At 30.6% G+C, this 52,333-nt stretch carries 46 protein-coding genes and 4 tRNA genes; 13 read left to right on the top strand and 37 right to left on the bottom strand.

The features are described from left to right. Positions 1-57 precede the first annotated feature (57 nt). The 4 genes from BLV79_RS09975 to BLV79_RS09960 form a co-directional block, all read right to left on the bottom strand. Positions 58-133: transfer RNA gene (locus BLV79_RS09975), tRNA-His, on the bottom strand. Positions 134-152: 19 nt separating this feature from the next. Then, positions 153-226, bottom strand: a tRNA-Arg gene (locus BLV79_RS09970). 38 nt (positions 227-264) lie between these two features. Continuing rightward, positions 265-335 (bottom strand) — tRNA-Gly (locus BLV79_RS09965). 4 nt (positions 336-339) lie between these two features. After that, positions 340-414, bottom strand: a tRNA-Pro gene (locus BLV79_RS09960). A 349-nt stretch (positions 415-763) separates the two neighbouring features. Here BLV79_RS09960 and BLV79_RS09955 point away from each other — a divergent pair. After that, entirely contained in the window at positions 764-2,233 is a 1,470-nt protein-coding gene (locus BLV79_RS09955) for a sensor domain-containing diguanylate cyclase (RefSeq protein ID WP_074718609.1), read from the top strand. A 113-nt stretch (positions 2,234-2,346) separates the two neighbouring features. On the opposite strand, the gene BLV79_RS12795 is transcribed toward BLV79_RS09955, so the two are convergent. The 6 genes from BLV79_RS12795 to BLV79_RS09925 form a co-directional block, all read right to left on the bottom strand. After that, the gene (locus BLV79_RS12795; protein WP_074718607.1) at positions 2,347-3,597 is read right to left on the bottom strand and encodes a sensor domain-containing diguanylate cyclase; all 1,251 of its coding nucleotides are present in this window, start codon (positions 3,595-3,597) and stop codon (positions 2,347-2,349) included. A 69-nt stretch (positions 3,598-3,666) separates the two neighbouring features. Further along, positions 3,667-4,071, bottom strand: coding sequence for a (deoxy)nucleoside triphosphate pyrophosphohydrolase (locus BLV79_RS09945; RefSeq protein ID WP_074718605.1), 405 nt, complete (start codon positions 4,069-4,071; stop codon positions 3,667-3,669). Positions 4,072-4,108: 37 nt separating this feature from the next. After that, entirely contained in the window at positions 4,109-7,105 is a 2,997-nt protein-coding gene (locus tag BLV79_RS09940; RefSeq protein ID WP_074718603.1) for a DEAD/DEAH box helicase, read from the bottom strand. Between the two features lie 18 nt (positions 7,106-7,123). After that, positions 7,124-8,005: a YitT family protein gene (locus tag BLV79_RS09935; protein WP_074718601.1), complete on the bottom strand. Its 882-nt coding sequence runs from the start codon at positions 8,003-8,005 to the stop codon at positions 7,124-7,126. 39 nt (positions 8,006-8,044) lie between these two features. Beyond that, positions 8,045-8,545 (bottom strand): hypothetical protein, encoded by a 501-nt coding sequence (locus BLV79_RS09930; RefSeq protein WP_074718599.1) that lies wholly within the window; start codon positions 8,543-8,545, stop codon positions 8,045-8,047. Continuing rightward, positions 8,542-9,927, bottom strand: coding sequence for a Y-family DNA polymerase (locus BLV79_RS09925; RefSeq protein WP_074718597.1), 1,386 nt, complete (start codon positions 9,925-9,927; stop codon positions 8,542-8,544). Before BLV79_RS09925 ends, BLV79_RS09930 begins: the two co-directional genes overlap by 4 nt. 188 nt (positions 9,928-10,115) lie before the next feature. On the opposite strand from BLV79_RS09925, the gene BLV79_RS09920 reads away from it, so the two are divergent. Then, entirely contained in the window at positions 10,116-11,069 is a 954-nt protein-coding gene (locus BLV79_RS09920; RefSeq protein ID WP_074718595.1) for a glycosyltransferase family 2 protein, read from the top strand. Between the two features lie 84 nt (positions 11,070-11,153). Here the strand turns inward: BLV79_RS09920 and BLV79_RS09915 are convergent, their stop codons facing one another. Beyond that, on the bottom strand, positions 11,154-11,864 hold the full coding sequence (locus BLV79_RS09915; protein ID WP_074718593.1) for a zinc metallopeptidase: 711 nt from the start codon (positions 11,862-11,864) through the stop codon (positions 11,154-11,156). Between the two features lie 171 nt (positions 11,865-12,035). Between BLV79_RS09915 and BLV79_RS09910 the strand changes: the two genes are divergently transcribed. Beyond that, positions 12,036-13,877, top strand: coding sequence for a glycosyltransferase family 2 protein (locus tag BLV79_RS09910; protein ID WP_074718591.1), 1,842 nt, complete (start codon positions 12,036-12,038; stop codon positions 13,875-13,877). A 50-nt stretch (positions 13,878-13,927) separates the two neighbouring features. Here the strand turns inward: BLV79_RS09910 and BLV79_RS09905 are convergent, their stop codons facing one another. The 3 genes from BLV79_RS09905 to nagB all read right to left on the bottom strand — a co-directional run bounded on the left by BLV79_RS09905 (position 13,928) and on the right by nagB (position 16,889). Then, positions 13,928-14,881, bottom strand: a complete 954-nt coding sequence (locus tag BLV79_RS09905; RefSeq protein WP_074718589.1) for a PfkB family carbohydrate kinase — start codon at positions 14,879-14,881, stop codon at positions 13,928-13,930. 143 nt (positions 14,882-15,024) lie between these two features. Beyond that, a complete protein-coding gene (gene nagA / locus BLV79_RS09900) occupies positions 15,025-16,140 on the bottom strand; it encodes an N-acetylglucosamine-6-phosphate deacetylase (RefSeq protein WP_074718587.1) in 1,116 nt (371 codons plus the stop codon). 17 nt (positions 16,141-16,157) lie between these two features. Next, the gene (gene nagB, locus BLV79_RS09895) at positions 16,158-16,889 is read right to left on the bottom strand and encodes a glucosamine-6-phosphate deaminase (protein WP_074718585.1); all 732 of its coding nucleotides are present in this window, start codon (positions 16,887-16,889) and stop codon (positions 16,158-16,160) included. Positions 16,890-17,346: 457 nt separating this feature from the next. On the opposite strand from nagB, the gene BLV79_RS09890 reads away from it, so the two are divergent. After that, entirely contained in the window at positions 17,347-18,870 is a 1,524-nt protein-coding gene (locus tag BLV79_RS09890; RefSeq protein ID WP_074718583.1) for a carbon starvation CstA family protein, read from the top strand. A gap of 100 nt (positions 18,871-18,970) precedes the next feature. Here BLV79_RS09890 and BLV79_RS09885 read toward each other — a convergent pair whose 3' ends face one another. The 10 genes from BLV79_RS09885 to pckA form a co-directional block, all read right to left on the bottom strand. Next, complete coding sequence (locus BLV79_RS09885) at positions 18,971-20,164, bottom strand: AAA family ATPase (RefSeq protein ID WP_074718581.1); 1,194 nt, start codon at positions 20,162-20,164, stop codon at positions 18,971-18,973. 145 nt (positions 20,165-20,309) lie between these two features. Continuing rightward, positions 20,310-21,791 (bottom strand): methyl-accepting chemotaxis protein, encoded by a 1,482-nt coding sequence (locus BLV79_RS09880; RefSeq protein ID WP_074718579.1) that lies wholly within the window; start codon positions 21,789-21,791, stop codon positions 20,310-20,312. Between the two features lie 114 nt (positions 21,792-21,905). Continuing rightward, entirely contained in the window at positions 21,906-22,481 is a 576-nt protein-coding gene (locus BLV79_RS09875) for a hypothetical protein (protein WP_074718577.1), read from the bottom strand. A gap of 13 nt (positions 22,482-22,494) precedes the next feature. Beyond that, positions 22,495-23,340: a metal ABC transporter permease gene (locus BLV79_RS09870; protein ID WP_173335886.1), complete on the bottom strand. Its 846-nt coding sequence runs from the start codon at positions 23,338-23,340 to the stop codon at positions 22,495-22,497. Beyond that, entirely contained in the window at positions 23,334-24,041 is a 708-nt protein-coding gene (locus BLV79_RS09865) for a metal ABC transporter ATP-binding protein (protein ID WP_074718575.1), read from the bottom strand. The genes BLV79_RS09870 and BLV79_RS09865 overlap by 7 nt, the downstream gene beginning before the upstream one ends. Positions 24,042-24,056: 15 nt before the next feature. Further along, entirely contained in the window at positions 24,057-25,064 is a 1,008-nt protein-coding gene (locus BLV79_RS09860; RefSeq protein ID WP_074718573.1) for a metal ABC transporter substrate-binding protein, read from the bottom strand. 90 nt (positions 25,065-25,154) lie between these two features. Further along, positions 25,155-25,457 carry a hypothetical protein gene (locus BLV79_RS09855; protein WP_074718571.1) on the bottom strand — a complete coding sequence of 101 codons (303 nt, stop codon included), beginning with the start codon at positions 25,455-25,457 and terminating at the stop codon, positions 25,155-25,157. A gap of 37 nt (positions 25,458-25,494) precedes the next feature. Continuing rightward, positions 25,495-25,896 carry a Fur family transcriptional regulator gene (locus tag BLV79_RS09850; RefSeq protein ID WP_074718569.1) on the bottom strand — a complete coding sequence of 134 codons (402 nt, stop codon included), beginning with the start codon at positions 25,894-25,896 and terminating at the stop codon, positions 25,495-25,497. A gap of 70 nt (positions 25,897-25,966) precedes the next feature. Next, entirely contained in the window at positions 25,967-26,479 is a 513-nt protein-coding gene (locus BLV79_RS09845) for a flavodoxin domain-containing protein (protein WP_074718567.1), read from the bottom strand. Positions 26,480-26,725: 246 nt separating this feature from the next. Beyond that, positions 26,726-28,330 carry a phosphoenolpyruvate carboxykinase (ATP) gene (gene pckA / locus BLV79_RS09840; RefSeq protein WP_074718565.1) on the bottom strand — a complete coding sequence of 535 codons (1,605 nt, stop codon included), beginning with the start codon at positions 28,328-28,330 and terminating at the stop codon, positions 26,726-26,728. Positions 28,331-28,774: 444 nt separating this feature from the next. Here pckA and BLV79_RS09835 point away from each other — a divergent pair, with 444 nt between their 5' ends. Next, positions 28,775-29,674, top strand: a complete 900-nt coding sequence (locus tag BLV79_RS09835) for a YitT family protein (RefSeq protein ID WP_074718563.1) — start codon at positions 28,775-28,777, stop codon at positions 29,672-29,674. A 63-nt stretch (positions 29,675-29,737) separates the two neighbouring features. Here BLV79_RS09835 and BLV79_RS09830 read toward each other — a convergent pair whose 3' ends face one another. The 7 genes from BLV79_RS09830 to BLV79_RS09805 form a co-directional block, all read right to left on the bottom strand. Then, positions 29,738-30,466 (bottom strand): ion transporter, encoded by a 729-nt coding sequence (locus tag BLV79_RS09830; RefSeq protein WP_074718561.1) that lies wholly within the window; start codon positions 30,464-30,466, stop codon positions 29,738-29,740. An 88-nt stretch (positions 30,467-30,554) separates the two neighbouring features. Then, positions 30,555-30,701: a hypothetical protein gene (locus BLV79_RS12790; RefSeq protein WP_159429349.1), complete on the bottom strand. Its 147-nt coding sequence runs from the start codon at positions 30,699-30,701 to the stop codon at positions 30,555-30,557. A 73-nt stretch (positions 30,702-30,774) separates the two neighbouring features. Continuing rightward, positions 30,775-32,127, bottom strand: a complete 1,353-nt coding sequence (locus BLV79_RS09825; RefSeq protein ID WP_074718559.1) for a dicarboxylate/amino acid:cation symporter — start codon at positions 32,125-32,127, stop codon at positions 30,775-30,777. After that, entirely contained in the window at positions 32,117-32,977 is an 861-nt protein-coding gene (gene rfbD / locus BLV79_RS09820) for a dTDP-4-dehydrorhamnose reductase (protein ID WP_074718557.1), read from the bottom strand. The genes BLV79_RS09825 and rfbD overlap by 11 nt, the downstream gene beginning before the upstream one ends. Positions 32,978-33,545: 568 nt before the next feature. Beyond that, positions 33,546-36,182, bottom strand: coding sequence for a lipocalin-like domain-containing protein (locus tag BLV79_RS12785; RefSeq protein WP_074718555.1), 2,637 nt, complete (start codon positions 36,180-36,182; stop codon positions 33,546-33,548). Between the two features lie 296 nt (positions 36,183-36,478). Next, entirely contained in the window at positions 36,479-37,657 is a 1,179-nt protein-coding gene (locus BLV79_RS09810; protein ID WP_074718553.1) for a bacterial transcriptional activator domain-containing protein, read from the bottom strand. A gap of 189 nt (positions 37,658-37,846) precedes the next feature. Beyond that, entirely contained in the window at positions 37,847-38,755 is a 909-nt protein-coding gene (locus tag BLV79_RS09805) for a tRNA modification radical SAM protein MnmL/YtqA (protein WP_074718551.1), read from the bottom strand. Positions 38,756-38,910: 155 nt separating this feature from the next. Between BLV79_RS09805 and BLV79_RS09800 the strand changes: the two genes are divergently transcribed. Both BLV79_RS09800 and hydE read left to right on the top strand, forming a co-directional pair. Then, the gene (locus BLV79_RS09800; RefSeq protein WP_074718549.1) at positions 38,911-39,378 is read left to right on the top strand and encodes a DUF2798 domain-containing protein; all 468 of its coding nucleotides are present in this window, start codon (positions 38,911-38,913) and stop codon (positions 39,376-39,378) included. Positions 39,379-39,438: 60 nt separating this feature from the next. Continuing rightward, entirely contained in the window at positions 39,439-40,512 is a 1,074-nt protein-coding gene (hydE, locus tag BLV79_RS09795) for a [FeFe] hydrogenase H-cluster radical SAM maturase HydE (RefSeq protein ID WP_074718547.1), read from the top strand. A gap of 216 nt (positions 40,513-40,728) precedes the next feature. Here hydE and BLV79_RS09790 read toward each other — a convergent pair whose 3' ends face one another. Beyond that, on the bottom strand, positions 40,729-41,817 hold the full coding sequence (locus BLV79_RS09790; RefSeq protein WP_083354542.1) for a C40 family peptidase: 1,089 nt from the start codon (positions 41,815-41,817) through the stop codon (positions 40,729-40,731). A 294-nt stretch (positions 41,818-42,111) separates the two neighbouring features. On the opposite strand from BLV79_RS09790, the gene BLV79_RS13365 reads away from it, so the two are divergent. After that, the gene (locus tag BLV79_RS13365) at positions 42,112-42,546 is read left to right on the top strand and encodes a DUF2752 domain-containing protein (RefSeq protein WP_083354541.1); all 435 of its coding nucleotides are present in this window, start codon (positions 42,112-42,114) and stop codon (positions 42,544-42,546) included. Further along, the gene (locus tag BLV79_RS09780; protein ID WP_074718545.1) at positions 42,537-42,944 is read left to right on the top strand and encodes a DUF4234 domain-containing protein; all 408 of its coding nucleotides are present in this window, start codon (positions 42,537-42,539) and stop codon (positions 42,942-42,944) included. Before BLV79_RS13365 ends, BLV79_RS09780 begins: the two co-directional genes overlap by 10 nt. A 169-nt stretch (positions 42,945-43,113) precedes the next feature. Here the strand turns inward: BLV79_RS09780 and ade are convergent, their stop codons facing one another. After that, positions 43,114-45,009, bottom strand: a complete 1,896-nt coding sequence (gene ade, locus BLV79_RS09775; RefSeq protein ID WP_074718543.1) for an adenine deaminase — start codon at positions 45,007-45,009, stop codon at positions 43,114-43,116. A 326-nt stretch (positions 45,010-45,335) separates the two neighbouring features. Beyond that, entirely contained in the window at positions 45,336-46,253 is a 918-nt protein-coding gene (nadA, locus tag BLV79_RS09765; RefSeq protein ID WP_074718539.1) for a quinolinate synthase NadA, read from the bottom strand. A gap of 338 nt (positions 46,254-46,591) precedes the next feature. On the opposite strand from nadA, the gene BLV79_RS12900 reads away from it, so the two are divergent. The 3 genes from BLV79_RS12900 (at position 46,592) to BLV79_RS09755 (ending at position 49,395) form a co-directional block, all read left to right on the top strand. Continuing rightward, on the top strand, positions 46,592-47,893 hold the full coding sequence (locus BLV79_RS12900) for an L-aspartate oxidase (RefSeq protein WP_200795895.1): 1,302 nt from the start codon (positions 46,592-46,594) through the stop codon (positions 47,891-47,893). 12 nt (positions 47,894-47,905) lie between these two features. Continuing rightward, on the top strand, positions 47,906-48,763 hold the full coding sequence (gene nadC / locus BLV79_RS12895) for a carboxylating nicotinate-nucleotide diphosphorylase (protein ID WP_173335897.1): 858 nt from the start codon (positions 47,906-47,908) through the stop codon (positions 48,761-48,763). Between the two features lie 89 nt (positions 48,764-48,852). After that, positions 48,853-49,395, top strand: a complete 543-nt coding sequence (locus BLV79_RS09755) for a transcription repressor NadR (protein ID WP_074718537.1) — start codon at positions 48,853-48,855, stop codon at positions 49,393-49,395. Positions 49,396-49,508: 113 nt separating this feature from the next. Here the strand turns inward: BLV79_RS09755 and BLV79_RS09750 are convergent, their stop codons facing one another. The 3 genes from BLV79_RS09750 to BLV79_RS09740 all read right to left on the bottom strand — a co-directional run bounded on the left by BLV79_RS09750 (position 49,509) and on the right by BLV79_RS09740 (position 51,626). Next, positions 49,509-49,982 carry a hypothetical protein gene (locus BLV79_RS09750; protein WP_074718535.1) on the bottom strand — a complete coding sequence of 158 codons (474 nt, stop codon included), beginning with the start codon at positions 49,980-49,982 and terminating at the stop codon, positions 49,509-49,511. A 146-nt stretch (positions 49,983-50,128) separates the two neighbouring features. After that, a complete protein-coding gene (locus tag BLV79_RS09745) occupies positions 50,129-50,872 on the bottom strand; it encodes an HAD family hydrolase (RefSeq protein ID WP_074718533.1) in 744 nt (247 codons plus the stop codon). Between the two features lie 202 nt (positions 50,873-51,074). After that, entirely contained in the window at positions 51,075-51,626 is a 552-nt protein-coding gene (locus tag BLV79_RS09740) for a glutathione peroxidase (protein WP_074718611.1), read from the bottom strand. A gap of 369 nt (positions 51,627-51,995) precedes the next feature. Between BLV79_RS09740 and BLV79_RS09735 the strand changes: the two genes are divergently transcribed. Beyond that, on the top strand, positions 51,996-52,333 hold a 338-nt coding region (locus BLV79_RS09735), incomplete at its 3' end, for a helix-turn-helix domain-containing protein (RefSeq protein ID WP_143470249.1).

Genomic DNA, 52,333 nt, shown 5'->3' with positions numbered 1-52,333 from the left:
TAATATCCCATATTATTTAATTGTATTAACTTTATATCTGTTTATCTGTTCAGATAAAGGTGGGAAGTGGGGTTCGAACCCACGACCTTCGGAACCACAATCCGACGCGCTAACCAGCTGTGCTATACCCACCATGATAAATTAATATCAAATGTGCTCGAAGGGATTCGAACCCCCGACCCACGGCTTAGAAGGCCGTTGCTCTATCCAGCTGAGCTACGAACACACAACTCTATGTCAAACATTTATATCTTGGCATAGTAAAGCGGGTGATGGGAATCGAACCCACGTATCCAGCTTGGAAGGCTGGTGTTCTACCATTGAACTACACCCGCAAAATCGGGGTGACAGGATTCGAACCTGCGACCTCCTGGTCCCAAACCAGGCGCTCTAGCCAAGCTGAGCCACACCCCGTGGCTTATTAAGTTGTGTCACTTGCCTTGCGACGAATGTTATTATAGCAAATAAAAAAATAGAATGCAACCCTTTTTTTTACATTTTTTTATTTTCTAAACTTTATGTATTGTCGCTCATTAATTTCTGATTATTCACTCTTGTTTCACAATTTACAATTTGCTTTTTTTAATGTAAAATAAGGCCTATATTATATATTTATTTAATAATTTAATTAAATTATTATTTGATAACATTATTATTGAATTCTTTGTTATATATTAGCATTACCATTGAATTCTTTTATTATTCGAATAATTCTTTATTATTTAGTTAAATTATTGTGGCTTAGGAGGTTTTATCCTGACTTATGTTTCGTAAACATATTATTTTACTTAACAACTTGATTATTATATCTTTTATTATACTGGGTTTTATTATTGTTGAATTAAATGATGCGTTTTATTTTAACTCTTTGGTTCAAAAGCAGATAAATAATGATGTATCTTTAACTATGTTAAATATTTCTAAGCGACTTGAATCAACCACATTCGAGCAGCGTACAGTTGCTCAAACCATGGCAAATGATTCTTTTTTGAAAAACTGGTTAATCAACGAAGGCCAAACTATTAATTCCAAAAATAAACCAAACGATAAAGATAGACAAGTTTTATATACCTATTTAACAAATTATAAAAAATTATATGGTTATGATAATGTTTTTTGTGTTTCAAATTTAACTAAAAACTATTATTATCAGGATGGTTATAACAAAACTGTATCTGAAAAAAATAAATTTGACAGTTGGTTTTATAATTTTTTAGCTTTGAATAAAACATACGATATTCAGGTTGATGGCGATGAAGTAAACAATTTTAATGTTACTTTATTTACTAACTATAAAGTAACAGATGAAAATAATAACGTAATTGGAGTTGTTGGAAGCGGTTGTAACATCCGTCAGTTTGAAAATGATATAAATGTTTTCAAGAAAAACTATGGTTTAAACATATATATCATTAATGTTGGAAATGCTGATAATTCTTTTAAAGGGAAAACTAAATACTTCAAATCGGCAAAATATCTTTCAAAAAAATATGATATTCCATGTTCTGAACTAAAAAAAATACATAAAAAACAGTACTCCCTAAAAAAAGATCAACATTTTGTTTCCATACAGCATATTGACGATTTAAACTGGAATATTGTCATCGAAAAAGATACAACTCCAATTTTTCAATATTTTATTTCAAAAATGTATCACAGCATACTTTATGTCATTTTAATGATTCTGGTTATGATTGCTTTATCAACTTATAGTTTAACTAAGCTAAATATATCTTTTGTAATTAATCAAAATATTGATGAACTAACTTCTTTGTACAATTATAGGATTTTTAAGAGCGAGTTTTCTAAATTTATTCGAAGAGATGCTAGACGGCATATTAATGTCTGTTTATTTATGTTAGACATAGATGATTTTAAAAACTACAATGATACATATGGACATCTATATGGTAATAGTGTTTTAAAATGTGTTGCTTCGAAACTTAATGATGCTGTTGGTTCTGATGGATTATGCGCAAGATGGGGTGGTGATGAATTTATTGGAATTGTTTATAAATCACCTGAAAAAGTCAAACTGATTCTTAATAATGTCAATAACGAATTGAAAAATATTTCGCCTCAAAAGATTAGCTTAAGTATTGGTATAACTGCTATTATTGAGAATCATAGCTTTATTAATACTAATAAAAATCTATCTTTTTACACTAACAAAGCTGATTCTGCTTTATATCGCGCCAAACTTAACGGGAAAGGAAGAAGCCAAATCATCTAAATCTCTTAGATAATCTGGCTTCTTTTATTTGTTTCTTTTTATTTATTTTTACAATTATTGGTTACTTATTTATTATTATCTTGTTTATTCTTATTTGTTTTACTAATTTTTTATTATATTATTTTATAAGTATCTCTCTTCTTTTTTGCTTCATAAAGTGCTACATCTATTCTACTTATTAAATCTTCTATATTTTCATCGCTTTCAATAAAATAACCTGCTCCGATTGATATAGTTGTTGTTATTCCAATATTATCTTCATTTACTACTTCTCTCACACGAATCAGTTTATTTAATTTCTGCAAAATTGCTTCTAGACAATTTGATGGAGTGTTTCTTAAAACTATGATGAACTCATCACCGCCCCATCTTATTATGCTATCTGTTTCTCTGATATGATTTTTCATTTCTGAAACAATGCTCTTTAACATCTCATCTCCAAAATTATGACCATACATATCATTTATATTTTTAAAATGATCTACGTCTAAAATCGCAATCGCTGCACTTTTATTAGTCCGCTTATACCTTTCTAATTCTTTTTTCAAAAGTATTGTTCCATAATACCTGCTACAAGCCTTAGTCAAGGCATCTTCTTCCACCTTGTTTTGTAAATCTTCCGCTTCATGTTTGTATTTTTCACTAGACTTGCGCAACTTATCTGTTATATTCCAAAGCACAATAACAATTCCAGATATTGATATTGCATAACCAACGCCTAGAATCACTTGAGCTTTTTCATCAAAAAAATTTGAATTTTCTTTTATCTGTGTATAATAAACTCCCATACAAACAATCCAATTATACTCTTTATATATCGCTGCATAGGACATTTTTTTACTTATTTTTTTTGATTTTAGCTCTTCAAAATAGTAACTATACGATATATGACCATCTTTTTTTATGCCTTCTAACTCTTCTTTATATGGCAAATTACCTTTTGCATCTTTTGTCCTTGTTGATAACTGAATGCCTTCCGTATCTTTAAGATTTGGATGTATTAAGCGTATAGCATACCCATCTCCGCCATCATAATCTCGAACCTCATTAATCCACACATAACCATCATTACTATAATGCTCACTGTATAATTTCTGACGAACTATTCTAGTTACTTCGGCTTTAACATCTGACACACTATAAAATTTTTTTCCCTCCGACCATCTTTTTTCCACATCTTTTTTTACTAAATCTATATATTTTATATCATTTTCTACAGTATTTTTTATATATTGTTTTTGCTGATAAATAGAATTCTGATAGATTGTTTTAATTTCTATTATTTGAACAAGTACTGTACATAAAAAGCAAATTGTGAAACCAATGGCTGCTAATTGTAGCAATTTTTTTTCTTGGGCTAGCAACTTCTTTTACCCCTCCTATTTTAATTCAATACGTGTTTCGACATAATAGGTAAAAAAAGTTAGAAATTCCTAGGAACAATATTCTCTTATTTTGGAAATCAGATTAATATCTGCTGGCAACCACTCTACATCATCTAATTGATTCAATGTCAGCCATTTTGCATCCTGATGCTCTCTTAAAACAAGATTACCTTTTTTTACCGTACAAAAATAACATTTCATTGACAAATGAAAATTAGGATAATCGTATTCTATTTGATCTATAAAGTCACCAACTTCTACAATTGTATCAAGTTCTTCTTGTATTTCTCTAACTAAAGCTTCTTCTGGTTTTTCATTTTCTTCTATTTTGCCACCTGGAAATTCCCAACCGCCTTTAAATTCTCCATATCCTCTTTGAGTTGAAAAAATCATTTTTTTATTTTCTTTATTTTGAGCAATAATAACTGCTGCAACTACATTTATTGTTTTCACTTTTCTTGCCTCTTTCTTTGTATATAATTATGTTTTTTTATTTAAACTCCGCAACATTTGAGCTTAAATATTTTAAAACATCATCTCTAACAGGAGTTTTCATTATCATTGTAAATTTTGTTATTACTTGTTCTTTACCGTTATTATCTATTTTTTTGCTTTCTCTATAGTTTGCCACTTTGCATTTTCCTAGATAATAAAAGCTTTTCTCAACAGTGGATTTTTTTACAAAAAGATGAATTCTTCTGGCTGTTAAAACATCCTGACAATAGCTACTTTCTATGCCTTTTCCGATTTGAGAATCCCAAAAAAATGTTACACTGTCTTCAAACTCATCCGCATAATCCGGACGACCTTCTACGTATTGTTCGCCTTCTTTGGCTTCTTCTTTATGATACGTTACAAAAATGAAAGTATCTTCACCAAATTTTTTCATTCCGTACATTGTAGACGAAAGATCATCTGGTTGGTTCATTAACATACATACATCTCTTCTTTTATATTTTCGATACAATACAAATGGCCTATCTTCTTCAGAAACAACTTTATATTTGTCATTATATTGAGCCTTGGCAACTTCTACTATATCTTTTAACTGCTTATAGAATTCTGCATGTTTTAATCTGTTTGAAAAGATTTCAAATCTTCTTAATTTACTTTCACTATCTTCTTCAACAATATCTATTATTCCTTTATATCTGAGTCTTTCTGCTTCTTTTGTAGTAAAACCTCCATTTAAAAGCGCTACAGCTGCTTTATAATCACTTTCCGCAAATTTAAATCCATATTCTGATCTAAAATTTGATTTAAGTTCATCTAGTTCTATACTACCATTTTTCATAATATTTTCTAAGATACTTATTTCGTGAGGACGTAGCCCCTTTAAAATTGTTTTGGAAAAATATTCAAGAATACATTGCTCTTCCTCTCCTATTTTTCCTATATAAAGTTCTTTTTCTTCTTTCTCAAGGAATTTTTGATACGTTTTATACTTATCGATTATTACACTAGGATCAACTTCATTTTCTCTATAAAAATCAATCAAATATGGCACTCGTCCTAATCTATTTTTCAAATTTTTATAACTTTGTTTAATTATCGCATTAATATTTTTCATCCTGTCAATTGCACCAAAGATTTTTTCCTTTGATATTTGATCAAAATGAATTGTTGATGTCCCCGGCAGAATATTATTTCCACTTATAATATATTTTTTTATTGTATCCTGATTATATGAACAGTCTCCTGATAGAGCTACAGGAATCATATAATTATTATTATAATTTCCTATAAAATCAATTATTACCACATAATCTTTTCCCTGGGCTTTTCTCAACCCTCTTCCTAATTGCTGAATGAATACAATTGGAGATTGCGTTGGTCTAAGCATGATAACCTGATTAACTTCTACAATATCAACACCTTCATTTAGAATTTCTACTGATAAGATGTAATCCAACGGTTTTGTATAATCAGTGTCTATTGTCTCGTCCATAGCTAAACGATCAAATGCATTTTGTCTTTCTTCTTCTGTTGAATCTCCTGACAATGCAATTGTTCTATATTTTTTATTAGTTTCAGGATTTATTCTTTCGTTAATTAACTTCGATAATTCTTCTGCCTCTTCTATCCTGCTGCAAAAAATGAGACCTTTTACACGATCACCACTGTAACCATAAAAATTTGCTTGTTTTAAAATATAATCCACTCGCTTTTTTTCAGTTAATGAATTAAATAGTTCTTTTGTAACTCTGCTATTTTTCAATTTTTTATCATCAACGTCGGAAATATCATGAATTCCAAAATAGTGAAATGGACATAATAACTTTTCTTCCATGGCATCCTGTAAACGAATCTCACATGCTATTTGATAATTAAATATCTCGTAAATATTATTATCATTTTCATCTGAATCTGTATTTTTATCAGGAGTTGCTGTCATTCCAAGCCATAATTCAGGAGTAAAATAATCCATCACTTTTTGATAAGAATTAGCTGATGAATGATGTGCTTCATCTAAAATAATACAATCAAATGCTTTTTTATCATATCTAGACATTATATCATCTTTACTCAATGTTTGGACTGTGGCAAAAATATATTCGCTATCATAATCATTGTGACCACCCCCTACTAATCCCATTTTTATATGATTTGAGAACACTTTTTTATATGATTTAAAAGTCTGAACTGCAAGTTGAGTCCTATGCACTAAAAATAGAACTCTTTTAAACCCCAACTCTCTCATTGCAAATGCTGATGCGTATGTTTTTCCTGTTCCTGTGGCAGAGATTAAAAGCGCTCTATCTTCTTTTGAATCTATTATTTTTTTTAAATTATTTATAAAAGTAACTTGCATACTATTTGGCTTTAATTTGTACTTTTCTAAAGAAGTAATCTGCTCTTCTTTTGCAATTTCTTTCTGTTTTTTTATGATTTGATATTTTCTCTCATATTCTTCATAAAAATCATCGTACTCTAATGAAAACTTAGAATTCCACATTTCATCAAATTCTCGAAGGATATCTTTTGCAACTTCCCCCTCAGATGTGGATAACACTTTAGTATTCCACTCTAAATTTTCTGTCAAAGCCTTTCCTGTTAAGTTAGAACTACCAATTATAATTCGATATATCTCTTCTTTTCTAAAAACATAACCTTTTGTATGAAACCCAAAACCTGCTTTTTCAATATCGTACATTTTTATTTTTATGTTCGAAAAGCGGTTAAGCATTTTTATTGCTTTGGGCTCACTAAAAGTCAAATAATTTGTTGTAAGTATTTCGCCTTTTATTCCCTTTTCTTCTAGTTCTTTAAGTGTTGGTAATAATGCAACAACTCCACTTGATGTAATAAATGCTACACTTATTTTAAAATCATCACATTTTATTAACTCATCTTCAATTATTGATAAAACTTTTTTACCTTCTTTATAATTGTTAGATACAAATTGTGGAGTATATCGTGAATCTGTTGCAATACTTCCATCTATGTATGCTGCTTTTAAACCATTTTCTAACTGCTTAATTGACATTCCTTGTAAAACCTTTCTTTAATCTTTAGGACTATAATAAAAATTCCCTGTTACCCTTTGTGTATTTATGCAATTTATAAATGATGCACAATCTATTTGTTTTATTTTCGCGACTAACGTTTTTGCATCAGACGCACTTACAACTGAATATACCATTTTATAGTTATCTCCTTGATAACTACCCTGTACATCCATAATTGATGCGCCGTGACGACATACTTTATAAATTTCATTGCATATTTCTTTAGGTTTATCTGTAATAATATATAAAGTCACCTGTTGATAATTGCGATAAAGTAGTTTGAGTGTTTGTGTTGAAACATACTGAAAAATAATTGAATATAATGCTTTATTCCAACCAAACAATAAACCTGCAGAAATCAAAACAGCAACATTAAAACCTAAAATCACATTAAATGAATCTATTCCTCTTTTTTGTGAAAGATAAATAGAAATAAAATCTGTTCCTCCACTTGTTGCATCAACTGAAAGACACATGCTTATTGCAATACCATTTATTATTCCACCAAAAACACTTACCAACAAAATATCTTTTGTTATACTATACGCTGGTAAAATATCTACTATTAGACCATTTAGTATTATCATCACAACTGATAATATTGTAAATTTTTTTCCTACAAATTTGAAGCCTATATATGCCGGAATTGCATTTAATATAACGTTTACTATTGTATACGACAATTTAATTCCTAAAAACTCTTTAAATACTGTTTGAATCAAAATAGTAAGTCCAGTTGCACCACCCGGATATAATCCAGCTGTCTTTACAAAAAATTTAATATTTAATGCCATAACTATCGAAGCAAATATAACTACGATTAGCCTTTTTACATCCCTAAAAATGACTTTCTTTGTATGTTTATTAATAACATGCATAAAATTACCTCTTAAATATTTATTCTTTATAGTTTTTAATTATTCTATAATTATTTCATAAATATCTTCATAATTAATTTCTACTTCCTCTTTTGAGATTTGACTTGGTTTTTCTAGTATGTATTTACTTTTTTTCTCTGTGTTACATTCGTCTTGCGAATTAACTACCATCAACTTTCGATAATTATCTAACCTAAGAACCTGACCCTCTAATTGGTTATACTTTTCATACTTACTAGAAAAATATAACACTTTTACGTGCACTTGTATATTTTTTCTGAGCAATTTTTGTATATTAATTATTTCATTATTTATCTCTTCGTTTTTTTCTTCTGATAAAGATTTCTTTTGAATTTTTATTATTTGTTTTTCTAAAATTGCTTCACCAAAACCTGTAAGCGCAGCAAAAGGCATAAAAATCTTTGCCCTTTCTTCTCGTGTCATTCTTGGATGTTTTTTTAAGCTTTCTTGGGTTCTGATTTGATCATAATTATAATGTATTATATCTTCTTGATTAAACGTTTGGTTTTGTTTCGTCAAGCTTTATGCCCTCCAATTTGATTATTTCTTTCACGCGAGGTTGCACCTTCTTCAAAAGCTGTACCTTTTAAAATTGCATTTTTCCCGTACCTGTTTTTTATTTCTAAAACAGCTCTTTCTATATTCTCTTCTTTCTCACTTTTTTCATAGTTTTCAAATAATGACAGCTGCTCATAATTTCTCTTTTCTATATTATTGGCACTAATCGTTATTCTCCTAATATATAAATTTCTATCTACTATCTTGTCAAATAAATCAATTACTTCTTGTTTAATTTTGGTGTTAGAATTAGTGTATTCTCTAAACTTTACTGTTTTATGTGCTGGTTTGGGCACTATTCTGCCATAATTATCTAATACAACACTTCCATCATAATTCTCACTATCGACATTAATTCTATCGTATCCAATTGTTATAGTTACCGAATTTGTTGCTAACTTTTTATATAATAATTCATTTGTTAACGCATCTATCATTTCTTTTAATACTGTTCTTGCCTGTGAAAAACTATAGGGATTCTTAAGAACCTGCCCTGATGACAAGCTATTTGACTTACTTTTGTATTGCTTAATATCCTGCATCGTACAACTTTCATATCCCCATGCATGATCAATCAAAATTTCTGCATCTATTCCAAATTCTTTAAAAAGGACATCATCATTAATCAATGACATTTTGGCTATCTCACCCATTGTAAAAATTCCTAATTTGGCTAATCTTTTTACCGTTCCTTTTCCTATTCTCCAAAAATCAGTTAATGGCTTATAATCCCACAATTTTTCACGGTAAGTTATCTCATTTAAACTTGCAATTCTAACGCCTCTTTCGTTCTCTTTTACATGCTTTGCCATTATATCCATTGCAATTTTGCATAAATACATATTCGTTCCAATTCCTGCTGTTGCGGTAATTTGAGTTTTTTCGTATACATCATTAATAATTTGAGTTGCGAGCTCTTCTGGAGACATCTTATAGATATTAAAATAATTCGTTACATCTAAAAAGACTTCATCAATACTATAAACATGAATATCCTGCGGACTTATATACTTAAGATAAACTTTGTATATCTCACATGATACTTCAATGTATTTAGCCATCTGAGGAGGGGCGATAATAAAATCTACTTTTTCGTGTGTCATTTTATAAATCTCATCTAAACGCTGTTTCACCTCAAACAAACGAGCTCTTCCAGGTATTCCGTATTCCTTTAAACTCGGACTCACGGCTAAACATATAGTCTTGTCTGTTCTAGTAGGATCTGCTACGACCAACTTCGCTTTTAATGGATCTAAGCCTCTTTCGACACATTCAACAGATGCATAAAAAGATTTTAAATCAATAGCTATATAAACTTTTGAATCATCATTTTTCTTATGCATATTTTTCTCCTTATGAATATTACTGACAATAGTGCTAAAACACTAAAAAAATGAAAAAATCCTGAACTTTTTTAGGCAAATTCAGTATACTATACCGAACTAAGGTTTGCAATATTTTTGTTTACAAATTGATTTATATCTGTTAACGTTAAATTAGAAATCTGTAACTACTCATGGGGGTGAGTATAATGGATAAAATATCTTTAATTATTCCTTGTTATAACGAAGAGGAAAGTATTCCTATTCTATATAATGAACTTGACAGAATTTCTAATATTATGAACTATGTTGAGTTTGGTTTTTTCTTTATAGACGATGGTTCCACTGACAATACTTTGACTCTTTTAAAAAAACTTAATTCGAACGATTCAAGAGTAAAATATATATCTTTTTCTAGAAATTTTGGTAAGGAGTCAGCGATGTATGCCGGTCTTTCATATGTAGATGGAAATTACGTAGCAATACTTGATGCTGATATGCAAGATCCACCTTCTCTTTTGCCTAGATTATATCAAACTATAAAACAAGGTGATTACAATTCTGTAGCAACAAGGCGAATAACTAGAGCAGGTGAGCCACGTTTTCGTACTATATGTGCCAAAGTTTTCTATAAAATAATGCGTAAGATTTCTAAAACCAATATTGTTGATGGTTCTAGAGATTTTCGTTTAATGGATAGAAAATTTGTAAACTCAATTCTATCATTAAAAGAATTTAATCGTTTTACAAAGGGAATGTATAACTGGGTTGGATTTAAAACTACCTGCATTGAATATGAAAATGTCAAACGGTGTGCCGGAAAAACAAAATGGTCTTTTATAGGACTTTTAACTTATTCTCTTGAAGGCATTATTTCATATTCTACAGTTCCACTTATTATTACATCCTTGATTGGATTATTCTTTTTCATCCTGTCTTTATTTTTTATCATCTTTATTATTTTTCGACAGATGATTTATCATAATTCAGCAAACGGTTGGGCTTCTATGACATGCATAATTTTATTGATTGGAGGAATACAACTTTTTTCAATTGGAATAATAGGGCAATATCTTTCACAAATATATTTGGAAATTAAAGGAAGGCCTCATTTTATAATTAATGAGACTAATGTAAATGTAGATAAAAATGTCAAAAAATAAATTTGAATAATTACAACAAAAAGGCAAGACTTTTCTAGATAGTCTCGCCTTTTTTATTTATTTTATATATTTTTGTAAAAAATTTTAATCATCCCTTGATTCATTTAATGCAATCAATGCTACAAATCTCGCAATCTGAAGCAATGTTGTAAACAATGCTGCAACGTATGTCAAAGCTGCTGCAATTAAAACTTTTTTAGCACCTTTTACTTCTTTGGGAGTCAAATAACTTCCTGTACTTGATAAAATATTGATTGCACGTCTTGACGCATTAAACTCAACTGGCAATGTTATAAGTTGGAACAATAATGTTAATGAAAACAATAAAACCCCAATTTTAGCCAAATTGTAACGTCCTAATATAAAACCGATAACTAACATTGGATATGAAAGATACGATCCAATATTTACAATTCCAACCATACTGTTTCTTATGAAAATTGGTTTATAACCTTTATGATATTGAATAACGTGACCGCATTCATGCGCTGCTACACCTATAGCTGCAATTGATGAAGAATTATAAACAGTATCAGAAAGTCTGACCACATCATTTCTTGGATCATAATGATCTGTTAAACTTCCACTGACGTGTTCAATATCAACACCATAAATTCCTGCATTGTGCAAAATCATTTCTGCCACTTCTCTTGCTGTATATCCGCTTTTTGAATTTTTTCTCTTAAATCTGAAAAATGTTAATCTTATGTTAATAGTTGCAAGCAAACTGATTACTACTCCTAAAAGTATAAAAATAATTGTTGGATCGTAATAATTATAACCATAGTAACCCATCATTGCACCTCCTCGTTTTTTATTTTTATAATAACACATTTTTTTGAAAAAAATATGTATAAATTATATATTTATTATATACATTTACCGATAAATGAATCAAATATAAAATATTAATAAACAAATATTTATTTTGGTAAATAATTTATTATTGATGAGGAGATTCTTTTTATGGAAAATATAGTTTATGTAAGTATAATATTAGCTCTTTGTAAAGAGGATAATAATTTAATAAGATGTATCGAAAGTATATTAACTCAGTCTTATCCTAATTTTGAATTACTATTAATTGACGCCTTAAAATGCGATAAAGACTCATATTTTTCAGATATAAAACTACTCATCGATAAAGATTCTCGTATTAAATATGTCGAATCAGCTCAAAAAGGTGATTATACTTACGCCTGCAATCTTGGTATTTCATTATCCAAATACGACTACATAGCATTTGCAAACGCTTCCGATGATTGGCGTTCTAATAAATTGCTTTTACAAATTCCTTGCATAAATGATGACTATCCAGTTTGTTATTCTTCAAGTCAACTAACTAAGAAAGCAAATTTAAAAGCCAGAAACCTTAATGGAGATATTTTTAATGCCTTACTAGAAAATGGTAATTTTATCAGCCTAAATACTATAATGATTAAAAAAGAATGCTTTGATGTTGTAGGACAACTTGATGAAAACTATAAAATTTTTTATGAATATGAACTAGTGCTTAGGTTAGCACAAATTTATAAATTTGCGTATATTGAACAAGATTTGCAGGTTTGCACATCTGATAAATCATATGAATTACTTGCCTACTATGAAGAATACTTTGATTTACTTGAAAAATATGCAAACATTCTCGACTCACTAAATATGTTTAATGCATTTTCTGACTGTATTTTGCTTCAGGCTAAATCAGATGGTATAGAAGAAGTCGTTTCTGAAAAAATTAATGAGACAAAAAATCTTTTAGGAATAAAAGCATGTGAAAACCTTACTGACAAAGAAGTATACAAAGTTAGTATTGTAATGAGTTGTTTAAATAACTCAAAAAATGTATCAACGGCTCTTTCTAGTATCGAAAATCAAACAATGGATATGATTAACATTCAGGTTATCCTTGTTGATCAAGGTTCTAGTGATGATACATTAAACTATCTTGAGGTATTTGAGAAAAAATATCCTTTTAATTGTATTTTGATTAAAGATGATTATAAAATCAAAAAAGCAACTGCTTTAAACTTGGCGCTTGACTATATAAAAGGTGAATATGTATTGTTCCTTGAACCAAATGATTCGATTTCACCTAACACTTGCGAAGATTTATATAATTTATCAAAGGATAAATCGCTTGATTTGATTCAATCATGCTACTACAAAAATGTTAACGGAACAATCGAAATAGTTAATCCATGCAATATCCAAGGAATGGTTGACCTTAGCGAAATCAATAGATTAAATGTTTTAATCAATCAACCTTTTACCTGCGATTTAATTGGAAAATTCTTTAGGAGTGTATATATAAAACAACATAATATTCAATTTGCCACAACTGATATTTCCTATGAATATAAATTTGTGTATTCTTATTTAGTTTTTGGAAAAAATCTGGCAATTATTGATTTACCTTATTATAAAACTACTGAAAACACAAATGAAACTATACACATTAACGCACTTGATTTGGCAAATAGTCAATTACAACTTTTGTATTACTTGAAATCAAAAAATGAATACCGTTTATATTATCCTGAAATTGAATTTAACTTTTTTATCAATTTCTATTTAAATACTATTTATTCTGCAAAAGAATATGATTTCATAATTGATACTTATGATTATGAATGGCTTAGGAATACTTTACTTACTGAAATGCCTGATTGGAAACGAAATAATTACATTATGGATAATCCTATTTTATCTTCTATATGTAAGGCTCTTCATACAAGCTTTTTAAACAGTCCACAATTACAGGCTAGATATTTAGAAAAATTGCAAGATGATTTTTCTAAGCTTTTGTAAAAAAATTAAAATTGGACCCTTAATAAAATTTTAAGGATCCAATTTTTTTATTATTTATTTTTGGCATCAGAAGTTGATTTAATATCCACATCTAAATCAAACTCACTTGGTAAAAATCTAGGTGATACATTTTCTTTTGTTGCAATAACTGATGATGCAAGTCTTGTGCCTATCGCACACGAATCTGCAAGTGTCTTGCCATAGGTTAACCCTATCGCAACTCCAGCAAAGAATGCATCTCCACAACCTGTTGTATCCACAACAACTACGTTTTGTGCAGGGCATACTCCACATTTTCCACCTGGTTGTGCCCAAACTGCACCTTGAGAACCCATTGTAACAATCATATTTGAAATTCCAGCCAATTCAGCTTTCTTTTGGATAATTTCAGCCATTTCTTCTGGAGTTTTTCCTGAATAATCTTCTGTAAATAATAATCCTGCTTCTTGAATGTTACAAACTACACAATCGGTTTTCTTTAATAAATCACGACGTTCCATCGCTATTGTCATATTAGATACAACTGCAAAAACTTTCTTGTTATATTTTTCTGCTAAATTAAAGATCTTCTTTAAGATAGATGATTCCATATCTACTTCAACTACGATACTATCTGCATTTTTTACTATTTCATCACCATGTTCTTCAAACATAGTTCCTATTTCACTTAAATCAGGACGTTGTGAAACCGATGCTACTACATCTCCATAATTATCAAATACTGCTAACCATGTTCCTAAACCATTTTCTGTTCTTTTTACAAATCTTGTATCAACCTTGTGTCTTTCAAGTTTAGCAACTACATCCTCACTTATGCCTGACTTATCAACTACACTGACAAATGTTGGTTTTAGTTCTACATTTGCAATATCTTCTACGACATTTCTTGCCACACCACCGTGGACTTGTACTACTCTACCTACATTACGACCTGATGGAATATATTGACACATTGGATACCCTTTAATGTCAACCATTACAGCACCTACTACTACGATACCCATCTTTGAAACCTCTCTTTTCTATTTAAGCTTATTAATTTACATTTAATCTTTTATTCTAATTGTAATTTAATTTTTGTTAAATTCATCATTAAAACATTGCATTAAAATAAAATAACATGATAGTTGTATTTTTGCAATGTAGTTTATAAAATTTTTCCCTTTTGTATTACTTTTTTTAGATTAAATTTATTATCTGTCAAAACAATATTTCCAAATTTGCCCACTTCAATTGAACCGAATTCATCATCGATTCCAATTGATTTTGCAGGATTAATTGTTGCCGCTTTTATTGCTTTTGGTGCAGGAACATTCATCTCAACAATAGCTCTTCTCATACATTCAAATAGATTCGTAACACTTCCTGCTAAAACACTCGGATCTCTTGTTAATGTAGCTTTTGCATTATTAACGGTAACGCGTTGTGCACCTAATTCATATTCTCCATCCGGCAAACCACATGCCATCATACTATCAGAAATCAAAATTATTTTATCTTCATCAAACATATCAAATGTAAATCTAACTACAGCCGGGTGAATATGTAAACCATCTGCTATCATCTCAATTTCTGCATTTTCTTCATATGCTGCAATTATTGGTCCTGGATTTCTATGATGTATTCCCGGCATAGCATTATAAATATGTGTTAAATGTGCTGCTCCATTTTCAAAAGCTTTTTTAGCTATATCATAATCTGTGCAAGTATGCGCAATAGAAATTTTAACTTCTTTACCAAATTGTTTTATAAATTCCATCGCATTATTTACTTCTGGTGCAAGATCTACAATTTTAAATTTACCTTTTGCCCTATCTTGCAATCTTTTAAACATATTAATATCAGGCTCTTTTATAAATTTAGGATTTTGAGCACCTATCTTTTCGGGGCTAATAAACGGCCCCTCCATATTTATTCCAACCAAATCAGCTTTTCCTGTTAAATTTTCATATGAATTTGCCGTATCTATAATTCTATTTAACCTTTCTTCGTCAAACGTCATAGTTGCTGGAGCAATCGCAAGAACTCCATTTTTTGCCTCATATTCTCCAATTACATTTAAACCTTCTAAATCAGCGTCTCCAAAATCATGGTTCATTGCTCCGTGAAAATGTACATCACATAATCCTGGAATTGCCATAAAATCAGCTTCTTTATCACTTTTATTTTCTGTTATACTTATTATTTTTTTATTATCAATTTGTATGTCTACTTTTTTAAATCCCTCTTCTGGTAAAAAAGCATTAACATTCTCTATTAACATAAAACTTTGCCTCCAACTTATAAATCAATTTCACTTAATGCTTCTTCATCTCCAACTAACGTAAAATCAGGATGCATTTGGAGAATTGATGCTGGAACTTCTGGTGTAACAGGTCCAAAAAAAGCCTGTTTTACAATGTTTGCCTTACCTTTTCCATTTACTACCATAAGCACTTTTCTAGCCTGCATTATAGACTTAATTCCCATAGTATATGCCTGCTTTGGAACATCTTCCTTACTTAAAAAAAATCGTTTATTGGCTTCAATTGTGCTTTCTGTTAAATCAACGCAGTGAGTAGCAAGTTCAAATGCTGCACCGGGTTCGTTAAATCCAATATGGCCATCGTTTCCTATCCCAAGCAATTGTAAATCAATACCACCTGCATTATGAATAATATTTTCGTATTCTTCACATGCTTCCTTTTCATCAGGATTAGAACCATTTGGTACATTTATGTTTTCTTCTTTTATATTTATTTTATCAAAAAAATTCGTGTGCATAAAATACCAATAGCTTTGATTATGCTCTTTATCAAGCCCTCTATACTCATCTAAATTTATAGTTGTTACCTCTGAAAAATCAATATCACCTTTGTTAAACCAATCAATCAGCTGTTCATATATTCCTATTGGTGTTGAACCTGTTGCTAATCCTAGAACCGCATTTGGCTTCATTATCACCTGAGCCGAAATAATATTTGCTGCCTTTCTTGACATATCCTTATAATCTTTTGCCTTTATTATCTTCATTTGCAAATCTCCTTTCGCTTTGATTACAAATTTCATGGAATTCAAATTGTTAGTTGTTATTTAAAAAAAATAGATTAAATAGTAAATAAAAGATAAAACGACCAAATCCATGCGACGAATTTGTGTTTTTTTGATAAAATGACGAAACGTTATTCAATATTAGAATATACTCTTTTCGCATTATATTCAAGTTTTATTTGTAAATATTGTAATTATTTTATGTTTGTAATACTTTATTTTTTTATTGTGAAAAATAATTGTATTTGTGCGTTATGTAGTTTTTTTTAGCATTTTATTCGAAACAATTATAAATCATGCACAAACATTAATAGAAAAATTTATAAAAATTTAATATTGAATATAAATACCATAGTGATAGTATAAAATTGTATATAGTAATTAATAAAATTTAATATACTAATAAGTACTATTAAAACTAAAGGGGGTAGTTTTAACTATGATTTCATTTTTTGTGGCACTTTTAGGATTGATTATTGGATACTTTATCTATGGTTCATTCGTTGATAGAGTCTTCAAACCTGATGATCGAAAAACACCTTGTGTTGAGCATCCAGACGGAGTCGACTTCGTTCCTATGAAGCCTTGGCGAGCATTTTTAATTCAGCTCCTTAACATTGCCGGACTTGGACCAATCTTTGGAGCACTTTCAGGAGCTATTTGGGGTCCAAGCGTATATCTTTGGATTGTTCTTGGAACTATTTTTGCTGGTGGTGTTCATGATTATTTGACTGGTATGTTATCAATGCGAAATGATGGCGCTAGTGTTTCTGAATTAACCGGTAAATATTTAGGACCTGTTATGAAAAACATCATGCGTGTATTTTCAGTTATCTTGTTAGTAATGGTCGGTGTTGTATTTATGGTTGGACCTGCTGGTTTGATTTCTACAATGATAACTGGTGGTAAAAAAACATCAACTGCTACTACACTTACAGCTATATTTACATTAATAATTTTATTTTATTATTTACTTGCAACTTTAATGCCAATCGACAAAGTAATTGGTAAAATTTATCCAATCTTTGGTATATGTTTAATAGTAATGGCTTTAGGAATCGGTGGCGCTACTATTATTAGACATATAAATGGCTCTCATCCTATGATTGAATTATGGGAAGGCTTTAAAAATATGCATCCAAAGGGGGGTGCACAACCAATTTGGCCTTTAATGTTTATTACAGTAGCCTGTGGTGCAATTTCTGGTTTCCACGCTACACAATCACCTATGATGGCTAGATGCCTAACTTCAGAACGTCAAGGACGTCACGTATTCTATGGTGCAATGGTTTCTGAAGGAATTATCGCTCTTATTTGGGCTTCAGCAGGTATCGCTTTTTATAACGTTGCAGGTAAACCTTTCTCAACAGCTGGTTTATTAGCTGCTGGTGGTGGAAACTCAACAACAGTTTATAAAATGTCAGTTGAATTACTTGGACCTGTAGGTAGCGTTTTAGCATTACTCGGCGTTGTTGCTTGTCCTATTACATCGGGTGACACTGCATTTAGAAGTGCACGATTAACATTAGCTGATTGGTTTAAGATTGATCAGTCTAACATCAAATCACGTTTACCACTTGCTATTCCACTTCTTGGTGTTGGATATTTAATTTCTTTCTTAGACTATAACATCGTTTGGAGATACTTCTCATGGTCTAACCAGACATTAGCTATGATAGCTCTTTGGACAGGTGCAACATACTTAACAAGAAAAGTATCTGCTAAATGTGGATGGATTGCTACAATTCCAGCAACATTCATGTCAGCAGTTTCAATTACATACTTCTGTTTTGCTCCTGAATGTTTGAATTTAGGATCTAAAACAAATGGTACAACAATTTCATATGCAATAGGTATTTTAGGTGCAGCTATCTTCTTCGGAATTTACTTATTCAAAGTATTTCTTCCAGAAGTACATAGTAAACACAATCATCACTCAAGCCATATTGCACATCAACATTAAGTGATTTAATCACTAATTGATTGCACTACAAAGGAGCCATGGAAAACAAATATGTTTTCCATGGCTCCTAACTTTTAGCACAACTGCTTTATTTTTTAATTTATTCTAACGTATCTGGAACTGCACCATATTTTCCTGCAAGATAATTCTTTGAAAAGCTTTCATCTTTTCTGATTCCAATTCCGTATTCATCAACAATATCTGCCAATGAGAACATTGAAGAAGAACCGTTTTTATCTTTTTCTACAAACCAAATTTCATCACGTCTTAGAATATCATTTGACAATTGACAAACGTCATTAGTTGTAAAAATAAATTGTGCTTGCTTTGCATTAAAAGATTTATCTGTTAAACATTTTATAAAACTTCTAACTAAAAATGTATGCAAGCCACTATCTATTTCATCAATAAATAGTACTCCACCTGTTGATAAAACCTTATGGATTTTTGGGAATAGTGAAAATACCTTTCTTACACCCCTAGATTCCATTTCCATTGGTATCTCGATTGAACCATTGCTTCCTGACTTCTGGTGAGTAAATAATACTTTTTTTTCTAAATTCTTATCTACTCTAAGTCCTGTAATTGTCTTATCAAAAGTTCTAAAGGTTTCTAGCATCTTACCTAAAAATTCTTTATCATCGATAAATTCTTTTGACAAATCTTTTGACGAAAACTCTGTTCCAATGTCTTCTGACGCGAATTCATTTTTTTGGAAGAAATCATATATTCCTTCTAAACTAGATATTTTCAAAATCTTAGCTGCTGTTGCAATTAACATATCATCTGTAATAATATTCTGAATCATCTCGTGATCTGCGTGCGATAATACGCTTCTGTATAATTCATTTCCTTTTCTTGAAAAAACAATTCTGTAATTCTTAGTTGTTCTAGCTTTTACATTAAGCCATTCTGCTACAATTTTATTTTTTAAAATTGCAAATCCATAATTAAATACTCTCGCTCTAGAATCATCATCTAACATAAAATAAACTTCAAAAACTGTTTCTCTTTCTTTGTAATATGAATCAAACAGAAATGGTTTCTGTGTAAAAGTATTTCCTTTTTCTAAAAGGAACTTCCCACCTACCATATCTGTCATAAACTTATATGCTTCGAAAACTGTGCTCTTTCCGCTAGCATTTGGTCCAAATAAAACTGATATAGGTAAAAGTTTCTCACTTCCATTAATAATAAGTGTATTTGAAAATTCTGTCATCTTAGTAGCCGACAAATCAATAGCCGCTTCTTGCTTAAACGACTTATAATTTTTTATACAAAATTCAACTAACATGGACTACTTCCTCCTATAAAATTATACTTTTGACATCACATTATATAATACGTTCAAAAAAAATCTCATTCTTATAATATATTATATAATATTACGAGTATAAGTACAATTTAAACCCGAATTTTTTTCAGAAATACTTTTTTTATTACTGTTCTTCGTTTTGCTCATTTAGCAGTCTTGTTAGCTTATGTGTAAGACTTCGTAATTGTTTATAACCTGATGTAATTGACATTACACTTTCTGACAGATTATGAATATTTGTCGACATCTCTTCCATTGCAGAAGAGGTTGTCTCAACATTGTTTCTTATGTTATTAACATCTTCTTGTGTTTTAAGCAGTACATTCTGTAAATCTTTAGCTTCAACTTTTACATTTTGTGAATCGAGTTCAACCTGCTGAGTATTATTTGAAATAATCTTGAAAGCATCATCTACATCTTTAGACTGATTCACACATTTTGAAACTAAACCCTCATTATTTTCAATCTGATTTTTTGTATCATCTGTTTTATCTTTAATCATATTTAATATATTATGAATTTCATTGGTAAATTTTGCTGAACTTTCCGAAAGTTCTCTTACTTCATTTGCAACTACAGCAAAACCTTTGCCTTGCTCCCCAGCTCTTGCAGCTTCTATTGATGCATTAAGTGCTAACAAACTAGTCTGTTTTGTTATATTATCGAGTGTTCCTAATATGGTTCCTATTTGATTATTTTCATTTGCTAAATCCGTAATACTCTCTAAAAGTAGCTTCATCCCGTCATCTAATTCATACATATTTTCTGTTAATGTTGCAACTTTTTTATTTCCTTCATGAATTAATTTCGAACTTTCTGCAGAAGCATCCTGCATTGTAAGACTCGAATCATAGACTTTATTTATTTTAGTTACACCATCTTCAACCATTCTCTTTATGCTTTCTGCTGCTTCAACCTCTTCTATTGCACCTTTGGCAACGTCATTTGACGTATTTTCCATATGACTTGCAATGTTTTCTGCTTCATCAATACTCGAATTTATAACTTCACTAACTTCATTTAACTTAGCTACAGATTTCGCTATCGATTCTATTAATCTTTCAGCTTTTTCTTCAACATCTCTGCTCTCATTTAATGTTTCATTTAATTTTTTAAATTGTTTTTGAGTCATACTACACATTCCGGCAAATACCATAAGCGCACTAAGTATATATACGATACACATTGCTAGCGCATCATTTGTCCATGTTGATGCAAGTTCTTTTTGATACTGAAAATAAAAAAATGACATAAAAATTACACTCGCTGCACATTGTGCAACGATTACTTTTATGTCTTCATATATAACAATCATAAATACAGCCAAAAAAAACATTAAATAATTTGTTGTTGTTGGAAATGCAAACATGCACAATATTGATAAACCTGTTAGAAGTATGACCATAAAAAACATAGATATGTTTGGCGAACAGATTCTTGCAATAACTTGTACAATTCCAAATAATATCAATCCTACAAAAACTAATGCAATAACTATTTTTAAATCTACAAAAAATGAATTTACAATACCTCTTAATATTATACTTATCAATAGAACAATACTTAAATATTTTGTCTTTTTCTTAATCAAATCATTATATTCCATATAAAATCCTCCAAATATACAACATCACATATTATATATCGGAGGTAAATTTTTAATTAGTATTTTTATTGTTTTATTTAATAAAAACTTCATAGATTTTGCTTTATATATACACTATTTCAGTTTTATGATGGCATCTCTCAAAACGATTATTTTTCCTCCCTTTTCTCCATCTCGAATTTCAAATTTGCCTTCAACTATAATCTCCTGATTATCTTTAAACTTATCATCTTTAAATCTTTCATCCATTATGAATTCAACCCCTTGAACGCAGCAACCTCCCTGACATGTAATGACACAATAATTATGACTTTTTCCCTGACTGTCAACACCAGAATAATAATTTCCCTTTAAAACAACGGTCTTATTCATATAATCATTTGGTGTCATTTCCATTTGATAGACAGATGCATATTCCATATCCTTTCCCATTTTGCTGTAATCAATTATTGAATCATTTTTGGGAGCTTTATTTTCTTTGTTTTTTTTTATATCTTTTTTGATGCCAGCCTTTATAAGCTTTTCTGTCTGATATTTTGACGTGATATTTTTTTTACCTTTTTTTGATAATGAATTTCCTGATACCGTACCTTTAAAAATTGTATTGTATATTATAATTGCAATTATCAAAATAACAGCACAAATAATTACACCTAGTTCAACTTTATTGTATTTATAATTTTTATCCATATTTATTTCCTCACTATTTATGTAAAACCGCTACTAAAATGCTACAAACAACAAATATTCCTAAATATACCATTACTATTGTTGATCCCACCGGAGTGTTAAAAAGTATCGACGTAAAAATTCCAACTATAGTCCCTAATACTGAAATAATAGCAGATGCAATTGTTACAGCTTTAAAACTTTTAAATAATCTCATAGCTGATAACGCTGGAAAAATCAATAATGCGCTAATCAACAAGCTTCCTACAAGATTCATTGCCAATACTATTATAACTGCTGTAATTACTGCTATTACGCAATTATATAATTCTGTATTGCTTCCTGTTGCCTTCATGAAGTTTTCATCAAATGTCACTGCAAAAATTCTGTTATAAAACACCATAAAAAAGATGACAACTACAACTGATGTTACAATACAAATTATTACATCACTTGGCAAAAGCGATAAAATCGATGTGGAACCAAACAAAGTAGTACACACATCACCTGCTATATTTGCTCCTGCTGAAAAAACATTTAGAATAAAATACCCAAAAGCCATTGCACTTACTGACAACATTGCAATTGCTGCATCACCCTTTATTTTTACATTTTGTCCACCTTTTAATAAAAATATTGCTGCAACAATAGTTATAGGCATAATCAGAATCGTTTGATTTGCAACTTTTAAAACTGTAGCAATTGCAAGAGCTCCAAATGCAACATGTGAAAGTCCGTCACCTATAAAAGAAAACCTTTTTAAAACCAATGTAACACCAAGCAAAGAAGAACACAACGCAATTAATACACCAACTATTAAAGCATTTTTTACAAATGGATATTCCATATATATTTGTATTTTTTGAATCATTTCTAGCATTGTACTACTCCTTTACTGATTACATCTATCCACATTTCATCTGTCATATTACTTTTTTTCTCTGTAAAATACGTTTTTTCTCTACTTAAAAATAAAACATGACTTGCATATTCTACGACCGACATATCATGCGAAACCATTATAACTGTTATACCTTTTTTATTTATCTGCTTTAAGAGTTTATAAAACTCCTTTGTTACAATTGGATCCAGGCCCGTAACAGGTTCATCTAACAGAATTACTTTTGTTGTTGCACACAAAGCTCTTGCCAATAAGACTCTTTGTTGCTGCCCTCCAGATAGATTCCTGTAGGATTTTTTTCTCAAATTCCAAATTCCTAATTCCTCTAATTTGGATTTAGCTAATTCTTTTTGTTGCTTTGAATAAAATAAATTCCATTTTTCCTTTTTTAGAGTACCTGTCAAAACAACTTCCCAGACTGTAGCTGGAAATTCCTGTTGAATTCTTGTCTGTTGTGGCAGATACCCTATTTCATATTGCTTAAGTCCATCATCGAATACAATTTTTCCATCAATAGGTGATTGTAATCCTAGTAAAGTTTTAATTAATGTACTTTTACCAACACCATTTTCCCCTAATATACATAAATAATCCCCTTTATTTATTTTGATATTTAATCCCGAAATAATACTTTTACCATCATAACCTAATGATAAATCATTGCACTCAATATATGACATAAATCCTCCTAAAAACTAAAGTGCTTGTTTAAGTACTTCTAAATTCTTTTCCATTACACTTATGTAATCTAATCCATTGTCTAAATCCTTTTGTGTAATAGATTGTAATGAATTCATTACTAAAATCTTCTGATTTTTCTTATGTGTATTTTTCTTAATTGTGTTCGCAATTTTCTTATCTGAATTTTCAATTACAAAAATAACATCTGTATCTAGATCATCAACTTTTTTTGCTAAAAAAGAGATTGTTTTAAAACTTGCTTCTGATTCTGCACTACATCCAACAAATGCAGCATAGTACTTGATATCATAATCATTTACCATATATCTAAATGGGAATCTATCCCCAAATACGACTGCTTTTTTATCACTTGATTCTACAGTTTTTTTGTATTTAGCATCAAGATCATCTAATCTTTTTACATATGAGTCACCGTTTTTCTTATATGTTTCTTTATTAGCCGGATCTATCTTTTCTAATTCTTTTTCTATTTTTAAAGAAATAGTTTTAGCATTTCTTAATGATAACCAAACATGTTCATCAATTTCTACTTCTTCTTCATCTTTGTTGTCTTTACTATCTTCCTTTTCATCTTCCTTCTCAGGTTCCATTCCTTCTACAACTTCTTCCTCTTTTGCAGCCTTTCCGATAGCTTTAACCATATTGATGGATTTTATTTTTTTATTTTTAGCTGTTTTTAAAACGTCGTCAACCCACTCATCTGATTCTCCACCAACATAAATAAACATATCTGCTGTTGAAATATTTGCAATATCTTTTGCTGATGGTTGATAGCTATGTAAATCAACGCCCTGTTTTATCAACAATTCTACATCAAAGTTGTCCTTTTTTTTACCAATTATATTGTTGACCCAGTCATACTGTGGATAAGTTGTACAAACTATTTTGATTTTACCATTTTTTCCACTTGCCTTATCTTGCGCACCAAAAGAACATCCTGCAAAGCTCGAAACAACTAATGCAAGAACTAATATCATTTTAACAAAATAATTTTTTTTCATATTCTATTTTACCTCTCTCTTTACCCTGAATAATTTGAATTATATGTATTTTCAAGACTTTACTTGTAACAGACTTTAACCAGGAAGAATTTAATCTAATAATTCGACTTTTAAAGAAATTAATGTTGTATGATTGTCTAGTTGCTGACAGATTTCCTGTACGACAAAAAATGCCATTTGAGCAATTATAATCAAAATAGCAGGAGCCGGTAATAATCTAATCCCCGCAATAAAATTTAATGACTGTACTATTTCTGCACAAATTGGACAGCCTTCTTTGTTGGTGCACTGGTGGTGTGCATTCTCTACAACAAAAAATACAGATGTAAATAAAGCTACAACTAAAAAAATACACATAATAGCCGAAGCCACTCTTTTTGTTATCTTCTGCATGATGCACACCTCCAATGCTATAATCTTTACAAAATAATTATCTGCAATCTTTACATAGTCCGCATAAAGATGAATCTTTGCAAATAAGTGAAAACTGATAGTTGTCTTCTATCATTTGAACTATCTTTGACATAATCTCATCATCAACATGTACTAGCTTGCCACACTTTTTACACTGGATATGTAAATGTTCATCGCAATGCTTATGTCCGTCTGCCCTTCGATACGAATACGAATCACTGTTAGTTGCTTTAAAGCGCACGAGTTCGCCTTCTTCAACTAATTTGTCAATGTTCCTATAAACTGTAGTCAGATTCACTTTTATATCATGCTTATCTAAATACTCTGAAACATCAACAGCCATAAAGCAACGTCCCTCAAGTTCACTTAAAAATTCATTTAATGCCTGACTTGTTTTTGTTCTATATTTCTTTTGCATTTCTAACCTCTTCTTTTTGCAAATCGCTTGCAATTTTAAATTATAGCATCAACTGTTTTTTTTGTCAACATTAATTACATGTGCCTAACTCAAGTTTTTTCCTTAGTTTTCTTTTAGTTATCAATGCATTAGTAGTCTCTTTTACCTTTTCATAAAACTCTACCGCTGAATTAATTTCATCTACTGTTGGGTGTTCTTTTTGAAGTCCTCCGAATAATTTTAATGGTCCAAAATCATCAAATCCTGGGCAACCAAACTCACCCACTATATCACAATACAAATCTTTCACTATCTTTTTAATTTCTTTTGTATATGTTTTTTTATCTGCTGAACCATATGTATATACGAAAAACACCTTAGAATATTCTGGCAAATTTATTTTTGCAAATGTCAAAATCTGTTTTGCAAACTTTCCAAAATATATGCCTGATGCAATTCCAATTCTATCATATTTGCATAAATTCACTTCATGCTTTTCTGTTATATCAATTAATTGAATATCTGGATTTGTTTCTACGATTGCATCTAATAGTTTTTTGGTATTACCATGATGTTTAGAATAATAAATAATAGCTGTTTTCATATGCATCCCCCCTACAAATAAAACATTAAAATATATATCTATCCCTCTACTATATTTTACCACTTATCGTGCTCTATTGATATAATAAATTTTACTTTTAAAAAGCCTCGTAAACTATATTAATATTCCAAACATAGTCTACAAGGCCTAAAAATAAACTATTTAATTTAATCTATTTAATTTAATCTATTTGATTTATCTAAATATATCTATTTCTATAGTCTATTATAAATAAAAATCAAGAAATTATAACTGTGGACCAGCTGAAACTAATGCTTTACCAGCTTCATTGCTTTCGTATTTTGCAAAGTTCTTATTAAATCTTGCTGCTAAATCCTTTGCTTTTTTCTCCCATTCTGTTGGATCTGCATATGTATCTCTTGGATCTAAGATATTTGTATCTACACCTTTTAATTCTGTTGGAACTTCAAAATTGAAGTATGGGATTTTCTTTGTAGGTGCATCTAAAATATCACCATTTAAGATTGCATCGATAATTCCACGTGTATCTTTGATTGAGATACGTTTTCCTGTACCATTCCATCCTGTATTAACAAGATAAGCTTTTGCACCACTCTTCTCCATTTTCTTAACAAGCTCTTTTGCATATTTTGTTGGATGAAGCTCTAAGAAAGCCTGTCCGAAACATGCTGAGAATGTTGGTGTTGGTTCTGTAATTCCACGCTCTGTACCAGCTAATTTAGCTGTAAATCCTGATAAGAAGTAGTACTGTGTCTGTTCTGGTGTAAGGATTGAAACTGGTGGTAATACACCAAATGCATCAGCTGATAAGAAAATTACATTCTTAGCTGCTGGAGCTGATGAAATTGGGCGAACGATGTTCTTAATATGCTGAATTGGATAAGAAACACGAGTGTTTTCTGTAACTGATTTATCAGCAAAATCAATCTTACCATTTTCATCAAGTGTTACGTTTTCTAATAATGCATTACGTTTGATTGCATTGTAAATATCTGGTTCAGATTCTTTATCAAGGTTGATAACTTTAGCGTAGCAACCACCTTCGAAGTTAAATACACCATTGTCATCCCAACCGTGCTCATCATCACCGATAAGAAGTCTCTTTGGATCTGTTGAAAGTGTTGTTTTACCTGTTCCTGAAAGACCGAAGAAAATAGCTGTATTCTCACCATTTAAATCAGTATTTGCAGAACAGTGCATTGCTGCAATACCCTTTAATGGTAAGAAGTAGTTCATCATTGAGAACATACCTTTTTTCATTTCTCCACCGTACCATGTATTGATGATAACCTGCTCACGGCTTGTAATATTAAATACAACAGCTGTTTCTGAATTAAGTCCTAACTCTTTATAGTTTTCAACTTTTGCTTTAGAAGCATTATATACTACGAAATCTGGCTCAAAATTTTCAAGTTCTTCTTCTGTAGGCTGAATAAACATATTTGTTACAAAGTGTGCCTGCCAAGCAACTTCTACGATAAAACGAATTGCCATACGTGTATCTTTGTTAGCACCACAGAATGCATCAACTACATAAAGTTTTTTATTTGAAAGTTCTTTTACAGCGATATCTTTTACAGCATCCCATGTTTCTTTAGAAGCTGGATGGTTATCGTTTGGATATTCTTCAGAATTCCACCATACTGTATCTTTAGAATTTTCATCTACAACAATAAACTTATCTTTAGGTGAACGACCTGTGTAGATACCTGTCATAACATCGACTGCACCTAATTCACTTACGCGGCCCTTTTCATAACCTTCAAGATCAGCTTTAGTCTCTTCATTGAATAGCTCCTCATATGAAGGATTATAAACAACTTCTGTTGTTCCAGTAATTCCATACTTACTTAAATCAAATTTTCCCATTTTACTTTTTACCTCTTTTCTTTATGTAGGCATCTACATCTCAATTTGTTGCCCATAAAATTTCGGACCATTCACAATTAAAAAGTATCTCTAGCCCTAAAATACTCTAGTAGTAATTTTACCATTTTTTTTTGCATTTGTGGGAAAAATTTTTTAAAAAAACGCATATTTTTTAAAGTTTTTCTTCCTATTATAATTGTTGCTTATAGAGATTATAATTCCTACAAATATATCCCCCGAAAATTTGTTCCATTCTACCATTTTAAAGCATTAATGCTTGCAATTGCACATAATTTTTTTTATGATATAATCATTCTGATTTGAAAAATTTTTTAAATTTCAAATAAAAAATCGACCAAAATTAAGATAATGAATCAAAAAACAAGGGAAAATTTAACACACAAAAATCATTAAAAAAACAAAAGAATTTAGGAGGTGCACAAAATGACTCGAGCAGACAAATCTTTAAATTTATATTTAGTTTTTAAAGATATTTTTTTAATGACTGTTGCCACAATTATTATTGCTTCAGCAGTTTTCTTTTTTTTGTATCCAACTCAAGCTTCTGTTTCAAGTATAGTTGGTTTAGCAATTATTCTATCTCATGTAATAGATCTATCTGTAGCACAAATTACTATGATTTTGAATGTTGTGCTTTTAATTATAGGCTTTACCCTTTTCGGAAAAGAATTTGGTGCTAAAACAATCTATACATCAGTTTTATTACCAGTTGTTTTGGGAATTTACGAAAAAGTTTTTCCAAACTATAAATCTATAACCGGAGACAGTATTCTAGATATCACTGCATATATTTTACTTGTTAGTTTCGGTGCCGCAATTTTATTTAACGATAACGCTTCTTCAGGTGGACTTGATATCGTGGCAAAAATTTTAAACAGATACCTCCACATTGAACTTGGTCGTGCGATGTCAATTGCAGGTATTTGTGTTGCTTTATCTTCAGTTTTTGTTAGCAATTCAAAAATCGTCGTTTTATCGCTAATAGGAACTTACTTTAATGGTATCGTGCTTGACTATTTCATTTTTGGACAAAATATCAGACGTCGAGTTTGTATAATAAGTGATAAAAAAGATGAAATTAAAAACTTTATCGTAAACGAAATGAACTGTGGTGCTACAATTTACAAGGCTGTTGGTGCCTATAACGGCGAAAGTCGTGATGAATTAATCAGCATCGTAACCAAACATGATTACCAAATTTTAATCAATTTTATTGCTAAAACTGACCCTAGTGCATTTGTTACTGTATATACGGTTTCTGAAGTTTATGACACTCATCGACATCAGCGCTTTAATGTTCCTAGGAAATCATCTGAGAAATAAAAAATAGATATTAAAAAATCCAGATTACTGATTCTTTTAAAGATTTCACTAATCTGGATTATATTATTTTTGAAATTTTGATTTTGTTTTCTTGGTTTCATCCATATACGCCGCTGTAATTATACCTGATGGCAATGCAATCACTGCAACTCCGACTAATGCTGAGACCATAGTTAATAATCTTCCCGGAATCGTAACTGGTGAGATATCACCATAGCCAATTGTGGTAATCGAAATAGTTGCCCAATATAACGCATCAAAAAAATTATTAAATAGGTTTGGCTCAATTTGAAAAATAAACATTGCTGATGCTGTTATATACATCACTGTCAAAACTAAAACTGCCATCAACTGTTGTTTAACTTTTCTCATTACATTTTCTATAATAACCATTGTCTTTGAGTATCTCAACAGTTTTAGCACTCTAAATACTTTAAATATTCTAAACAACCCAATCGCATTTGAGCCTGGAAAAAATAGAGTAAATACAGGAACTATAGCCATCAAATCAATTATTGACATTGGAGTAAAAAAATGAGCAACATAAGCTTTGTAACATTTTATACCCATTTTATAATCTGCTGTGTAAAAACGCATTGCATAATCAAAGAGAAAAATTATTGCTGTTAAAATATCAATTGCCTCTGCGTAGACATTTGTTTTTTTCATAGTAAGGGGGACGAGACCAACCAATACCGTAACTAACATTAATTTATCATATGACAAACTAGCTACATCTTTTCCCTGCGAAACTTCTATAATCTCATACAATCTTTTCTTTTTTTCATCCATACCCGAGCTCTCCTTTTTCATTCTTAAAACTTAATTCAAAGATTTCTAATTCTAAAAACTAAATCTTTAATTCTTGATTTTTAAAAAATTATCTGAAAATCGCAAGAGCTCCTAGTATAGCCAAAACAAAACACAATACATTGCAAGAAATTATAAAAAAACTTTCTATAGGTTTTTTTTCAATTTTTACTCCATTATCATCTACTAATTGTGTTTTTTTTCTAAAACTTTCCATACACTGCACCTCAAAAAAATATTTTCACTATTAATTTTTTCGGATACAGTGTAATAAAACTAAACCTGATTTTCTATTCCATTTGATTAAACACTTCTTGATTTAATTCACCACATTGTTTTGCAACAATTGTTGTACAAACTGCATCACCTGTGATGTTTACAGCTGTTCTTGTCATATCAAGGATTCTATCAATACCCATGATAAGTGCAATACCTTCAACTGGTAATCCTACTGAGTTAAATACCATTGTTAAAGTTACAAGTCCAACACTTGGAATACCTGCTGTACCGACTGAAGCTAATGTAGCTGTAAAAATTACTGTAATCAAATCAACCAATGTTAAGTTCACATGATATGCCTGAGCAACAAAGATTACGGCTACACCTTGCATAATTGAAGTGCCATCCATGTTGATTGTTGCCCCAAGAGGAATAGTAAATGATGAAATTTTTCTAGATACACCCATTTTTTCTTCCAAAGTATCAATATTCAACGGAATAGTTGCATTTGATGTTGCTGTTGAAAATGCAAAAGCCTGAACTGGGAAAAATTTCTTAATAAATTTAAATGGATTAAGTCTTGTAAAGACAAATAACAATCCTTGATAAACTCCTAAGCACTGAATTCCTAACGCTATAAATACAGCTGCCATATATTTCACCATTGGTAACATAGCCGAAAAACCTAATTGTGAAAATGTCTTAGAAATAAGGCAAAAAACACCAACTGGCGCAACTGCCATAACCATCATTGTAAGTTCCATCATGATGTCATTAAACTGTGTAAAGAAGTTTGTTACAATTTGAACTTTATCTGATAACTTAGCTAAAATAATACCAATCAATAATGCAAAAAAGATAATCTGTAACATTTCTCCGTTTGCTAAAGCAGATACTGGATTTTCGGGAATAATATTCAAAAGAGTTTCTGCAACATTTACACCGCCTTTTGCAGTTTTTACTGTTGCATCCGCTTTGATTGCAGACATGTTTAAGTTTTTACCTGGATTGATGATACTTGCAGTTGTAAGTGCAACAGCAACAGCCATCATTGTTGTCATAATGTAAAATCCCATTGTTTTTACACCAACTTTACCAAGTGTCTTAGTATCTCCCATTGAAGATGCGCCACAAACTAATGAGGTAAATACAAGTGGAACTACTAACATTTTCATTCCTCTAATAAAACCTTGTCCTACAACTAAGAACACACCATTTATAACAAAATCATTAAAAAACTTATATATCATACGAAGTACATGATCATTTCCTTTATCGTACTTAGCCGATTTATTTACAACTGATAATAATTTTGTATTTTCAACAATACCATAATGTAAAACAACACCAAGAATTGCTCCTGCAATAAGCGCAATAAAAATCAGTGTAGTTAAGCCTATCTTTTTCTTTTCTTTATTTTGCATCTATGTTCTCCTTCCCTTTTGCTAAATAATCTGCCAACGCCTCTTTCCACTCTGGCATTTTGTATAAATTAGTGATTCTAAGCATCATATTGTCTAACAATGTATAATTTGGTCTTAATTTCAAACTATCTGACGTTGTTTCAACAGTAACATCTTTAATATTGGCCTGTCTTAAAATCTCTCTTGCAAACTCTGCTCTTGTACAACATCCTTCACATGAAGCATGAAAAATACCATATTCTGAAGTATTCATTAACACTTCTACAAATCCTGCTAATGCATCTGCGGAAGTTGGTGATGAAAACTCATTTTCTGGCAACAAAATCTTCTCATGATTTTTAGCTTTATCTAAAATTTCTTTAACAAAATCCTTCTTCACTCCATAAACCCATGAAGATCTAACAATTACATGCTTGTCAGTTAATTCAGCTACAAGTTTCTCTCCTGCTAATTTACTTTTACCATACATAGTAACTGGTTCTGGTGTATCAAACTCACATAACGCAGTCATGTCTTTACCGTTAAAAACATCATCTGTAGAAATCTGAATCATTTTAGCATCAAGCTTTCTAGCTGCAATTGCTAGATTTCTAGCTCCTAAAGCATTTACCTTATATGCTTCCTCTGGAAATTCTTCACATTTATTAACATCTGTTAAACCTGCACAATTTATAATTATTCCCGGGTGATTTCTATCTGCAAAACTTAATACCTGATCTCTATCCTCTACACGAACGCCTTCATCACTTACTAAAACTATATATTTTGTGTTAGATTTTAATCGTTCAACTAATGCACTACCTAAACGACCGCTAGCTCCAACAACCCATATTTTTGAACAATAGCTCATTTTAATTTCCTCCTTAAAAAATAAATTTCTTTTGCACATTTCATTTGCTGTTTTGCAAGTTATACACGCCAAACTTGCATATACATTTTTACTATGTTTTTATTTTGCAACTGTTTTTTACGCTAAACCTTGTATACAATTATACCATTTAATATATAAAAAAGCAATATCACTATTATTAATGCATTTTTATTTGAAAAAAGTACTCTTTTGAAACTTAAAAACATAATATTGTTACTTTTTGTTATGTGAAGCTTCCTTATTATATACATCTAAATAATTCGTTCAATTATAATTATAATTCTTTGAATTCAAAATTATGAACAATTTAGCTTTCAAAAATTCATTTACTTTATTGTGATAATGCAAAAAAGCCACCTCTTTTTCTATCTTTATCTGAATTATAATAAGGGGATAATTATGTTAATTCAGAATATTCCAGTAGAAAATTAAGTGGCTTTCATACTATATAGTTATTGATGTTTGTCTTATAATTAAAATTATATATGAACGTTTAAATACACAAAATTAATTTTATTATTTTTTTTTAATTATTTTTTTCTTTTTATTATTTATATTTTTTTAAATCTTTGGTAATATCTTTACCTTCGTATAGCAGTGCAGCTTCTTTTTCAGTTACTGCAACATCATATACTGCAATATCATCAAACTTCGTATTTCTACAATCTTCATCGTTCCAAATTGCTCCTGCTCCGACCATTACGTTATTGGCTTTTTGAATTGAATCAGACTTTGTTGAATCAAGGCATGATGAAATATCCTTTTCATCGTATACTATTAACTGACCATTTAAATATACTTTTATGCCATTATTGTTAACTGTGTAAATAACATGCTGCCATTTACCTCTCTGTAACAAATCTTTGGGTATTGCATCGGAATAATTATTAGCAGCATTAACTCTTCCGATTAAATTTGTTCCAATTCTTGTCATAGGATATTGTCCAAATGTTTTTTCTGTTGTAACCTGATCTGCTTCGAATAATGCACTATGTTCAAATGTATCTCCTGAAGCATTAACCCACATACTTACAGTAAAACCAGCTTGATTTACTTTTTTTAACGTATCGCTTGGAAGTGCTAGGTAATTGTTTCTTTTATCCTTTGGATTACTTTGCACCAATAAAACACGTCCTCTTTCTTTGTCTTTTACAACCTTCGTGTTACCTATAAGAGTGGCTTTCTCTTTATTTTGGGCACATTTTGAAACGGACACTTTATTTTTTTTCACTGATTTTTCAAAATCATAACCAACAATCTTAGATGCACGCTTATTAACTGTAACAACATATTTTTTTGTTTTTTGAATTTTTCCTTTACTAAATGTTGCCTTTAATGACACTTTCGTATCTTTTTTTGCACTTTTTACTACACCTGTATCAGAAATAATCTTAGGCTTATCTGATTTCCATTTTATGGAAATGCCCGAAACCTCATTTGGCAGTTTAATATTTTCTCTAGTCTGAGATGGCAATTTTTTATCTACAGCTGATATGGCTCTGTCAATTGCTTCTTCATCTGTCTGCTCAAATTTACTTCCCCAGACAGATTCATTATTATTGCCGATTGCTGTAAAAGTCATTACTTCTTTTCCATTGTCATTTTCCTGTTTAAAGAAAACACCTTTTGAAGTCACATTATTAATGTTTATTGTTATATAATCGCATTTTTGAGTATCTTCTTTTTTCCAGGTTCCAACAAGATCTCCGCTTATTGTTCCGTCTGCGTTCAAAGTAATGCTTTCTGTTGTCAGCATTGTTCCACTTGTTGCAGATGTTCCATGATTAATATATTCATACGTTCCTAATACTTCTTTTGTGTCATAGTGAGAGATTTTTTCATTTCTATTTTCATAAACAGCTGTAACTGGCCATTTATCCTGGTTCATAAACTGTTGACGTACTCTAATTTCATGGCCTTCTCCACGAAGTGGATCAGCAAATCTCTGATGTGAAACAAGATAATGATTTCCTGCTTCTGTAATTAATGCAGAATTATGTCCTGCTGCCTTATATCCTGGCTGGCCATAAAATTGATAATTTCCTATTAGTTTTATTCCATACTTACCACAATTTACGCCTGATTGATTGGCATTTCTTCCTGCTGCATCAAGATATGGTCCTGTAGGGTTTTCTGAGCGGAATAATCTCATATTATAACCACCTGATGCTGTCAATCCACCATATGTTTCATAAAAATAATAATATCCTGTTTCCTTATCATATTTTATGTATGGTCCTTCACCTGACTGATGATTTCCACCTGCGATATGTGTACCAAAATATCTGTCAACTACATTTTTAGATACAGGATCCACTGAATCTTTTCCTGGATAAACAGGCTCACCAGTACTTGGATTCAACTCTAAAATAAAGATTCCACCTGACCATGATCCATATGACATATACATTTTGTTATTATTTTTGTCAAAAAAGATATTTGGATCGATTGCATTTGGAGCATAATTATTATTCCAACTACCATCTTTATTAAAGCACTTGTCCGTGCTCATATCTTCAATAACGCCTTTGTCTACTAATTTTTTCAAATGTAGGTTATCAGTTGTCCAGGTTGTATCTTTTGTGCTGTTTCCATCATGTTCAACTTTTCCTGTGTTAGTAAAACCCGAATACATAATTGTGTCGACATACTTATAATCTCCATCAACCTTCTTAGAAACCATATATCCAATACATGATCTTCTCCAAGTTGAAGAAGTACAATAATACAACATATATGCACCTTTTGAGCCATCATCCCATGTGTACTGTGGATTATAAATCACATCCGGTGCCCATACTGCGTATCCATTTTTACAATCAGCATCATTTTTCCCTGCCCACTTAAAAGATTCTTTTAGGTTTTCATCAATATTTCCGTAAATTTTGTTATTACTAGCAGACTGATAATCTGACGATACCTGGGACCAATTGGCCAAATCAGTAGTTTTTGCAGTTGCAATATGTGATCCGAATGCATAAAAAGTTCCAGGATTGTTAGGATCTTCAAAAATAGATGGATCATGTACAGACGCTCTATTTATTTGTCCCGTAACCTTTTTTAGATTAACAGTTGAATCTGCTGCATTTACCATTTTTAACCCTCCCGGCAAACCTTCAACAGCCGTAACCGACATCACAGCAGTTAATGCTAACGCAACTTTGTTTACCATTTTTTTTCGCATGTTTAATTCCCTCCTCATAATTAAACATAAATCCTATGTTTTTTATTAAAAATTATCGTTAAACTTAAGTTTAATTTAGATATGATTAAACTATTTCTCATTGTCTTAAAACGATAACTCTTAATTAATAAATTATACTCAAACAATCCTATTGTCAATGGATATATCGCGCAATTATTTTTTTCTTAAGTTTTGCATAAAATATTTTATTATTATTTAAACACATTGCATAATAAAAAAAGCAGACATGTCATAATTACACATCTGCTTAAAAACTAATAAATTTATCATTTTTATCAATCCAACAAATTCGTTTCATTAACTGATTGTGACTCAAACGAAATCTTTATAATAGACTCTGAATACCAAGGATCATCATTGTATAGGCGGGACAATATTCTATTTGCAACCAACATACTTTGCTCATAATTACATCTTGATAACAAAATAATATATTGGTTTTTCTTAAATGTAGAAATCACATCGCCTTCTCTAAGAGATTCACGAATTGCCTGCTCTAAATCCGTTATGGCATTTGGATACAGATTTTCATCAAATTCCTCGACCTTAACTAAAAGGACTTGCGACTCTCTTTTATAACGTATACTTTCTGTAACCTCAATTTTATACATTTCCCTGAAAATAGGATAACTACATTCAAAAACTCCAATGTCTTGATTTTCTAAGGCTTCTATATATTCCATTGAAATTTCTTTACTTGTTTCATCTTTGTTTGTAACAATGAATTCCTTGTAAACCTTATCTAAAATGCCAGACGTCTTGATTTTCATCTTCTGTTCCATAACAATTTTAGCTTGTTCATAGCACTCCATAGCCAGGGAAATACTTCCCTTTCTTACGTAAGCTTTTATCAAATAACCATATAATAAATCATCAGAATTTTCAATTAGAAGCGCACTATGACACAACTCTTCAATCTCTTCGTACTGCTCCGTTATACAATAATACTCCGCCAAACCTCGAACTGCCGAAACGAACAAGTTATGATAAAAAGAATTTCTTATCGAAATCCAACTAGTATCTATATACTCCGGCATAAAATCACCTTTATAAAAAGTCAACGCTCTCTCATACATTTCAATTGCAGACTGCAAATCGCACTCTGATAAAGCCTCCGTAACAAGCTTTCCAAACTGCTCACCATCAAAGTTGACTTTAATTTCATCATTCCATTTATAAATATTATTCTTATGAATTACAAATATAATATCTCCAAATTTATTTTTTAATTTTGTTTGCAGACTATTAAAAATTTCTTCTATAGTTCGTGATGAAGAAAAAGCATCCTGATTCCAAAGTGCTATACTAAGTTGGACATCCATTAATCTTTTTTTTCTATTCAAAATCAAAAAAAGTAAAAGGCGTAATTCATCTCTATCATCTATATCTTTTTCTTTTAGAACCTTTCCATCTAACATCATATGAAAACGTCCTAATGTACTTACTGTCAACATAATTTCACTCTCCAATACATAATATTTGTATTTATACCCTAATTCTAACAGTTTTATTGTGACTTTTCAGTACATTTTATAATGTTTAAGAATAATTTCAGATATATTTTATCATCAACCAATTTACAATTTATTAGTCAGACTCTACTAATTATGATTTACTACTTATAATCTACTAGTTGCGATTTATTAGCTACGATCTGCCTCTCGGATTGCTTTATTTAAAGCATTTAACACCCTCTTTTTATCTGCACTCCAAAGCGGTGCTATTAAAAGTTTTTTAGGACCATCTCCTGTTATCCTGTGAACCACAATATCCTCTGGCAAAATTCTTAAACACTTAACGACCAAATCTACATATTCTTCTAAAGTAAAAACCTTAAACGGATTTTCTTCATATTCTTTAGCTAATTTAGTATTTTTTAAAACATGGAGCAACTGCAATTTAATCCCATCTAATTTAGGTGATAACTTTGCCAAATAAGAAACTGTTTCTAAAATATCTTTTTCACTCTCTCTTGGCAAACCCAAAATTACGTGCACGACCACCGTAACACCTATTTTTTTTAATTTTAAATATGCATTTTCAAAAACTGAAAGAGTATATCCTCTATTTATTCTCTTTGCAGTTTCCTCATGAATTGTCTGTAAGCCTAGTTCAACCCATACAGGCTTAATCTGATTCAATTCTTCCAGCATCTTTAAAATTTTATCATCTATACAATCTGGCCTAGTTCCAATTGACAATGCCACTATTTCATCTCGTTTTATTGCCTGCATATATATTTTTTTCAAAAAATCAACATCACCATATGTATTAGTAAATGATTGAAAATACGCAATGTATTTTCTATCCTCTACGGCAATTCTATTTGAAAACTTATTATTTACCCTTGCTTTTGCAACCTCAATTTGTTCATCAATCGGTATAAATGGAGCAGCAAAATCTCCTGAACCACCTTCTGAGCAAAAGGTGCATCCACCATAACTTATTTTACCGTCTCTATTAGGACAAGTGCACCCGCTTGTAAGCGAAATCTTATAAACTTTTGTATTAAATTGTTTTTTTAAACTTTGTGATAAACTTATAAATTCCATACTACCACCCTAAAAATTAATAAAATTTTTCTTGACTTTTTTTCTTTTAAAAGTGTATCATAGAGTCGTTACAAATCAAATAGGTATTTTGGTATAATTGGAAACACTTTGAACAACACAATTTATCTAAGTAAATTTTTTAAAGGAGAATATTTATGCCAAAAACAAAATTACAAGACATTTTTTTCACAGCACTTATGGCTTTTGTCATGGTTTATGCAATGATTTGCTATAACATATCGCTTGAAAAATCAGGATTATCTAATGATGTTTTCTTAATTGCCTTTCATGAAATCATAATCATGTGGCCAATTGCTTTTGTATTAGAATTCTTTTTAGTTGGAAAACTAGCAAAAGCGTTAGCATTCAAATTCGTATCACCTGAAGACAAACCAATTTTTATATTATTGGCAATTTCATCTATGATTGTATGCTTAATGTGCCCTATCATGAGTCTAATTGCAACTATTTTATTCAAACATGCAGGTGTGCAATTTATTGCTGTATGGTTGCAAACTAGCGTTTTTAACTTTCCAATGGCATTGTTCTGGCAGATTTTCTTTGCCGGACCACTCGTAAGATGGATTTTCAACTCATCATTATCACTAATTAACAAGAATTAATAATTCATTTTTTATTAGAGAATAATTGATTAATAATTATCTTTGTGCCATACTTATTTTATGGGAAAAAATATATTATTAATCGACAAACTTAATAAAACAAAGGAACTTTCAAAAGAAGAATTCATTTCTTTATTTGAAACATTTAATGATGAGGATATCGAATATGCACGCTCTTTAGCTTGCAAAATTCGAGATGAATGGTACGGAAAAAACATATTTCTTAGAGGACTAATCGAAATATCAAATTTTTGTAAAAACGATTGCCTTTATTGTGGTATTCGAAGAAGCAATTCTAATGCTGAAAGATATCGTTTATCAAAAGAAAACATTTTAGAATGTTGTGCTAAGGGATATTCTCTTGGTTATAGAACATTCGTATTACAAGGTGGGGAGGACTTATACTATACTGACGATATTTTATGCGATATTATTTCTTCAATTAAAGAACATTACCCGGACGTGGCAGTTACATTATCAATAGGTGAAAAAACTTATCAGCAATATAAAAAATATTTCGAAGCTGGCGCGGATAGATATCTACTTCGCCATGAAACTGCCAATGAATCTCACTATTATAAATTACATCCAAACTCTATGAGTTTTAAAAATAGAATTGAATGCCTTTATAACCTTAAAAAAATAGGTTATCAAGTTGGAACAGGATTTATGGTTGAATCACCATTTCAAACCCCTAAAACATTAGCTGAAGATTTTATTTTTATTAAAGAACTACAGCCTGATATGGTAGGAATTGGGCCCTACATCGTGCATCATTCAACACCTTTTGCAAATGAACAATCCGGTACTGCAAGGACTACATTATTTCTACTGGCTTTACTTAGAATAATGATTCCTAATGTATTGCTACCAGCAACAACATCACTTGGCACCATTGACCCTAATGGCCAAATCAATGGATTCTTGTCTGGAGCAAATGTAATGATGCCTAACTTATCACCCGCAAAAGTTCGAAAAAAATATTTATTATATGACAATAAACTATGTAGTGGGAACGAAGCCGCTGAATTTAAGGCTTCCCTTGTAAAGAATTTAAAAGAATATGGGTTTAGAGTTCTTGATTCTAGAGGAGATGTCGCTAAATATCCTTTTGTAGATTGTCTCCCTAAATAACTATTAAAAAATTAATTATCAAACAATTACACTGTTAAAATTTCGAAAAATAAAAAAACGCAAACACAAGTGTAAAAATAAAATATTCACTGCATAAAAATGGCTATCGCTGATGTTACGTCGCGATAGCCATTTTATCATGTTGCTCTATATTCATTCGGTACAATCGTATGTGAATATGATAGGGGATTGAAGTACAACTTTAAAGTGGATGTACTATAACATACGACGAACCGTAATGATCGGTTTGTAATTAACTGAACAATATGTAATACCTTTTCTAGAGTTTAAGGCACTTAATAATCTACCGTTACCAGCATAAATACCAACGTGTCCCTCGTAACAAACTACGTCACCAGGTTGCATCTCAGATGCTTTAACGGCCTTACCGTATCCTCTGATTGCAGCTGAACTATGTGGTAAACTCACTCCATATTTTGCAAAAACTTGCATTACATATCCGGAACAATCTATTCCGTTTGTTAAGCTAGTACCACCCCAGACATATCTGTTACCAACATATTGTTGTGCAAAAGACAATGCTGCCTGATTACCATGTGTTCTAGCGTATTCGGCTGCTGCGGCTTCTTCTTCAGCTTTTTTCTGTGCTGCCGCTGCTTCTGCCTCTTTTTGTAATCTATCTTTTTCTTCCTGTAATGTCTCTCCGTATGTATACTCTTTTGTAACATCTACAAACTCAGCCGAAACAAAGCCTTCCCCTGCAGGTGTATTTATTTTGACCCAACCTGTAACAGAATCATTCGTAATAACATACACTTCATTGATTCCAAGTAAACTAATTACTCTAGAATCTGTAGACGAATTCTCACGAAGTTTTAAAGTTTCAGTTTTAACCTTGGCTGTCTTCTTTGCTGCGCTTTCTAGTAATGATTTGTCGCTTTTTAAACAGTCACTCTTAACATAACCTGTTAAATTTCTAGATATGACCTTAGCCCATCCTTTCTTATTAGAAATAATTTCAACTAGGTTATTATTATAAAGCTTTCCAACTTCTTGTGATTTGTCATCATTATTTTGATAAACAATAACCTTATCACTTGTTTGTACCACTGCTGCTGATTTAACACTTTCTCTAGGAGTCTCAATACTGTTGCTGTCCTTACCATCTAATGTTGATGAGACTGCAAGAGAAAAGCCTGCAATTGGTAATTTCTCTTGTGTTACATTTGTAGAACTTGTCTTCTTAGATGTCGTTGCTGCATTTACATTTGCTACATTAAAGCATCCAAGTGTAACCGAAGCTGCAATAATACAAGTCGCTACTCTTGTCGTTTTTCTGAACATTATATCCTCCAAAATCAAGTATTTCTTTCAAAATGTTACAAATATATTACATTTATTACGAAAATAATAATATCATACCCCTTTGCTTATGTCAACAAATCTTTAGAAATATTATATTTTTACAATGAAATTAATACTTTTTTATATTTCTTTACATTAATTTTCTATTATATAATCTTTGTTTTATTATTTTTTACCTTATTTTTAGATTAATTTACTTAATTTTTATAATAAATTTATAAAATATTTATTTTTATTATTTTCATATTTATTCTCATATCTAAATATGCTAATATGTTAATTATGAAAAAAATACCTAAAAAAAATATTATTAGCTACATTAAATTAATATTAATTTTTATTGCGATTTGTATGTTTCTACATTTCACAAAAATAGGATGCCCTATTAAATTTCTAACTGGAATTTCATGTCCTGGTTGCGGAATGACTCGTGCATGGTTATCTGTTTTGCATTTTAATTTTTCAGATGCTTTTTATTATCATCCATTGTTTTGGATCGTACCGATTGTTCTTCTTATAGAAATTTTTAAGGAAAAAATTCCTAAAAAATTATACAAATATTTGATGTTTTTTAATACAACACTTATACTTGTAGTTTATATTATTAGATTATTGGATAATAATAACCCGATTGTAAGTATAAATATAGACAGAGGTGTTTTTTTTAAAATTTATATTTATATCAGGAGGAATATTTTATGTATTTAGAAGAAAACAGAAATGCACTAGTTGCTATTTTACTCGGTTTTGTAACTTGTGGAATTTATACTTTAATTGTTTACAGCAGAATTGCAAACGACACAAACATTATTTGTGCTGGTGATGGTGAAAAAGATTGTGCTGGAATAGGTATGTTTATTCTTTTAACTATCCTTACTTGCGGAATCTACTCAGTATATTGGTTTTACAGAGTAGGTGACAGATTACAAAGAAACGGTGAAAGATACAATGTATATATTGGAGAATCTGGTATTGTTTACCTTCTTCTTTGTTTCATTCCATTTGGTAGTATTATCAATTTAGTTTTATTGTTCAAAAACTTAAATAGTCTTTCAATCGCATATAACCAGGGATTAAACAACATGAATAACCAAAAAATGTTCTAATATTGCTATATATAAGAACAATTTTACACTACTTTAAATAAAGGCTATAGATTATGAATTGAGTTTGCCTCATCTTCATTTTCTATAGCCTCTTTATTTTTTGTTATGCGTTTTATGTTTATGTTTTGTTTTATTTGTTATTCTATTAATTCCTATAATTTAAATCATTTTAGAATATACCAGAAAAATTTATCGCTGTATCTACGTCCAAATCTATTTCTTTTATTGCCGGAATAAATTCAAATTTATTTACATCAAACAATCCCTTATCCGTAATTTTTATTTCAGGTATTACCGGAAGGGCCATAAATGCCAAGGACATAACTCCATCAACCCCTTCTTTTACACCTACTTGTGTCTTTATTGTTTTGTACAACTTATCAAGCTTATCCATGACAATCTCTCCACTCTCTTCACTCATCAAGCCTCCGACTTTAAGAGAAATTGAATCACATACCTCATTATTTTTACTAACTACAACTCCACCTTCCTGTTCGATTAATTTATTAACTGCATACTCAATTTCCATATTACTCGTACCTACTACAATAATATTATGCGAATCATGAGCAATTGTCGATGCGATAGCTCCATTTTTTATTCCAAATCCTCTTAAATATCCTACTCCAACATTACCTGTCCCATGATGTCTTTCAATTACAGCTACCTTAGCAACATCGTCACTTTCATTAAAAAGAAAATCGCCTTTTTCATCAGTTTTTATAAAAGCTTGCCCTTTTGATGTAACAATACTACCTGGTGTCAAATCTATTGTAGTCGTTTTAACGGTTGTATTTTTAGGCTCTATCCTTAATTTTTCAATTGAAAAATCTTTAACGTGGACACTTCCTTCAACGTTATTGCATTTTAGTCTTTCTACTTTACGTAAATATTTTCCTTCATGTGCTACGTGCTCACCTTCTATAAAAACATCCTTCATATTAAATTCTTTTAAATTATTAACTAAACAAATATCTGCTCTTTTCCCAATAGCTATTGCGCCTCTATCTTTAAGGCCATAGCATTCTGCCGCATTGATAGTTGCCATTTGAATTGCAATAATTGGATCAATATTTTCTTCTACACATATTCTTAGGTGTTCATCTAAATCGCCTTTTTTTAAAATAGAAACCGGTTGACGATCGTCCGAGCATAATAAACATCTTTTGGAATTTTGAGGTGTAACTCCTTTTAATAAATTTCTTAAATCTTTACATGCTGAGCCCTGTCTTAAAAGAACATACATACCTTTTCTGAGTCGTTCTCTCATTTCTTCAACAGTCTGACATTCGTGATCCGTTTCTATACCAGCTGCAATATAAGCACTAAGTTCGTTTCCTTTCATTCCTGGCGCATGCCCATCTATAGTAACTTTAGCATCTAGAGAATATTTTATTTTTTTTAGTACTTCCTCGTCTCCATTTAGAACACCAGGAGCATTCATAAATTCTCCAAGCCCTATAACTCTATCATCCTTTAAAAACTCTTTTACACCATTTGCGTCTAAAACCGCACCACTATTTTCAAATGGTGTCGCAGGTACGCATGAAGGAATCATATATTTGACATCTAATACTGCTAATTCACTTGCATCAAGTATGTATTTCATTCCTTCTTTTCCGCATACATTAACTATTTCGTGTGGATCGGCAATAATTGTAGTTGTACCATGAGGTACGACCAATCTAGAAAATTCTTCTGGCGTAACAAAAGATGATTCTATATGAATATGCCCTTCTATTAACCCAGGGATAGCATAGTTTCCGTTAGCATCGATAACCTTGTAGGCTTGTAGTTCTTCGTTTTTCGTTTCCTCTGAACTTGCTGATTTTTCTGTTATTTCTGAGCTTGCTACATTTTCTGTTTCTTGGTATCTTACATCTTTTTCTTCCTCTTTGTTTTCTATCTCTTCCACATCTACAATTACACCATCTGTTACATATATATTTGCTTTATAAACTTCACTTGTTAAAACATTTACTAAATTACAATTTCTTATTAATAAATCTGCTTTTTCTTTTCTATTAGCTGTATCAATTAATTTTTTAAGTTTTTCGATTCTCATTTTTCTCTTCCTTGCTTTCTTCTTTCATAAGTATTTTATAAGTATTTCTATTTTGTAAATATTTTTACATAAGCGATATTTATGTTGTGCATCACGCTTACTTATATTGTCATCTATTATGAATGATAAATCAAAATTATGCAAGATTTTTTTATTCTTATTCTCTTTTAAATATTCATATCTTTTCTTTGGGTAAAAAAAATCCCATAGAAATATGCTACTTTCACGCATAACGCCATTTTCGCATAAATCCATGGAATTTCCTTACATATATTCTACGGTTACCAACCATATCATTTAATAATAAATTTAATACTTATTCTAAACTAGCCACCAAGCTCTATCATTTTATCAATACAATTCTTTGCTTTAGTTCTTACTTCATCATCAATAAAAATCTCTTTTCCTCCGACACCTTTGATTGTATTATAAACATCCATAAGTGTTGTAGCTCTCATATTAGGGCAGACACATTCTTTAGATAATGAATAGAACATTTTATCTGGGCACTCATACTGTAAATGATGAACAATGCTGTTTTCTGTACCAATTACGAATTCTTTTTTGTCACTTTTTTTAGCGTAGTTCATTATTCCTGTTGTTGATCCAGCATAATCAGCCTCATTTGTAACCTCTTCTAAACACTCTGGATGTACTAGAATTTCTGCATTTGGATGAATTTCTTTTGCACGCTCAATATCTTTTTTTGTAATTCTAAGATGAGTTGGACATCCACCGTGGAAGAATTTAAATTCTTTTTCAGGAATCTGTTTTTGAACCCAACTTCCTAAATTGCAGTCTGGAATGAATAATATTTTATCATTTTTAATATTTTTTATAATTTCTACTGCTGATGAAGATGTAACACAAACATCTACGGCAGTTTTTAATTCCGATGTTGTGTTAATATATGCAACAATAGTGTAATCTGGGTACTGTTCTCTTAAAGCTTCCACTTGTTCCTTATCCATTTGATTTGCCATTGGACACAATGCATTTTCATTTGCTATAAAAACTCTCTTTTCTGGTGAAAGTACTTTAACTGTTTCCGCCATGAAACGTACACCACACATAACAACATTTTTTTGAGGCGCATCCTTTGCTTTTAAGCTAAGACCATATGAATCTCCCACATAATCTGCCACTTCTAAAATTTCGTGATTCTGGTAGGCATGCACCAAAAGACATACATCTTTTTCCTTCTTTAACTCTATAATTTTATTTTGCAACTCTTGTATAGTCATAATTCTCTCCCATTTAATAATAATTAGTTTTTTATTATTTTATTTCTAAAACAAATAATTCTTACTATTTTTGTAGTTTTACTGTTTTATTTTTTGTTAAAAACGATTTATCTAGTTAATTTTCTTGTTGTTATTTCTACTTGTTTAGCTACAAACGCTAATCTAGAAATTAATTAATTTTCATTATAAAAAAATGATTTACAGCTGTCAAGACAAATGTAAATATTTTATTTTACAGCTGTCTTGTCAGTCGACAAAAAATATGATACACTTTTACTCAAATAACAAGTACGTTGTTATACGCGCTTGCAAATCCAAGAAGAAAGAAGATTATAAAAATGAAAACTGATATTTTAATAGTTGGTAGTGGATGTTCTGGATTATATGCAGCTCTTCAGCTACCTAGAGACAAAGAAATAACAATTATAACTAAATCTGATTGTGAAAGTAGTGATTCATTTTTAGCTCAAGGTGGAATTTGCATGCTTAAAAATGATGCTGATTATGAAAGCTATTTTGAAGATACAATGAAAGCCGGTCACTATGAAAACGATGAAAAATCTGTTGATATTATGATTCGTTCATCTCAAGATACTATAAAAGACTTGATTTCTTATGGTGTTGATTTTCAAAGAGATAAAGACGGTAATCTTGCATTTACACGAGAAGGTGCTCATTCTGATAAGCGAATTCTTTTCCACAAGGATATCACAGGAAAAGAAATCACAAGAAAACTTTTGGCATGTGTAAGAAAGCTTCCAAATGTTAAAATTTACGAATATACAACCTTAATTGATATTATTGAAAAAAATAATATTTGTTATGGCGCCGTATGTCTTCAAGAAGATGGTGATATTTTTACAATTGAAGCTGATGCAACTATACTTGCAACAGGTGGAATTGGAGGTCTTTACAAGCACTCAACTAACTTTAGACATTTAACTGGAGATTCTCTTGCAATTGCTTTAAAACATAACATTGAGTTAAAAGATATTGATTATATTCAAATCCACCCAACTACTTTTTACAGCAAGGATAATACCAAACGTTCATTCTTGATTTCAGAATCTGTTCGAGGCGAAGGTGCAAAACTATATGACAAAAACATGCATCGTTTTGTCAACGAATTATTACCTCGTGATGTAGTTGCAAATGCTATTTTTGAGCAGATGAAAAAAGATAAAACTGAATTTGTTTGGGAGGATTTACGTCCAATACCTTCAGATGAGTTAGAATCACATTTTCCAAATATTGTAGCTCACTGTAAAGAAATGGGATATAATCCTGAAAAAGAATGTATTCCTGTTGTTCCTGCACAGCATTACTTCATGGGTGGTGTCAAAGTTAATCACGAAAGCAAAACATCTATGGAACAGCTTTATGCTGTCGGCGAGACAGCTTGTAATGGTGTTCATGGAAAAAACAGATTAGCAAGCAATTCTCTTCTTGAAAGCTTAGTTTTTGCCAAACGTGCCGCAAAAGATTTAACTTTATCATATTCGAATTTAAAGAAGAATCCTACTTATGTTGCTAACATCAACTTAGAAAAATACAATGATTTAGCAGCTCTTAAAGAGGAATACAAAAATATTATTTTACAAGAAATAAAACGAAAGAAAGAAAAAATGCTTACAGCATAACGGAGGACAACAATGTTTGAAAAAAGTACACTAAAATTAAATATCGATCCTTTAATCATTCAAGCGTTACGCGAAGATATATCTGATGAAGATGTGACAACTAATGCTATTTTACAGGGAAAAGAAGTAAAAGGTGAAGTAGACCTTATCTGTAAAGAAGATGGTATTATCTGTGGTTTACAGATTTTTGAAAGAGTTTTTAAATTATTAGACGAAGATACTACTGTTGAGTTTTTCGTAAAAGATGGTGATTTTGTAAAAAACAAAACTCTTATGGCTAAAGTTCATGGTGATGTTAAAGTTCTTTTATCTGGAGAGCGTGTTGCACTCAACTATCTCCAGAGAATGAGTGGTATTGCTACTTACACTCACTCTGTTGCTAAATTATTAGACGGAACCTCAATTAAATTGTTAGATACAAGAAAAACTACCCCTAACAATAGAATTTTTGAAAAATACTCTGTTACTGTCGGTGGCGGAAATAATCATCGCTACAACTTATCTGACGGAGTTCTTTTAAAAGATAATCACATTGATGCTGCTGGTAGCGTTACAAATGCTATCAAATTAGCTCGCGATTATGCTCCTTTTGTTAGAAAAATTGAAGTTGAAGTTGAAACATTAGATATGGTTCGTGAAGCAGTTGCTGCAAAAGCTGATATCATTATGCTTGATAACATGTCACATGATGTTATGAAAGAGGCCGTACAAATTATTAATGGTTCAGCTGAAATTGAAGTTTCTGGAAATGTTACAAAAGAAAACATTGCCAAACTTGCCGATTTAGGTGTAAATTATATATCTAGTGGTGCGCTTACACATTCTGCACCAATTATGGATATTTCATTAAAAAATCTTCGTACACTATAATTTTTAATGTTATAATAACATGTATTGTAGTGAATTAATCGCGAATTAATTTTTTTTATGAATTTATTTTACGAAAGGGGGCATTGTTTGTGACTGGAAATGAACGAAGGCAACTAATCCTAGAAGAATTACAAAGCTCAAAAACGCCTATCTCAGGCGGTGCCTTCGCAAAATTATTAAAGGTTAGTCGTCAAATAGTTGTACAAGATATTGCTTTGATGCGTGCCCATGGAATAGATATACACTCAACAAATAAAGGGTATGTCATCAGTAAATCTGGTATAGCTAAAAGAGTATTCAAAGTTATTCATTCTGATGAGGAAGTTGAAGAAGAATTAACTATGATAGTTGATTTAGGTGGAAAAATAAAAGACGTTTTTGTTTATCATAAAGTATATGGTTTATTAAAAGCTGAGCTTAACATTCGTTCACGCCTGGATGTCAACCGATACATGGATGAAATTCATTCAGGTAAATCAACTCCTCTTAAAAATATTACTTCTGGATATCATTATCATACTATTGAAGCTGATGATGAATCAATTCTTAATTTAATAAAGGATGCCTTGGCAAAAAGAGGTTTTCTCGCAAAATTACAGGATTACGAACCAGTTGATTTTTGGAAAGATTAAAAAACTTTAAATTATTTAATATCAATAATTTAAAACGATTAATAACTATTGATTACTATGAAAAAGGACTATGAAAAAAAATTTCATAGTCCTTAATTTATTTGTAACCATTTTTAGTTTACTTTAAACTTTCCGACAGCTTTACTTAATTCATCGGAGATGCAGGTTGCTTTTTCTGCCTCAGTATTAATATCTCCTATATTTCCTGTAACATCTAAAGCTTTATTCGCTGCATCGTTTATATTACTAGTTGATTCTCTTACCTTGTCATTTACGGTACTTGTATGATTTTTTATCTCATCAATGTCACTTTGAACATTTGTACTCATTTCTTCAAATTTGGTCATAATATCATCAACATATTCTGCACTCTCAGTATCACCTTTTTTTGCTTCTTCAAAATCTTTACCATCTATACTTGCTCCGACTGTAGCTGCCATATTTTTAGTATTTTCCAACATCTGCTCAACAAGAAGAGAGCGTGCTTTCTTGTAAAATATGACTCCTATAAAAACATCAGAAACCAATAGCAACGCTGAAACCAATAAAAAAATCCTTGTAGCCATTGAAATACGTCTTACTCTCATCAAAAACATCCTAACACATATCACAGAACAAAGCTTTCGCTATGTTTTTCGGCTAATTTTAAAGAATTGACATTGTATTCTTTAACAAGCTGTATTAAGTTTTTGTGAAATTTCTTATTTTTTAATGAAGTTTTTTAGGGTACGTTTTATCTTTCTATGAACTCTTTTATCTTTCTAAAATCTCCATCCATTATCTTATAATCAGCTATAATTTTCTCCTCATCTAAAATTGGAGTTGAAATATCCTGATGAATATAAATTCCATGTAAATTTGCCTTTGCGGCACCTGACATATCTGAAATATAATCATTTCCAATCATGACCGTTTTATCAGGATCTAAATCATATTTTTTTATTGGAATCATAAAATATTCTTTATCTGGTTTACATATTTCATAATCAGAACTAATAAAAACATCATCAAAATATTTATCTAATCCAAACATTTTTATCTCGTTTAAAGTAAACAAACTCTGCGCATTTGATAAAAGTATTATTTTTTTATTATTTTCTTTTAAATAATCAAGTAATTCATATACTCCATCATAAAGCTCAATTAAGCTCGTTGATACACTTCTAAATGTTGCGGCGATGTGTTTAATTTTCGATTCAGAAATATCATCAACTTTTTTGTAAATGAATAGTTTCTTAAAGACTTTACCTAAATCAATATCAATATATTCTCTGTCTTCAAATCGCCTCTTTACATCAGCCTTTTCCTCTTGTACAAACTTGTGATACATTTCTTTTAATTCGGTATTGCTGTACTCTGCACCTTCATATCCGTAAAGGATTCTAATTGTATTCCATAGTTTGTCATCATCTTCATTGGTACGAATATCGATTAATGTGCCATATAAATCGAATAAAAAGTTGTCATAGTTTTTCATTGTTTTTACTCCATTTCTTACCTTTATTCTTCCCTTTAGCTGATATTTTTAGATATAATACTATCTTTTCCTCAAAATACATTAATCGATATAAGCATACCATATTGTGTTTTTTTATTCTATATTGTATTTTTTTTATTGTGTTTTTTATTCCATATTGTATTTTCTTCTATATAAGCGCTAGCAGATTTCGACAAAAATCTTATTTCTCACTTATCAACTGTTCTACAAATTTTTCAACTTTATTCATATCCGCTGTTGGTTCAAAACGTGCAACAACTTCACCTTTACGATTAATGACAAATTTTGTAAAATTCCACTTGATTTCAGAGTTATTCTTATAGTCTTTGTCAATTTTCTTAAGCATAACTCCCATTGCAAGTGCTTTGGGACCTTTGCCAAAACCTTCGAATCCTTTTTGTTCTTTTAAAAACTTAAATAATTCAATGGCGTTTTCACCATTAACATCTGATTTTTTCATTTGTGGAAATTGAGTATTATATTTCAATGTACAAAACTCATGAATCTCCTCATCCGTTCCTGGTGTTTGACCTGCGAACTGATTACAAGGGACATCGATAATCTCAAAGCCTGCATCATGATATTTTTCATACATAGCCTCCATTGGTTCATAATGTGGTGTAAAGCCACAGCCTGTTGCTGTATTTACCACCATCACAACTTTACCCTTATAATCACTCATCTTTACTTCTTCTCCGTTCACATTTGTAACTGATAAATCATAAAATCCCATATTTTTCCTCCATTTCTCGAATCCTTTTTCTTGAAGTTTATATCGAATTTTTTTGAAGTTTTTCAAATTCTCTATTAACTTCTTTTCAATTTTTTTCATTCTTACATTCTTTCCTGGATTCTGTAACTTGTTGTTCTCGTTTTCCTTTTGAATTTTCATGCACTATATAACAATTGTTGTACATCGATTGTCATATATCAATTGTACGCAATTGATTTTAACACAATCTTTTCTTTTGTCAACATAGTTTGCAATTATTTTATACTTTTTTAATAAATTCCATATTTTTGAACTAAAAAAGAGCACATACACTGTACCGACCCCCAAAAGTTAGACCAAAAATCTAACTTTTGGGAGGTCGGTGTTTTTATGGTAAAATATGATTTTGAATTTAAGAAAAAGGTAGTCCTAGCATACCTCAAAGGTGAAGGCGGAAGGAACTTTTTGGCAGAAAAGTATGGTATCGCAAGTTCACAGCATATCATCGAATGGGTTAATAATTACAATAAGTTTGGTGATGATGGTCTGAAACGATCTCGAAAAAAAGAAAGTTATTCTTTCGAGAAGAAGCTTTCTGTTGTAGAATTATATTTATCAAGTGAAATCTCATATCAGGATTTAGCTCTGCAAGAAGGAATAACAAATCCCAGTATGATTGCAAACTGGGTTAATCGCTTTCGAGCTGCTGGACCTGATGCGTTGAGATC

Source organism: Lachnobacterium bovis DSM 14045, assembly GCF_900107245.1.
GTDB lineage: Bacteria > Bacillota > Clostridia > Lachnospirales > Lachnospiraceae > Roseburia > Roseburia bovis.
Note: the sequence above shows the minus strand (reverse complement) of the source record. Positions and strands in the feature narration are given on the sequence as shown.

What these genes read in the sequence shown, in the direction of transcription:
- BLV79_RS09955 (WP_074718609.1), top strand. Translation starts at nt 764, where the DNA reads ATGTTTCGTAAACATATTATTTTACTTAACAACTTGATTATTATATCT.
- BLV79_RS09940 (WP_074718603.1), bottom strand. Translation starts at nt 7,105, where the DNA reads ATGTCAATTAAGCAGTTAGAAAATGGTTTAAAAGCAGCATACATAGAT.
- BLV79_RS09935 (WP_074718601.1), bottom strand. Translation starts at nt 8,005, where the DNA reads ATGCATGTTATTAATAAACATACAAAGAAAGTCATTTTTAGGGATGTA.
- BLV79_RS09925 (WP_074718597.1), bottom strand. Translation starts at nt 9,927, where the DNA reads ATGCATAAGAAAAATGATGATTCAAAAGTTTATATAGCTATTGATTTA.
- BLV79_RS09920 (WP_074718595.1), top strand. Translation starts at nt 10,116, where the DNA reads ATGGATAAAATATCTTTAATTATTCCTTGTTATAACGAAGAGGAAAGT.
- BLV79_RS09915 (WP_074718593.1), bottom strand. Translation starts at nt 11,864, where the DNA reads ATGGGTTACTATGGTTATAATTATTACGATCCAACAATTATTTTTATA.
- BLV79_RS09910 (WP_074718591.1), top strand. Translation starts at nt 12,036, where the DNA reads ATGGAAAATATAGTTTATGTAAGTATAATATTAGCTCTTTGTAAAGAG.
- BLV79_RS09905 (WP_074718589.1), bottom strand. Translation starts at nt 14,881, where the DNA reads ATGGGTATCGTAGTAGTAGGTGCTGTAATGGTTGACATTAAAGGGTAT.
- nagA (WP_074718587.1), bottom strand. Translation starts at nt 16,140, where the DNA reads ATGTTAATAGAGAATGTTAATGCTTTTTTACCAGAAGAGGGATTTAAA.
- nagB (WP_074718585.1), bottom strand. Translation starts at nt 16,889, where the DNA reads ATGAAGATAATAAAGGCAAAAGATTATAAGGATATGTCAAGAAAGGCA.
- BLV79_RS09890 (WP_074718583.1), top strand. Translation starts at nt 17,347, where the DNA reads ATGATTTCATTTTTTGTGGCACTTTTAGGATTGATTATTGGATACTTT.
- BLV79_RS09885 (WP_074718581.1), bottom strand. Translation starts at nt 20,164, where the DNA reads ATGTTAGTTGAATTTTGTATAAAAAATTATAAGTCGTTTAAGCAAGAA.
- BLV79_RS09880 (WP_074718579.1), bottom strand. Translation starts at nt 21,791, where the DNA reads ATGGAATATAATGATTTGATTAAGAAAAAGACAAAATATTTAAGTATT.
- BLV79_RS09875 (WP_074718577.1), bottom strand. Translation starts at nt 22,481, where the DNA reads ATGGATAAAAATTATAAATACAATAAAGTTGAACTAGGTGTAATTATT.
- BLV79_RS09870 (WP_173335886.1), bottom strand. Translation starts at nt 23,340, where the DNA reads ATGCTAGAAATGATTCAAAAAATACAAATATATATGGAATATCCATTT.
- BLV79_RS09865 (WP_074718575.1), bottom strand. Translation starts at nt 24,041, where the DNA reads ATGTCATATATTGAGTGCAATGATTTATCATTAGGTTATGATGGTAAA.
- BLV79_RS09860 (WP_074718573.1), bottom strand. Translation starts at nt 25,064, where the DNA reads ATGAAAAAAAATTATTTTGTTAAAATGATATTAGTTCTTGCATTAGTT.
- BLV79_RS09855 (WP_074718571.1), bottom strand. Translation starts at nt 25,457, where the DNA reads ATGCAGAAGATAACAAAAAGAGTGGCTTCGGCTATTATGTGTATTTTT.
- BLV79_RS09850 (WP_074718569.1), bottom strand. Translation starts at nt 25,896, where the DNA reads ATGCAAAAGAAATATAGAACAAAAACAAGTCAGGCATTAAATGAATTT.
- BLV79_RS09845 (WP_074718567.1), bottom strand. Translation starts at nt 26,479, where the DNA reads ATGAAAACAGCTATTATTTATTATTCTAAACATCATGGTAATACCAAA.
- pckA (WP_074718565.1), bottom strand. Translation starts at nt 28,330, where the DNA reads ATGGGAAAATTTGATTTAAGTAAGTATGGAATTACTGGAACAACAGAA.
- BLV79_RS09835 (WP_074718563.1), top strand. Translation starts at nt 28,775, where the DNA reads ATGACTCGAGCAGACAAATCTTTAAATTTATATTTAGTTTTTAAAGAT.
- BLV79_RS09830 (WP_074718561.1), bottom strand. Translation starts at nt 30,466, where the DNA reads ATGGATGAAAAAAAGAAAAGATTGTATGAGATTATAGAAGTTTCGCAG.
- BLV79_RS12790 (WP_159429349.1), bottom strand. Translation starts at nt 30,701, where the DNA reads ATGGAAAGTTTTAGAAAAAAAACACAATTAGTAGATGATAATGGAGTA.
- BLV79_RS09825 (WP_074718559.1), bottom strand. Translation starts at nt 32,127, where the DNA reads ATGCAAAATAAAGAAAAGAAAAAGATAGGCTTAACTACACTGATTTTT.
- rfbD (WP_074718557.1), bottom strand. Translation starts at nt 32,977, where the DNA reads ATGAGCTATTGTTCAAAAATATGGGTTGTTGGAGCTAGCGGTCGTTTA.
- BLV79_RS12785 (WP_074718555.1), bottom strand. Translation starts at nt 36,182, where the DNA reads ATGCGAAAAAAAATGGTAAACAAAGTTGCGTTAGCATTAACTGCTGTG.
- BLV79_RS09810 (WP_074718553.1), bottom strand. Translation starts at nt 37,657, where the DNA reads ATGTTGACAGTAAGTACATTAGGACGTTTTCATATGATGTTAGATGGA.
- BLV79_RS09805 (WP_074718551.1), bottom strand. Translation starts at nt 38,755, where the DNA reads ATGGAATTTATAAGTTTATCACAAAGTTTAAAAAAACAATTTAATACA.
- BLV79_RS09800 (WP_074718549.1), top strand. Translation starts at nt 38,911, where the DNA reads ATGCCAAAAACAAAATTACAAGACATTTTTTTCACAGCACTTATGGCT.
- hydE (WP_074718547.1), top strand. Translation starts at nt 39,439, where the DNA reads ATGGGAAAAAATATATTATTAATCGACAAACTTAATAAAACAAAGGAA.
- BLV79_RS09790 (WP_083354542.1), bottom strand. Translation starts at nt 41,817, where the DNA reads ATGTTCAGAAAAACGACAAGAGTAGCGACTTGTATTATTGCAGCTTCG.
- BLV79_RS13365 (WP_083354541.1), top strand. Translation starts at nt 42,112, where the DNA reads ATGTTAATTATGAAAAAAATACCTAAAAAAAATATTATTAGCTACATT.
- BLV79_RS09780 (WP_074718545.1), top strand. Translation starts at nt 42,537, where the DNA reads ATGTATTTAGAAGAAAACAGAAATGCACTAGTTGCTATTTTACTCGGT.
- ade (WP_074718543.1), bottom strand. Translation starts at nt 45,009, where the DNA reads ATGAGAATCGAAAAACTTAAAAAATTAATTGATACAGCTAATAGAAAA.
- nadA (WP_074718539.1), bottom strand. Translation starts at nt 46,253, where the DNA reads ATGACTATACAAGAGTTGCAAAATAAAATTATAGAGTTAAAGAAGGAA.
- BLV79_RS12900 (WP_200795895.1), top strand. Translation starts at nt 46,592, where the DNA reads ATGAAAACTGATATTTTAATAGTTGGTAGTGGATGTTCTGGATTATAT.
- nadC (WP_173335897.1), top strand. Translation starts at nt 47,906, where the DNA reads ATGTTTGAAAAAAGTACACTAAAATTAAATATCGATCCTTTAATCATT.
- BLV79_RS09750 (WP_074718535.1), bottom strand. Translation starts at nt 49,982, where the DNA reads ATGAGAGTAAGACGTATTTCAATGGCTACAAGGATTTTTTTATTGGTT.
- BLV79_RS09745 (WP_074718533.1), bottom strand. Translation starts at nt 50,872, where the DNA reads ATGAAAAACTATGACAACTTTTTATTCGATTTATATGGCACATTAATC.
- BLV79_RS09740 (WP_074718611.1), bottom strand. Translation starts at nt 51,626, where the DNA reads ATGGGATTTTATGATTTATCAGTTACAAATGTGAACGGAGAAGAAGTA.